Raw genomic sequence first — 57,127 nt, 5'->3', positions numbered from 1 at the left:
AAAGATACTTCCGCAATCATTCCGGGACACGGGGGCATACTGGACCGTGTGGATTCGCTGACCTACACGGCACCGCTGTTCTTTCACTTTGCTCGATTCTTTTACTTTTAAGGGTGAGATAAATGAAAAATTTATTATTTTCAATTTTAGTCCGGCCGGTCATATTGTTTGTCCTCGGCATTAATATAAGACGCAGGGAAAAACTGCCGGAATCGGGGCCTGTCGTCATCATTGCAAATCATAACAGCCATCTGGATACGCTGGTGCTGATGTCTTTATTCCACGGAAAAAGCTTTCAAAAAGTCCGTCCGGTGGCTGCCGGTGATTATTTTATGAAAAATAAACTTCTCGCATTTTTCTCCACTAAAGTCATGAATATCATTCCGATACAGAGAAAGATGACAAAGGACATCCGGGGCATGTTTTCACCGATTCTTGAAGCTCTGGAAGATGACAGTATCATCATATTATTTCCAGAAGGATCGAGAGGCGAAGCGGAACAGCTCAGCAAATACAAAAGCGGGATCTACTATTTGATGAGAGAGGTGCCGGATGTCGAAATCGTTCCGGTTTTTCTTCACGGTCTGGGCAAGGCGCTGCCGAAAGGTTCGTTCATTTTCGTGCCGTTTTTTGTTGATATACTTGTCGGCGACTCATTTAAATTCGATGAGAACCGCAAAGCTTTTATGGATACTTTGAATGACAGAATGGATCGTCTCGGAGAGGAAGGTCAGTTTAAAGAATGGTAATGATGATTGCCGCTTTTATATGGGGGTTCAGTGAAGCGACATTTTTCTTCATAATTCCGGATGTGCTTTTGAGTTATTATGCACTCCGAAACAACGACTTAAAGAAAATCTTTTTATTAAATATCATCTGCATCACAGGCGCCGCTCTCGGCGGTGCCGCCTTATTCATCAAGAGCAGTATTGACCACTCCTCTGTCATTGAGTTTATGCTCGGCGTTCCTGCCATTCATACATATATGCTCGAACACGTGGAATCTGAAATGGCTGCCGGCACTTTTTCGGCGCTTGTGACAGGTCCTTTATTCGGCGTGCCCTATAAACTGTTTGCAGCCTTTGCACCGCTTCACACCAATATATTTATCTTCATATTATTTTCGATCCCCGCCCGTTTCATCCGGTTCATTATCGTTTCATTCCTCGCCCATCTGCTGTCCCATAAGATTTTTAAAGGGTTACCGATAAAAGTTAAAACTCTGATATGGCTGTTCGTATGGGTTACTGTCTATATCATTTATTTTTCCGTTCATCCTTTCTAAATATACAGTAGATATTTCGTTAACTTGGTTAATGTATATTGACTTACCAGGAATTTTCAGTTAATATTCCTATTAGTTTGGTATGACTTTATTTTGTGAGGTGAACGGACTTGAAAGTACAGTTGAAAGACGTACATAAAGAATTTAAAAAAGATGACAAACAAAAGCTGCAAGTATTGGATGATATCAATTTTGATATTAAAGAAGGTGAGTTCGTTTCGCTTCTCGGACCTTCCGGCTGCGGAAAGTCGACAATTTTAAAATTAATCGCAGGTCTTGAAACAACCACAGCAGGCGAAGTGCTGGTCAACGGCAAGACAGTAAATAAGCCCGGAACAGACCGTATCGTGGTATTTCAGGAAGGTGGATTGTTTCCATGGATGACTGTAAAGGAAAATGTTTCTTACGGTTTAAACCTTAAAAAAATATCTAAAACAGAAATCGAAGAAAAGACGATGGACGGTCTCAGGATGGTCCATCTTCTCAACTTTGCAGATGCCTACCCGCATGAATTATCCGGCGGAATGAAACAGCGCGTGGCCATTGCACGGGCACTTGTGATGGATCCGGATGTACTATTGATGGATGAACCATTTGCAGCGCTCGATGAACAGACAAGGCTCGTGCTTCATAAAGAACTGCAGAACATCTGGAGAAAAACCGGCAATACGATTTTATTCATTACACATAACATTCGTGAAGCGCTGACTTTATCGGACCGTGTACTGCTTATGAGCACCCGTCCGGGGAAAATCAAAAAATCTTTCACCGTTCAGTCCGCACGCCCGCGTGACCCTTCTGACAGTGTCATCGTCGACCTTGAAAGACGCGTGATGGCAGAACTTGAAGTTGAAATGGAAAAAGTATTGAAGGAGGAGTTTGGTGATGACTACAGTCTTAAGGCGGATAATCTTCGTAGCAGTGATCGTCGGGATATGGGAAGTAATATCTAAGCTGGGATTCTTCCCTACATTTATGTTCCCTCCTATCATCATTCCAAATGATCCGGGCGGTGTGACCGTCATAGGCACACTCATCAACAGCATTATCTCAGGCCAGATTGTGACCGCGACAGGCACGACGCTCATTCGTCTGTTGATCGGTTTCTCGATTGCTGTCGTACTCGGTCTGACATTCGGATTTTTGATCGCCCGTTATAAGTGGGTCGACGACACACTCGGATTTTTTGTGACTGCACTCCAGTCCATTCCGAGCATCGTATGGTTTCCGCTTGCCATTGTATGGTTTGGTTTAGGCAATGCCTCCATTCTGTTCATAGTGGCAATCGGTGCAACATGGACGATGACGGTAAACTCGAGCACAGGGTTTAAAAACGTACCGTCAATTTATATGGATGCTGCAAAGACACTCGGTTCTTCAGGTTCACACCTGCTGAGAACAGTCATCATCCCCGCTTCCGTCCCCCATATCATTTCGGGGCTCCGTGTCGCATGGGCATTTGCATGGCGTGCAATCATGGCCGGTGAACTGCTCGGTTCAACAGGGGGTCTTGGTTACTTACTCGATCTCGGACGTTCAATCCAGGCGATGGACCTTGTACTGTCCATCATGATAGTCATCGGTGTTATCGGAACGATCATAGATAACCAGGTCTTTTTACGTATGGAACGTGCCGTCGCACGTCGCTACGGCCAGACCGTTTAAATAAAAAATCAGGAGGATACACATGAAAAAGATTATATTGGGCATTATCGCACTTTCTCTTGCTGTCGTTGCAGGATGTAATAATTCAGAGGAAGCTGCTGAAGAGGTAAGAATCGGCTACTTCCCGAACTTGACGCACATCTCTACTGTTGTCGCTTTACAAAATGGATACTTTGAAGAAGAATTCGGTGAAGACATTGCAATCGATACGATGACATTCCCTAACGGCAGTGCTTTCATGGAAGCAATGTCGACTGAAGAGTTCGATATCGGAACTGTCGGACCTTCTCCGGCAACGACGACATATATGAGAAACCCTGCACATTCAATCATTGCAGGTGCAGTTAACGGCGGCGCCGTACTTGCAACAGCGGAAGATTCAGGCATTGAAGCTGTTGCAGATCTGGATGGTAAAAGCGTTGCTGTGCCGACAATCGGCTCCACACAGGACATCATGCTCAGAAAAGCACTTCACGAAGAAGGCCTCGACATTGATGATTCCGGCGGCACTGTCAGCCTGAATCCTCAGGCACCTGCGGATACTTCAACATTATTCCTGCAGGGCGATGTGGCTGCTGCTGCTACTCAAGAACCTTGGGGCGTGTTTTTAGAAAATCAGACGAATGCAGATATACTTCTGGATGAAGATGAATTTGGCTGGGGTGCAGATTCCACGATGACAGTAGTCACAGCAAGAAACGCCTTTACAGAAGCAAACCCTGAACTGACTGAAGGTTACCTGCGTGCCCATACAAGGGCAATCGAGTTCATAGAAGATAACAGAGAAGAAGCAGTCAATATTTTCGTAGATCACATTACTGAAATCACAGGCAGCGAGCTGAGTGTAGAAGAAACGCTTGAAGCAAGCGAACGTCTCTATCCGACGTATGAATTGGACGAAGACGTACTTCAGGAAATGGCAACAATCAGCTATGAAGCAGATTACATGTCAAATGATGACATAGAAGGCCTGATCAACACAGAATTCATCGACAATGTCACTTCAGAATAATATTATAAAATGCACTCAACAAAAAATTGTTGAGTGCATTTTTTTGATTACCATCCGCGATCCTGCATTCTTTCACTCTCAGAAAGTGTGCGTACGTCAATACCGGACATCGGCGTGCCAAGTTCTTTCGCAAGCTCTCCAATCAATTTATAATCCTGATAATTCTCAGTCGCCTGAACGATTGCTCTTGCGAATTTCTCAGGCTGTTCAGATTTGAAAACTCCGGACCCTACAAATACTCCGTCAGCACCGAGTTCCATCATCAATGCTGCATCCTGAGGGGTTGCTACACCGCCTGCTGCGTAATTGACCACCGGCAGCTCTCCCAGTTCCTTAATCTCTTTCAGAACATCATACGGTGCCCCGAGGTCTTTAGCAAATGTCATCAGTTCATCATCACTTAAAACTGTAATCTGCTTCACCTGCTGGTTCACTTTCCTGATATGTCTCACCGCTTCGACAATATTGCCTGTACCCGGTTCTCCTTTGGTGCGGAGCATTCTTGAACCCTCACCGATACGGCGCGCAGCCTCACCAAGGTCACGACAACCGCAGACAAACGGCACTCCGTAGCCGGATTTCATCAGATGATACTCTTCATCTGCAGGCGTTAAAACTTCTGATTCATCAATGAAGTCGACACCCATCGCCTCAAGTACACGTGCTTCAGAAATATGCCCGATACGGCACTTCGCCATTACCGGAATGGAGACCGCACCCACCACCTCTTCTATAATACGCGGATCCGCCGCACGGGCGACACCGCCTGCTGCGCGAATATCAGACGGCACACGTTCGAGTGCCATTACAGCGACTGCACCTGCAGCCTCTGCTATCTTCGCCTGTTCTGCATTGATTACATCCATAATTACACCTTTATAAGGCATTGCCAGTTTATCCTGGTTCATCTTGCATCCCTCTTTCTTAAATTATTATCTTATGATATATTCTAGTTGATTAACTGACTCTTAAAAAGTGTCAGATTACCAAATAATATAGGGGTCAGATCATGTACATAAAATTGGATGCCAAAAGTGGACAGAGCTTATATGAACAGCTTTACCAGGAAATCAAAAACCAGATTTTAAAAGGTGAAATTAAAAACAACGATAAGCTGCCGAGTAAAAGACAGCTTAAAATGGATTTGAACATCAGTATGACTACCGTCGAACGCGCCTATGATCAGCTCCTCGATGAAGACCTGGTCTACAGTGTGGAAAAGAGCGGTTTCTACGTCTCCGAAATTGATCTGCTCAAAACGACGCCGAAGAAAATTCCTCATATAGTAAAACCCAGTCAGAAAAAATTTAAACTCGCACTCGGTACAATTGATACTTCCATTGTGCAAAGAGACGTCATAAAACAGATTTCAAAAGAAGTATTCGATCAGGATGATCTGCTTAACCCCGGAGAGAACAGCGGTGAGCATGAGCTGCGGGAAGCCATCTCGGATTATCTTCAATTCAACCGTGGTGTATCCTGCTCCATTGATCAGATATTTATTGGTCCATCGACAGAGTTTCTGCTGCAGCAGGTTTTATTTTTACTCGATTACCCGAAGATGACGATAGAAAATCCAGGATACCCAGTCGTAAAAAAAGTGATTTCACATTTAAAGCTCACACGTGATATAGCGCGTGTAGACGGAGACGGCATCAATCTGAATGATGTCATCAGCAATAAAAATCCTGTCGTCCATATTACACCCTCCCACCAGTTCCCGAGCGGCGTTGTACTGTCTTTGAAAAAACGCATTCAGCTGTTGAACTATGCCCTGGAGAATGATGTATACGTCATTGAGGATGATTATGACAGTGAATTCAGATATACCGGCAAGCCCTTACCTTCCCTGCAGGGCCTGGACCAAAATGATCGGACGATATATATGAGTACATTTTCAAAATCTCTGTACCCATCTCTCAGACTCTCGGTCATGGTTCTCCCGAAAGCACTCTCTGAAAAATATTATTCAGCAAAATTATCCTGCAACGTTTCAAGGCAGATGCAGCATATTGTTGCCAGATATATTTCAGATGGATATCTGAACCGACATATCAACAGAGTCCGGAAAATCTACTCCAAAAAGATGCAGGATATCATAGAGTGGCTGGATAAAGCCTATCCTGCTGTTGATGTGGAAGGTGACCATACCGGAATGCATTTTGTACTGAAATGCCCGGGCAGAGATTTGACTGATTTAATCGAGAATCACCGATTGATCAGTAAAAATCATTACTCAGTGAAAAATCTTTTTAATGATTCAGTCATTGTGGGCATCGGCGAGGAAAGTACAGAAGATATCATTGAGACTTTGGATGAATTCCTAAAAGAAATATATGAATAAAAAAGACAAAATAAAAACACATGGAATACATTCCATGTGTTTTAGAAGTGGGCCTAAGTGGACTCGAACCACCGACCTCACGCTTATCAGGCGTGCGCTCTAACCAGCTGAGCTATAGGCCCCGGCTATGTAAATGTAGTTTTAAAAAATAAAAAATGGAGACTAGCGGGATCGAACCGCTGACCTCCTGCGTGCAAGGCAGGCGCTCTCCCAGCTGAGCTAAGCCCCCAATATAGAATATAAACGATGCGGGTGAAGGGACTTGAACCCCCATGTCGTTAAGACACTAGATCCTGATTCTAGCGCGTCTGCCAATTCCGCCACACCCGCGGCTTAAAATCGGGAAGACAGGATTCGAACCTGCGACCCCTTGGTCCCAAACCAAGTGCTCTACCAAGCTGAGCTACTTCCCGTAATTTCAGTTAAATGTTTTCAAAAAAATAAAACGGTATAACCGCTTAATAGAAATGGAGCGGAAGACGGGATTCGAACCCGCGACCCCCACCTTGGCAAGGTGGTGTTCTACCACTGAACTACTTCCGCTTATAATAAATTATTTAAATGGAGAATGACGGGTTCGAACCGCCGACCCTCTGCTTGTAAGGCAGATGCTCTCCCAGCTGAGCTAATTCTCCTTCACACTAATTGTTGACTGCCTATTAATAATAATACAAAATTCATTACAATGTCAACAAAACCTTAACATTAAAAAGTGTAAAAAGGGAAAGCAAGTAGAATCCTTCAGCTAAAAGTGATTCTACTTGCTTATGGGTGCCAATCTATATAAAGTATTCTGCTTAAATACCTTATAAACTTAAATAAATTGCGCTATCGTGTCGATCGGAAGACTTTTTTCACCAACAATTGTGAGGATGCCTGCTACTGCCAAAATCATTAAAGTAACAATTCTTTTTCTCATTGTATCTCCCCCTTTGCTAATAATTTTATTATACTACATATTCAGTCAACTCCTTAAAAATTTTCATATATGAAAATAAAAAAGTGAAATACTTTCCTTTTCGGGTTGTTTTTATTTATAATATTTAATAACAATAGCTTATTTTAGGAGAATGCATATGTCGAATCAATCTATTGGTATGCTCATCAGAGAATTCAGACAGTCGAGAAACCTGACCATGAAAGAAGTTTGTGACACCGATCTTTCCATCGCTCAATTATCAAAATTTGAACGCGGGGTAAGCGAGATAACAATCAATAAGTTATTAGTGATATTAGATAAGCTGAATATAACGATTGAGGAATTTTTTCATGCCGAAAAGGAATTTGAGCTGAGTGAGTTTGAACAGCTCATAGTGACAATGAAGGAATATTACATAAAAAATGAAGCCGACCGGATAACCGAACTGAGAGATGAACAGCTTGAAAAATACAACCAGAAAAACATTAGGTTTTTTGAACTGAATGCAATTATGTTATCTGCACTCTTGAAGGATTTGACCAATGAAATGACCAGGGAACCTGAAATGGAAGAAAAGCTGATTGATCACCTTCTTGAAGTGGACATATGGTGTCACTATGAAATTGTTCTTTTTGCCAATTCCATTTCGCTGTTCAATACAAATACTTTAGTGACTTTGACAAATGAAATGATCAATAATACGAAATACTACCAGGAAATTAAAAAACACCGCGTCATTACTATACAGACATTGATCAACGTCATACTCACGCTGCTTGAGAATGATGAAACGGACAGGAGCCGGACGTTCCAAGTCAAACTCAATGAGCTGCTCGAAATGGATCAGTATCTGCTTTATGAACGGAACGTTTCAATTTATTTGCACGGACTTTATCTTTATAAGACCAATCAGAAAGAAGATGGTCTGAAGTTAATGCAACAGACGATCGCCACCTTTAAACATTTGATGGTCGACCAGCTCGCACAGAACTTCCAAAGTCACTATGACCAGACAGTTTCTGAATAAAAAAAGACAGGCGGCAGCCTGTCTTTCTTCCTATATCTCAGTATCTTCCACAGGGTCCATCCAGTCTATCGCACCCACCGTCATTGCCAGGTGGACCATTTCACTGTCTTTTTTCGCACCGTGCCAGTGAACGACATCTTTAGCGATATTGATAACATCACCCGTTTTGATGGTTTCAGGTTCCTTCCCCTCTTCCTGATACCACCCTTCACCGTGGGTGACCAACAGCACCTGGCCGACTTCGTGGGAATGCCACTTCGTTTTGCCGCCCGGCTTAAAAGTCACATTCGCTATCGGAGTATTGAGAGGCTCATCCTCCTTGAAAAGTACAGTATGATAGACTTCACCTGTAAAATTATCCGTCTTTTGTTCTCCTTGAGGAAAAATCTTTTCTGCAGTCATTTACTCATCCCCTTTCAATTCTTATACTGTTAAAATATCACGTTTATAAAATATATTGAAACGATGCACTTTAAAGCTATTGTAAATAAAGAGCTTCTGTCCACCTTGTAATGAGGTAAACGCTGTGTATTCCAACCGTAAAGAATGCATGAAAAATTCACACATCGGCAAAGCGTTCACTTCACCTGCACAAATTTTTTCAATCACTATTCTCTGATCTGACCGGAGCCCTCCACAACATATTTGTAACTCGTCAATGCTTCTAATCCCATCGGCCCTCTGGCATGAAGCTTCTGTGTACTGATGCCGATTTCGCCACCAAAGCCAAACATTTCCCCATCCGAGAAACGCGTTGATGCGTTAACATAGACCGCTGCGGAATCCACATCGTTCAGGAAGTCCTGTATAGCCTGATAATCTGTTGCCACAATGACGTCTGAATGTCCTGTAGAATATTTCTCTATATGGTCGATTGCACCGTCGTAACCATCGACGACTTTGATTGCGATATCGTATCCAAGGTACTCATCCGTATAGTCCGCCTCTTCAGCAGGGACAGCATTCTCAACTAAATCACAGACGGCTTCATCACCATGTATAGTCACTCCTGCAGCATCTAGAGCTTCTGCCAGTTCAGGCAATACTTCAGCAGCTGTACTTTTATCCACCAATAAAGTTTCCAAGGCATTACATACGGACACTCTGTGTGTTTTTGCATTAACGAGTATCGATTTTGCCATGTCGATATCCGCTGATTCATGAACGTACATATGACAGTTGCCCGTGCCTGTTTCAATAACCGGTACTGTCGCCTGCTTCAGCACCGCCTGGATCAATCCTGCACCGCCTCTTGGTATGAGACAGTCCACACCTTCATTGAACTGCATGAACTCTGCTGCAAGCTCTCTGGATGGATCTGTGATGAGCTGGATGCTGTCCTGTGGTACATTCGTTTTTGACAAACCGCTCTGAAGCACTTCCACAATCGCTTTGTTACTGTTCATCGCTTCTTTTCCACCACGCAAAATTACAGTATTTCCTGCTTTTAAGCAAAGACCGGAAGCATCTGCAGTAACATTCGGACGCGATTCATATATGATGCCGATAACACCGAGCGGCACTCTTTTTTTACTGATTGAAAGCCCGACTTCATTCACCCATTGTCCGTCACTTTTAGTCGTTGGATCTTCAAGGCCGGCCATTTTAACCAGTCCGCCTGCCATACCTTCTAGTCTCTCTTCATTCAATGTCAGTCTTTCCACCAATGCCTCGGTCAAACCATTATCCTGTCCGTTTTTAATATCCTGTGCATTCGCATTTAAAATCTTTTCATGGTTATCTTTAAGTGCCTCCGCCATCGCAAGCAGTCCCTCATTTTTATCTCCGGCCGGTAATCTCCTTAAAACTTTCGCCGACTGTTTCGCATTTTTCCCAAGCTGTTCAAGCACAACATTTTGTGTCATTGTATTTTCGTTCATAATCAATCATCCCCCTGTATTAATAATTCCGGCTGCTCTTTTTTGAACAGAGTGCCGACTTCTTCGCCATCGACAATGTCAAATATGATATTCGGATTTTCTGCAGAAGCAATGACCATGGCCTGGTCATTATCCATCACACGTTTTGCTGCGTTCAGTTTTGTTTCCATACCTCCGGTTGAAAATACCGAACCGGCTCCGCCTGCCATAGCAAGTATTTCATCACTGATTTCACTCACATAGGGAATGAGTTTTGCGTCCGCCTCAGTATGCGGGTTCGAATCGAACAGACCTTCTATATCACTTAAAATGATTAACATATCTGCCTCTGTCACTTCAGTAACGACTGCAGCCAGAGTATCATTCTCACCAAACTTCGATCTGCGTCCGGATTCATCAACGGAGACTGCATCGTTTTCATTAATAATTGGAATGATTTTATTTCTAAGCAGTGAATTGATGGTCGTCTGACAATTTTCATATGCGTTCGGATAGCTGACGATATCTCTCGTCATCAATATTTGTCCAACGTGCTGGTCGTAATGTTGAAAGAAACGGCTGTATAAATTCATTAGGACACCCTGTCCCACAGAAGCCAGTGCCTGTTTTTCTGCAATGCTGTCTGGATATGAATCCATATTGAGCGTACATGCCCCAGCCCCTACAGCTCCCGAAGCCACAAGAATAACGTCATGCCCCTGCTGCCTGAGTGTAGAACAGACATAAGCGAGTCGGTCGATTTTATGATAATTGATTTTGTCTATCGATTTCATTATTGAGTTTGTACCGATTTTTATGACTATGCGTTTAGAGTTCTTTGATAATCCAAGATTCATATGTACCACTCCCGAAATTCATAATGATTGTAATTATACATCAAATCGCATATAAATAAACCCCTAATAGAAATGAATGCGTTTTCATGCATAAAAAATGCAAAGCCCGACAATTATCGGGCTTTGCATCACCTTATTTATTTCATTACTTCTGTTTCATATATGGGAATAACAGTACATCTCGGATACTCGCTGAATCTGTGAGCAGCATAACGAGTCTGTCTACACCGATTCCAAGTCCGCCTGTCGGTGGCATACCATATTCCAGAGCCTCAAGGAAGTCCTCATCCATATCATGCGCTTCATCGTTGCCGGCTTCTTTTTCTGCAACCTGGGATTCAAAACGGTTCCTTTGATCAATCGGATCATTCAGCTCCGTGAACGCATTCGCGTGCTCACGTCCAACGATAAATAACTCGAAACGGTCTGTGAAACGTGAATCATCAGGATTTTGTTTTGCCAGTGGTGAGATTTCAATAGGATGACCGTATACAAATGTCGGCTGCATCAGAGTCTCTTCCACTTTTTGTTCGAAGAATTCATTCAGAATATGGCCATACTGCATAGTCGGCTTAACGTCGATGCCATGCTCTTTGGCGAGCGCATGCGCTTCTTCATCAGTTTTTACTTCATAGAAGTCCACACCTGTTTCTTCTTTAACCAGGTCAACCATATGCACGCGTTTCCAGCCTGTGCCCAGCTCTATTTCCTGTTCACCGTATTTAATTGTAGAATTCCCTGTCACTTTTTCAGCAATATACGCAATCAGGTTTTCAGTCAGATCCATGATGTCATTGTAATCCGCATAAGCTTCATACAGTTCAATCATTGTAAATTCAGGGTTGTGACGTGTCGAGACACCTTCGTTCCTGAATACACGGCCGATTTCGTAAACTTTTTCAAGTCCGCCGACGATCAGTCTTTTCAGGTGTAATTCAATAGCGATACGCATGAACAGTTCGACATCCAGTGCATTATGATGAGTGACGAACGGTTTTGCCTGAGCACCGCCCGCGATCATATGCATCATAGGCGTTTCCACTTCCAGAAAGCCTCTTTCATTTAAATAATTACGCATTTCCTGAATGATACGGCTGCGCTTTATGAATGTGCCTTTTGAGTCTTCGCTGGTGATTAAATCCAGGTAACGTTTACGGTAACGCTCTTCTATATCCTTCAGCCCATGATACTTGTCCGGCAGAGGGCGGAGTGCTTTCGTCAGGATTTTGAATTCGCTCGCTTTGACAGAAAGTTCTCCGGTATTTGTCTTGAACATTACACCTGTAACGCCGACAATATCTCCAAGGTCAGCCTGTTTCCACAAGTTATCAAAATCTTCTTCACCAATCTGGTCTTTCCTTACATAAATCTGTATCTGGCCGTTAATATCCTGGATATGGGCAAAGCCTGCTTTACCTTTTCCGCGCTTAGTCATCAGACGGCCAGCAATGACTGTCTCAGATTCATTTTCTTTTTGTTCCAATTCATCTTTGGAAAATTCATCCCAGTTTCTTATAAGTTCATCAGAATACGCTGTACGCTCAAACTTCGCACCAAAAGGATCGATACCAAGATCGATCAACTGCTGCATTTTCTCTCTTCTGACACTCACCTGGTCATTCATTTCTTCAGTCAACTATAAACACTCCTTAAGTATATTAAACTGTCAATTTTCCCTGTTTATTTTTTAATTCTTCAGCAAAATCATCTACAATCTCAGCCACTTCGTTTCTGGTCTGTGCCTGGTTGATCAATTTACGGGTTGTACCGTTGCCTTTAATACCTTTTAAGTACCATGAAGCATGTTTTCTCATTTCCAAAACAGCGATTTTTTCACCCTTCAGGTCGATCAGCCTGTCCATGTGAAGTTTCATGACTTCAAGCTTCTCTTCAAAACCAGGCTCATCAATCAGTTCACCTGTTTCCAGATAATGAACGGTTCTATAAATTATCCACGGATTTCCGAGGGCCTCTCTGCCAATCATTACGGCATCCACACCTGTTTCATCCAGCATTTTCAAAGCAAGTTCAGGACTGGTTACATCGCCATTCCCTATTACCGGAATACTAACCGCTTCTTTTACCTGGCGGATGATATCCCAGTCCGCTTCGCCTTCATACAGCTGGACGCGCGTACGGCCGTGCATACTGATTGCGGAGGCGCCTGCCTTTTCCGCCATCTTTGCATTTTCAACTGCATAGATATGGTCTTCATCCCAGCCGATTCTCATCTTGACGGTCACAGGCTTCGACACATTGTCCACCACAGCTTTTACCATGTCATAAATCTTGTCGGGATCAAGCAGCCATTTTGCACCCGCTTCACACCGGATGATTTTGGATACCGGGCACCCCATATTGATATCAATGATATCAGCTGTTGTATTCTGGTCCACATATTTAGCCGCTTCGACCAGCGTGTCTTTTTCTCCGCCGGATATCTGAAGCGACATCGGTCTTTCATTTTCATCAATGTACAACATTTTCATCGTTTTCTCATTACCGAATAAAAGTGCTTTATCGCTGATCATTTCAGCGCACACAAGCCCTGCACCGAATTCTTTGACCGTCAATCTGAATGCTGCGTTGCTGATACCTGCCATCGGTGCAAGAACGACTCGGTTTTCAATCTCTACATCACCAATTTTAAAGATGTTATTCGCCTCTTTCCAAATCTTCTTTAAGCTCGATTACCAACTTGCCGGATGTCGGATGCTTTGCATTCGGTGCAATTTCTGAAAGAGGTTCCAACACGAAGCTGCGCAGATGCATCTCTTTATGAGGGATGGACAGATCATCAAGCTCCAGCTCCAAATCTTCATAAAGTAGAATATCTATATCTATAATTCTCGGTCCCCATACTTCTTCTCTGACTCTTCCTAAAGAATGCTCTATTCCGAGCACCGTTTCAAGAAGGCTGAGTGGAGACAGGCGCGTTTCTATTTCCACACACATATTCATAAATTCAGGCTGATCTGTCTTGCCGTAAGGTTCTGTTTCCAGAATGGACGACCGTTTCGTCACTGTAATATCGTCAAAATTGTTAAGTGCCGCGATCGATTTTTCCAGGTTTTCTTTGCGATCTCCTAAGTTACTGCCCAGGCCAAGATAAACATTTGCCATTAGCTCTCCCGCTTTCTATTCAGAGTAATACTCACATTATCATAGTGCCCGTCTATCGGCGGGCTCGGTTTTGTGATCGTAACTTCTACTTCTTGTATTTTACCATACTGGTCAAACAGTGACTGCGATACTTTTTCTGCAAGGTGTTCAATCAGATTTACAGGCTCGCCTTTTATAATATCTTCGACCAGCTGATAAGCTTCTCCGTAATGAACGGTCGCTTCCAGATCGTCATCGGTGCCGGCCCGCTTCAAGTCCAGGTACATAGTAACATCAGTGATGAAATACTGTCCCAATACCCGCTCAGCATCCAGCGCCCCATGATAAGCATATGTTTTAATGCCGTTTATTTTAATATTATCCATCTAAATCTTCCTGTAGTTTGACGTAGGCATCTGCAAGTCCCCGGTTGATTCCTATATTGTGGACACGCACTGCCCTGACCCCTTTTTCCATGCCGTAAATCGTTGTGGCGGCCGTTGCCGTGTCTCTCTCGTCCGCTTTTGATTCACCTTCTATGAGTTCCTTGATCATCCGCTTGCGGCTGGTTGCCAAAAGAACCGGATAACCGACTCCGACCAGTTCATCGAGACGCCTCATGACTTCAAGCTCTTCCTGACGTGTCTTGACAAAACCGATACCGGGGTCAAGCCATATATTTTCTTTTTTTACCCCGTGCTGAAGGGCAAGATCGGCAGACTCCTGTAGTTCTCTGATCATATCTTCGACGACATCTTCATAAGTGCCATGAGCATTGTTATGCATCAAAAAGATGGGTGCATTGAATTCAGCAGCCACATCGAGAATCGCCTCATCGTAAGTCCCTCTCCACTGATCATTGATCATCGTCGCCCCTGCCTCCATTGCAGCTCTTGCCACATTCGAGCGGAATGTATCTATAGAAATATCAACACCGAAATCTTTAATCGCCTCTATCACAGGTTTTACCCGGTCTATCTCTTCCTGCTCAGAAATCTCTGTATATCCCGCCGGACGTGTCGAATAGCCGCCTACATCGATGATATCCACACCTTCAGCGACCATTTCACGTGCCCGTGTCACAGCACTTTCTGTATCACGATATTTACCGCCATCACTGAAAGAATCAGGTGTGATGTTGAGTATCCCCATGATTTTTAATTTATTCATAACATATACCTCTTACTCTTGTAGAATTTGAATAGACATATTATAACATGTTTCAGACTGACGATTCCACACTTCAAAAGTTCAAATCCGAGAAATGAATCTGTGACTTGAAACATTCATAAAAAAACTGCAGACAGATTTTATGATCTGCCTGCAGCCTGAACGTACCAAAAAAAATTCAATATTTTATTCATCAAAGTTAAATAATGCAGTTGATAAATACCTTTCACCGTTGGACGGCAGGATAACAATGACATTTTTACCTTTGCCAAGTTCTTTTGCAGCATCAAGACCTGCTTTAACTGCTGCACCGGATGAGATCCCGCCAAGGATGCCTTCTTTGGCCGCAAGTTCCCGTCCGACTTCCATCGCTTCATCATTTGAAACTACAGAAACTTCGTCATAAACTTCCGTGTTTAAAGTTTTTGGCACAAATCCTGCGCCGATCCCCTGAATTTTATGCGGACCTGGTTCCTTGCCGCTCAAAATTGCAGAATCTGTCGGTTCAACGGCATAGATTTTTACATTCGGATGGTGTTCTTTCAAAACTTTACCTGCACCTGTAACAGTACCACCGGTACCGATGCCGGAAACAAAGCCGTCAATTGACAAACCTTCCATCTGGTTGACCAGCTCTACACCGGTTGTTTTCTCATGAACTTCCGGGTTTGCCATATTTTCAAACTGCTGAGGCATGAAATAATTTTCTTTTTCAGCAAGTTCTCCTGCTTTTTTAATTGCACCTTTCATTCCGTCCGCACCAGGAGTCAGAACAAGCTCTGCACCATATGCACGGAGCAGATTACGCCGCTCTTTACTCATCGTGTCCGGCATCACCAACGTTGTTTTATACCCCTTACTTGCTGCAACCATAGCAAGGCCGATACCCGTGTTACCGCTTGTCGGTTCTACAATTGTAGTACCTTTTTTAATTTTCCCTTCTTTTTCAGCTGCTTCAATCATTGCTAAAGCGATTCTGTCTTTGACAGAGCTGCCGGGATTCATAAATTCCAATTTTACATATACGTCTGCGCTGTTTTCGTCAGTAAGGCTGTTCAATTTTACTAGAGGTGTGTTGCCGATCGTCTCTGAAATGTTATTGTAAACTTTGCTCAAAATAAGCACTCCCTTTTCCTAGTATACTGCTATGAATAATATAGCATAAAAATGATACCTTATCAATATTAGTGCGTAATCAGTTCTTTCAATTCTTCGCCTTCGATCCATACTTTATTGCGGCAGAAATGACAGTCAGCTTCCGCTCCGCCGTCTTCTTTGATCATCGTCATGATCTCTGCAGGATCAAGAGCCGAAATTGCATTTAAGAAACGGTCTTTCGAACAATTGCATTCGAAGGATACCGGCATTTCACTCAGCTCTCTCCAGTTCTTTTCCCCAATCGCGGCATCTATAATCCCATGCGGGCTGAGTCCATTGTCGATCTGTTGCGAAACAGGCGTCATTTCTTTGGATATCTCATCCAGAAATTCAAATGTCTCTTCGCTTGCACCAGGCAGTACCTGAATGATGAATCCGCCTGAAGCTTTAATGGTATTATCAGGATTCACAAGCACGCCTAGACCGACGATGGAAGGCACCTGTTCACTCGTGTAGAAATAGTAAGCAAAGTCTTCGCCGATTTCACCCGATACTATTTCTGTAGAACCGGTAAAGTGTTCTTTTAACCCGATGTCTTTAACAACTCTCAAATAACCATCTGTTCCCACAGCTCTTCTGACATCCAGTTTCCCTGATTCATTCAGGTCAAAGTGTACTTGCGGGTTGCCGAGGTAGCCTCTGACGTGGCCTTTTGCATCACTGTCAGCGACGATTGCGCCGATCGGTCCGCCTCCTTCGATTGTCGCAGTCACTTTCTCTTCATTTTTAAGCATTGCGCCCATAAGCACAGCGGCTGTCATTGAACGGCCAAGAGCTGCTGCAGCTGTTGGATATGCACCGTGGCGGCTGACCGCTTCATTTATAGTTTCTGTTGTATCAACAGCCAATATGCGGATTTCATCATTCAATCCAAGTCCTCTTACTAAATAATCACTCATATTTATCCTCCTGAATTATTAAAAGTCGCCTTGCGGCGACTTTTAATTTAATTAATCTCTTCGATTATTATTTTCCCATTCTTCTTCACGTCTCTTTTGTTCATCGACACGTGCGTTATCTTCACGCTGTTCCGGTTCTCCGGCCATGTCTGGACGTTCTTCAAGTTCGCGGTTGTCCTCTGTATTGCCATCATTGTTCTGAGAGTCATCTCTATCATCGACTGCTTTTTTCACTTCGTCGTATGATTTGCCGATTTTTTCATCTTCAGAATCATCTGCTGTATGATCCTCAAAATTCCTCTCAGGCAATTGACCATCGTAGAATAAACCTTCAATCTGTTCACGATCCAATGTTTCCACTTCAAGCAGTGTTTCCGCAATCAATACCAGCTGTTCTTTATGATCAGTCAGTATTTGACGGCAGCGCTCATATTGGGTCTTCACAATATTTTGCATTTCCTGATCGATTTCATATGCAATCTTATCTGAGTAGTTTTGATCTGACTGCATATCTTTGCCAAGGAATACCTGTCCGTTCGATTCACCGAACTGCAGCGGTCCGAGCTTGTCACTCATACCGTATTCCGTAACCATCTTACGTGCAATGCTCGTCGAGCGCTGGAAGTCGTTGTGGGCACCTGTGGACACTTCGCCGAAGTTGATTTCTTCAGACACGCGTCCGCCGAGTAAACCGACGATCTTATCCTCCAGCTCCGGTTTGGTCATGAAGTAACGATCTTCACGCGGAAGCATAACAGCATATCCGCCCGCCTGTCCGCGGGGCACAATCGTCACTTTGTGCACCATGTCAGCATCGTCAAGCACCATACCGATGATTGTGTGTCCCGCTTCGTGGAATGCAACAATATTTCTTTCTTTTTCGGAAATGATCTTGCTCTTCTTCGCAGGTCCTGCAATCACTCTGTCTGTCGCTTCATCGACATCACGCATATCAATCTTCGTCTTGTTATGTCTTGCGGCAACCAGGGCTGCTTCGTTCAGCAAGTTCTCAAGGTCTGCACCTGTAAATCCTGGCGTACGCTGCGCAATTGCTTTCAAGTCGACAGTATCATCAAGAGGTTTGTTGCGCGCATGCACTTTCAGTACAGCTTCACGGCCTCTTACATCCGGTCTGCCAACCTGTATCTGTCTGTCGAAACGGCCCGGACGCAGTAACGCAGGGTCAAGAATATCCGGTCTGTTTGTTGCTGCAATCATGATGATACCTTCGTTTTCACCAAAGCCGTCCATCTCTACAAGAAGCTGGTTCAATGTCTGTTCACGTTCATCATGACCACCGCCGACACCGGCACCACGCTGACGTCCTACAGCATCAATCTCATCTATGAAGATGATACAAGGTGCGTTCTTTTTCGCATTTTCGAACAGGTCACGTACACGTGATGCACCGACACCGACGAACATTTCAACGAAATCAGAACCACTGATTGAGAAGAATGGGACGCCCGCTTCACCTGCAACGGCTCTTGCGATCAATGTCTTACCGGTACCCGGAGGACCGACCAATAGAACACCTTTAGGAATACGTGCACCGATTCTGTCAAAACGACGATGGTCTTTCAGGAAGTCTACTACTTCTATCAATTCCTGTTTCTCTTCATCCGCACCGGCAACATCGTCAAAACGAACTTTTTTCTTATTCTGGTCATAAAGCTTGGCTTTAGACTTGCCAAAGTTCATCATTTTGCCGCCGCCACCGCCGCCGCCTTGTGCCTGACTCATTAAGAATAAGAACAGGAACAGGATAATCAGTAACGGTATGAATGTAAATAACATAGTAGTCCAAGGACTCTGCTCATCTGCAGGTTGAACATTAAAGTTCAATCCGTCCTGGTCTCTTGCTGTGTCTAAAATACTGTCCAAGTCGCTTGCGCTGTTGTAAGGAATCACTGATGTGAACGACTCCCCTTCTTCCTGCCCGCTCAAGCGGCCTTCGATCAAGTAAACATTTCTATCCGGCTTAATGTTCATTTCCTCAACATTGCCAGCATTCAATTGTTCAATGAATTCATTATATTGAAGTTCTTCTTCAAGATCGGAAGAACCATTAAACTGTGAAAATATACCAAACATGATGACTACTAATACTAGGATTAGTATCATATTACGGCCTGTATTCTTCGGCATTCATACTCCTCCATTTCTAATACACTAAAAGAGATAATATCATAATTTATTAATCCACTTCCACTGATATGTTTACGAATAGAACTCCGGTTTAAGCAACCCGATATAAGGCAGGTTCCTGTATTTTTCGTCGAAATCCAATCCATAACCCACTACAAAACCGTCAGGAATTTCAGTACCTATGTATTTAACATCCACATGCAGCTTCCTGTTAACGGGCTTATCCAGTAATGTAACTATTTCAATCGATGCAGCATTACGTGATTTAATCAGATTGATAATCGAGTTCAATGTTGTCCCGGTTTCAATGATATCTTCCACTATTAATATATGTCTGCCATCAACCGAACCTGATAAGTCTTTTAAAATCTGGACTTCACCTGTTGATTTCGTTCCAACATAGCTGGAAACATCCATAAAATCGATTTCCAGATGTGTGTCAATTTTCTTGATAAGATCTCCCATAAACAGGACCGACCCTTTTAACAAACCGACTAATATAGGCGTCTTGCCTTCATAATCTTTTCTTATGGTCTCGCCAAGATCTGTAACAATCCGGTCGATATCTTCTTCTGATAAGACCACTTCACTAATATCATTATTCAAACTCATGAGTTTACTCCTTTGAAATATTTAAGCCTTTATAATTTTCTCGTGGTTTAATTATATTATATATTGTTCCGAGTGCAATAACTTCATTGCTCTTATTTATAATTAAAGGGATTTTACGACGTTCCTCGACAGGAACTTTTTCATCGATGAAAACTCTCGATACTTTTTTTGTTCCAAGGTGCGGCAGACGTATTACATCCCCGTCTGATTTCGTTCTGACGGTTAAAGGCAGCATCGCCTCCGGAAGATCCACGTCTACCCTGTGACCATTGAAAAAATACCGTCCACTCCGATCAATTAAAAAACTCTTATCTGTCGACTTTACATTATATTCCTCTGCATTATCAATATATACATCATCATATCTCAATTTGATCAGTTTATTACCGATTGAAAGATCAGTTTGAGGCAGGTCACTTTGTATTATACTGATTGTTTCTTCGATGAATTTACGGCTTGGAGACATATTGCGGCAGCTCATCCATTTCTGAAGGATGAATACTTTGATAATATGTGCCTGTTTCTGAAATTCACGTCTGGAAAACATACCGTCTGAGGAACGGCCTAAAAATTCCGTTGCCTTAATTTCTGCAAGTTGTTTCAACTCGTCAAAATCATCTGCGATCCGGGAGAGGCTTTCTTCATGTAGATTTTCGTTCTTTTTAATGTTCTCTGCAATGTGATGCCTGATGTAGTTCCTTGTATAATCATCTTCGGCATTTGTGGCATCTTCAAAGTAGTGCACATTGTAACGCTCCTGGTAATGCCGGATGTCGCCTTTCAACAGCCCAATGAGCGGCCGTGCGACTTTCATACCGTTGATGACATTGTCTCCTTTTATGCCGAGCGCATGATTCAGGTGCCTGTTCGTCAACAGCTGATGAAGAATGGTTTCGAAATGGTCATCCTTATGATGCGCAGTCAACAGCACATCGGCGCCGCAGGTTTTATATTTATCAGCAAAAAAACGGTAGCGCATCTCTCTTGCCTGCGCCTGTGAAAATTCATCACCCATGGAAAGGCGTTTCACTTCCAACGGATGATTGTTCTCTTTTGCAAGCTGTCTTATATACTGCTCTTCTTCCTCCGATGCTTTACGCACACCATGGTTGACGTGGAACAGAACGAGCTTCTGATAAGTATTCCTGTACTCATGCGTTAACTGATGATACAGAACCATCGAGTCTATACCGCCGGAAACCGCGAGTGCCACAGTATCTGACTTCTGCCATTTTACATTTGCGAGTTTAAGTCTGCCTTCTAACATTTCAGATCTCCAACTTGTATTTAAAATAAAATAAGACGATTACAAGAATCGCCTTAATTTTTTTATCTCTTTCCGCGTCCACCGCGACGAGATTCTGCTTGTCTCTTAATCGTGGAAAGTCGATCTTCACTATCTTTAAGGAAAGACGATAGTTTTTTCTCAAAATCTTCTGGTGATGGTTCTTTACGCGGTCTTGGTTTAGGCTTCTGTTCTTTAGCCTTTTTAATAGACAGGCTTATTTTGCCGTCATCACCGACAGACAGTACTTTAACCTCTACTTCCTGGCCAATGCTCAGATGATCATTGATGTCTTCTACATACTGATCTGCAACTTCACTGATGTGTACGAGTCCGTTCTTTCTCTCCGGTAATTCGACAAAAGCACCGAAATGTTTAATACCTGTGACTTTCCCTATGATTTTACTGCCCACTTCAACTGACATGTTTATATAATATCCTCCCAATTACTGTTATCTCTATTTATAATACTATAAAAATGAAAAATAATCATTACATATGTAATGATTATTCCGCAGACCCGCTTTCTTCCGTAACAGGTTCGTCATTATTATCATCGGACAGATTGAAAACGATCTCTCCTTCTTCCGATAAGAAAAATTCACTGCGCGCAATACGCATAATATAGTCATCATCATTCAGCTGTTTTATTTTCTGCTCTAAATCTTTCGCTTCAGTGATTTTATCATCAAGTCGCTCTTCATTGACAGCCACTTCTTCTTTTAAATAGGAGTTCTGATGATTCTGGTGCAGTGCAATGACGAGCAGAAGACCTGCAATCAGCAGCAGAATGCTGCCGAAAAGCAGCGTCCGGTTTCTACTCACACGACTTTCATTACTTAATACTTTTTTCTCGGTCTCTTTTTTCTTCGTGTAGCTGTTGAGTAATTTAACAACTTTTTTATTCACAGCACCACTTCCATTTCTTTACGTTAACCCTCACTCCTAAAATACACCATTTGCGCTCAAAATTCTATAGAAATTCATCTATTTCATCTTGTTCTTCATTTTTCTCTAGTCTTTCTTCGCTTATAATTTTATACATTCTTTCCGCTTCTTCTTTCTTTGCATGGGCACCCAGTAGCAGGACTTCAAAAGTCACAATCTTGTTGCCGAATCTGATTTTGACGATATCCCCGACATTGAGAATCGTGCCCGCTTTAGCGGTGCTGTCGTTAATTGTGACGCGTCCTTCATCACTGACTTCCTTTGCCAGCGTACGTCTTTTTATAATGCGTGATACTTTCAAATATTTATCGAGTCTCATTATTATCACCCTTTTCTTCTACTTGCTCGGATAAAGCTTCCTGATCATGGATGGTATGCTTCATCCACTTCAGCACTTTAGATGCATACTCTTTTTCATATTTTATTTTTTCTTTTTTACCTTCGTCCTTTTTGGCCTGCGCCCACACACGGTCGAGGTCTTCCATATCTTCAACGACTGCATCTGAAAACACGTGGGGATGACGCCTGACAACTTTTTCATTCATGCTCGAAAGTACATCAAAGAAGTTGAAATAGCCATTCTTATTTCCTATCGCTGAATGCAGCGCCACCTGAAGCAGAATATCTCCGAGCTCTTCTACGATCGCTTCATCATCCTGCCGTTCAATCGCTTCGATGACTTCATACGATTCTTCTATCAAATACTTCTCGAGGGACTCGTGAGTCTGCTTTTTATCCCACGGACACCCGTCCTCACCGACAAGCGTGTCGAACACATCCATCATGTAATGGATGGACCGGTTGTCCTGCATCTCCAGTTCCGCTTTTGGAATAAACAGCGCCATCAGGTTGCTTGTTATCTGCATATGGTCCAGTTCATGAAGCGGCGTCTCATACACCATTTCATCACTGCCGCCGGCGGCGGTGACAATTTTGACGTTCAATTCAGCCGGGTAATAATCCAGCAGCGTCAATTTGACGTCACTTAAGCTGAATAGATCGTATACCTGCGTAATGATCGTGTGTTTCTTGTGTGATAAATCTTCAATTTTCAAAGTTGAAGCATCAAGCAGCTGGAAGCCGTCGTTGACAGGCACTTCCACAGCACTAATGACTGCATCGATGAAACTCTGTCCACCCACAATGTTCACCTTGTATCCGCCGCTTTCTGCACGGTCCATTAAAAGCTCGGTCGTCGTTTCATAAAATAAAGGATGCCCCGGCACTGCATAGTCCACATCCGCAGACTGTACTGCTTCTGTCAGCTGACGGCATATCTCTTCATAAGTCGCTTCAAAAGTGTCACAGCTTTCGTACACATGATCAAAAGTCTTCCAGTTCAGCCCTTCTTCTTTCAAAGTGCTGACGACCGGATGGTTTTCCGTCCGTAAAAATAAGCGCCCGGAAGACTTGATTCGTTTAAATATGCCGACCGGCATGCTGTCTATATCGGAACTTCCCAGTCCGATAATGTTTATTGTGTTCATCAGGCGACCTCCATTCGACTGTCTTGAATATCTTTCATGATGCTGACCAGTTTCTTTATATCTTTAGTCCCTACAGTAATTTTCAGTTCACTGTCCTGCACTGCAATTTGTATCATTCTTCCATATTCACCCGTATCCATGAACAGTTTCTCACCGTCCACCTGTCCGGTCGCCATCTTGGAAACCTGCAGATGAATTTTGCGGCCGTCCTCTTTCACCTGGTATATACCGTACATCAGTGCATATACTTTCACACGGACAAGCTGTATCAGATTGTCGACCTCTTTCGGATACTCTCCGAAACGGTCGATCAGTTCATCTTCAATATCTTCAACGGCTTCGATGGAATTTGCAGCCCTCAGACGTTTGTATATATCGATCTTGGACTGCTCATGCGTGATATAAGTGCCTGGAATATAGGCATCCAATGTGATGTCTATCGGTATGTTCACCGGTTGTTCTTCCTCTTTGATGCCCTGCTTTTCCTTCACTGCCGATTCAAGCATCTCGGAGTACAGCTCATAACCGACCGAATCGATGAATCCGGACTGGTGTTTACCGAGCAGATTACCCGCACCGCGTATGTTCAAATCTCTCATCGCAATCTTAAAACCGCTGCCGAGCTCCGTATATTCCTTAATTGCTTCCAGCCTTTTTTCTGCAACTTCAGTCAGTACTTTATTCGGCTGGTGGAACAGATAGGCATAACTGATCCGGTTGCTCCGGCCGACACGTCCGCGCAGCTGGTAAAGCTGGCTGAGTCCGAAACGGTCCGCATCTTCAATGATCAATGTGTTGGCGTTTGGTACATCCACACCCGTTTCGATGATGGTGGTGGTGACAATCACATCAAACTCATTGTTGACGAAGGCAAGCATCGTTTCCTCGACTTCTTTTTCAGTCATTTTCGCATGCATCACACCGACTTCCGCATCCGGCACGAGTGATTCAATGTGTGCTTTCTTCTGATAGATTGTATCTACCCTGTTATGCAGATAAAACACCTGTCCGTCCCGGGCAAGCTCCCGTTCAATGGCTTCACGTACAAAGTTCCCGTTAAATTCAAGGACATATGTCTGCACAGGGAATCTGTTTTCAGGCGGTGTTTCAATGACAGATAAGTCTCTGACACCCGAAAGACTCATATGCAGTGTCCTTGGAATCGGCGTGGCCGTCAATGTCAGTACGTCCACATTGGTTTTCAACTGTTTGATACGTTCTTTGTGGCGCACGCCAAAACGCTGTTCTTCATCCACGATCAATAATCCCAGGTCTTTGAATTCAACATCTTTACTCAGTATTTTGTGTGTACCGACCACAATGTCCACAGTGCCTTTTTTCAAACCTTCCCGGGTCTTCTTGTTTTGGGCGGCCGTTCTGAAGCGGCTCATCACTTCAACGTTGATCGGATAATCTTCAATTCTTTCAATCAGGCTTTCAAAATGCTGGGAAGCAAGAATGGTCGTCGGCACTAAAAATGCAACCTGCTTATTATCCTGCACAGCCTTGAAAGCGGCTCTGATCGCCACTTCAGTTTTACCGTAGCCGACGTCACCGCATAATAGACGGTCCATCGGTCTTATTTCTTCCATATCACTTTTAATTTCATTTACAGAAGCAAGCTGGTCCGGTGTCGGTTCATACGGGAACCTTTCCTCGAAGGATTGCTGCATGTCTGTATCCGGACCGTACTTGAAGCCCTGTGCCTGAGCACGCTCCTGATAGAGCTTCATGAGCTCATCAGCGATTTCATTGACGCTTGCTTCCACTTTGGCCTTTGTCTTTTTCCATTCTGTACCGCCGAGCTTGTGCATTTTAGGTGTGCTGTCTTCATTCGAAACAAATTTTTGGACGAGGTCCATCTGGTCCACAGGGATAAATAGCTGATCCGTCCCTTTATACTGCAGCTTCATATAATCGTTATGGATGCCGTTGATCTCCATCGTTTCAATACCCAGATAGCGGCCGACCCCGTGATGTACGTGGACGACATAGTCCCCGACATTCAAATCCTGATAGGACTTTATTTTCTCGGCATTGGAAAGCTTTTGACGGCGTTGTTTACGCTTTGCCGTCTTATTATACAGCTCTTTTGAAGTAAGCATCGCCACTTTCATAAACGGCAGTATGAACCCTTTAGGCATCTCACCCGTCGTCAGTACAATTCCACTGTCAACGGGGATGTTATGAATGTAGCTTGTAATATTCAAGTCTTCGAGAAGCTGTTTCGTTTTTTCCAACTCCTCTTCATTTCTTAAAATGATATTGATGAGATATTCATCCTGTATCATTCTGTTCAGGTTAGAAGCGAGAATATCATACTGACCGTAGTATATTTCAGTCGGACGGACTGAAATTTTAACAATCTTGCCGATTTCCACCGGCATGCTCTTTGTAAACAAATTGAAATAGGTGTTGCCCTGCAGGGAAATCAGCCTGTCCAACTGACCCTCAAGGTAATTTCCTCCGCCTTTGAACATTTTGCCCGCTTCAACCATCGAGCTGTAAAATTCACTGACCGCTTCAAATTCAGTCTCATATGCAGATGTTATATTCGTCACTTCATCAACGAGTACATGGTGTTCATCACTGATGTAATCAATGAGTGAATTTCCTTTTTCATGGAGAAGATGACTGTACTGGACAAGATGTTCGAAGGTGAGGTCAGGGTGCGTCACTTCAGCATAATGTTCATCCAGCGTCTCCTTGACCGCTGCATCTGCGGTTTCTGCCGTCTTCTCATAAAGTTTCTGAACTTTATCGAGAAGTACTTCCCTATCCTGTTCATCCAATATATATTCGGCATACGGATTTAATGTAAATACTTCGATATTTTCAATCGAACGCTGCGATTCCGGCTCGATGATTCTGAGTGAATCAATCTCATCGTCAAAAAGCTCCATGCGGTACAGTGCATCTGATGTGTAAATATCGAATATATCACCGCGTACGGCAAACTCACCGACATTTTGCGCCTTTGCCATCCGCTTATAACCGAGACTGACAAGATTTTCAATGAGCATTTCATAATCGACTGTGCCGCCGATTTCAAATGATTGCTGATATTCCAACAGCTTATCTTTAGGCATAAGCGGTTTCATCAGTGCATGTACAGGCACGATAAATAGCCCTGGCATCTTGTGTGCTAGAGCGTAGCTTGCCGCCATCCGGGATTTTATGAAATCCGGACTCTGTTTTGAATGGTTTTCAATCATTATGTCACCGACCGGGAATGTATACACATTATCCTCCATCAGATCCATGAGAACTGAAGCGAGTTTCTCCATCTGGTGATTATTTTGTACGAAAACGACGTAAGGTCTTTTATTCATTTCATAAAGCTGAGATAAAAGAGTCGCCTTGAAATCTTCATTTACACCGGTAACCAGAAGGTTTTCTTTTTTATCATGTTTGGCAACTTCTAAAAACCTTTCATCTTCCTGGATCCGTTTAAATATTTTATCATCCATCCACATCACCATTAAACTCAGTCATCACTTCTTCAAATGGTTCATTGATAAAGCTTGAAGAAGCGTCAGTCGTTCTGTCAATCACTTTTTCAAGTAATGGCTGTTCATCTTTGCGGAACTTGCTGAGCACATATTTGACCACCGTCATTCCCGCGTCAGGACGGTCGATGCCGATACGGATGCGCTTATATTTTTCACTGCCCAGGTGCTGGTTCAGTGACTTCATACCGTTATGTCCGCCGCCGGTGCCTTTCCCTCTCAACCTCAGTTTTCCGAGTGGCAGGTCCAGATCATCGTACAGAACAATGATATCTTCCAGTTCTATATTATAATAATCGGTCAGAGGACGTACGCCTTCACCAGATAAGTTCATGAAAGTCTGGGGCTTTACCAGCATGACTTTCTGGCCGTTATGAATACCGACGCCATAGTCACATTTGAACTTCCGGTCTGTCACTTCAATGTTCAACTCTTGTGCGAGTTTGTCAACAACCATGAATCCAACGTTATGACGTGTCTGTTCATATTTCTTCCCTGGATTTCCAAGTCCAATAATACACTTCATCTTCTCACCTCATACAACGCTAAAAAGGCGATGGTCGCCCACCGCCAATTGTTCAAATTATTACTCTTTTTCTTCAGATTCTTCAGGAGCATCAGCCGGCTCTTCGCCTTCTGCAGACTCTTCGCCTTCTTCGCCCTCTTCTTCATCTTCAGGCTCTTCCTCTTTTTGTGGAGGAACAACTGTAACAAGTGCTTCATCTTCTTCGTTTTCGATAGTGAAGTTACCTGTAGTTGAAACGTCGGATACATAAAGTGTATCTCCGATTTCAAGTTCAGTGACATCCAATTCCAATGATTCAGGAATATTATCCGGTGTAGCAGTAACCTGTACTTCGAATATAGGCTGCTCTACGATACCGCCTTCGTCGGCACCTTTCGCTTCACCAGTGAGTTCGATAGTAACATCCACTGTAACTTCAGTTTTCATGTTGATCGCAACGAAGTCGATGTGAGTGATCTGGTTTTTCAGTGAATCGAACTGGTAGTCAGTGACCATTACTTTTGTCGGTTTTCCACCGAGCTCTAAATCGATAACACCGTTACGACCCACTTCACGGATCACTTTGATGAATTCAATTTCATCAACTGCAACTGCAGTGTTTTCAACTTGGTAGCCATAAACAACTGCTGGTACCTGACCAGTTTTACGCAGCTGGTTTATTGCTGAACGCGTCTTTGTTTCTCTATTTGCCGAGGCCAATTTTGCCATGGTAATAATTCCACCTTTCATATAACAGACAATGTATTATGTCCAATTTAACACATAGCACAAACAATAATAACATATTACCCGCCTGTTTGTAAAAAAAACTTTTAATTATCAAATAAAGTGCTTACGGACTCTTCTTTATAGACGCGGACAATTGCCTGTGCAATCAGTGCACCGACCGAAAGTTCCTTGATTTTATCAATCTTTTTCTCTTCAGCAAGCTGAATAGAGTTTGTCACTACCAGCTCTTTTATAATTGAACTTTCGATTCTTTCAATTGCAGGTCCTGATAACACCGGGTGTGTACAGCATGCATAAACTTCTTTTGCACCCTTATCCACAAGCGCCTGTGCCGCGAGCTTTATAGTGCCGCCGGTATCAATGATATCATCGATGATGATTGCCGTTTTACCATCAATCTCACCTACGATGTTCATCACTTCTGCAACGTTCGGCTTAGGACGTCTTTTATCTATGATAGCAATCGGTGTTTTGAGACGATCCGCCATTTTACGTGCACGGGTTACACCGCCATGGTCCGGGGAGACAACGACCACTTCTTCAAAGTCCAGACCTTCTTTTTCTGAGAAATAATCACTTAATAAAGGTACACCCATTAAATGATCGATTGGAATATCAAAGAAACCTTGTATTTGAGGTGCATGCAGATCCAGAGAAATCACTCTGTTGGCACCTGCTGTTTCCAGAAGGTTCGCTACTAATTTAGCTGTAATCGGTTCGCGTGAACGGCTCTTACGGTCCTGTCTCGCATAACCATAGTAAGGGATGACCAGGTTGATTGTTTTGGCAGATGCACGTTTCAGCGCATCCACCATGATGAGCAATTCCATCAAGTGTTCATTTACCGGCTGGGACGTCGGCTGAATAACGAAGACATCACACCCCCGCACACTTTCTTCAATACTGATTGATACTTCTTCATCGGAAAATCTGTTGACTTCACATTCACCCAATGGAATACCGATGTGACGGGAAATTTCCTCTGCAAGTGGTTCGTTGCCGTTCAAAGAAAAAAGTCTTAAGTTGGAATTAGTTACCTGAGTAGCTGACATGATTTGCCTCCATTATTTTAGTTTTTATAATAGCCTTCTTTTGTCGTCTGTCTGTTCCTTGCGATTGCCAAACTGTCTTCGGGCACTTCGTCAGTTACAGTGGAGCCTGCTGCGATAAATGAACGTTCACCGATTTTAACTGGTGCAACCAGATTGGAGTTGCATCCGATAAACGAGTCTTTGCCGACCTCGGTCTTATGTTTGTTTTTACCGTCATAGTTCACTGTAATTGCTCCGCATCCGATATTGGCACGTGCACCTATATGCGCATCTCCAATATAACTCAAATGAGAAACTTTTGCTTCATTTTCAAGCTCTGATTTTTTAACTTCGACAAAGTTGCCGATTTTCACTTCTTCGCCAAGTTTGGACCCCGGTCTCAGCTGAGCAAACGGGCCGACATTTGTGCCTTTGCCCACTTTTGAACCGGTGATTACAGACTGCTTGATCACTGCGTCATCTTCTATCTCTGAGTCAGTAATATGAGATGAAGTGGTTATTGTAACATTTTCTCCGACAGTTGTGTTACCGCTGAGTGTGACACCCGGGTGAATTAAAGTATCCATGCCAATTTCCACCGCGGCATCTATATAAGTATTTTTAGGATCAATGAGTGTCACACCGTTCTGCATGTGCCGGATATTAATCTGCTCACGAAGCAATGCTTCTGCCTGACTGAGGGCTACTCTGTCATTGATGCCTAGAGTCTCTTCAAATTCCATCGTTTCATAAGCATCGATCAACTTATGCTCACTGAAAAGAATATTGACTGCATCCGGCAGATAATATTCATTTTGAGCGTTATCATTAGTAACTTTATCCAAAGCTTTGAAAAGTGTCTTATTGTCAAAGATAAATGTACCTGTACTGATTTCATGCAATTCCCTGATTTCAGAAGTGGCGTCTTTCTCTTCAACAATGCGTTTTACCGAGCCGTCATAATTTCTGACGATCCGGCCATAGCCGGTCGGAACATCCGCTTCTGCAGAAAGTATCGTTGCCAATGATTTTCTTTCATTATGAAATTCCAGCAGGTTTTGTATCGTATGAGAAGAGATGAGGGGTGTATCTCCGCAGATAACCAAAGTCTCCCCTTCTTCATCAGCCAGCCGGTCTCTCAGCTGATTCACCGCATGAGCAGTGCCGAGACGGTCTTTTTGTATTGTTTTTTTAACACTGTCACCCAGGTAATCACTGACTTCTTCACTGTCCGGGCCAATGATGGCATGCACTTCATCAAATCCGGCCTCTTTAACATTATTGATGACATGTTGAATCATCGGCAGTCCACATAACTCATGTAAAACTTTTGCCTTCTTTGATTTCATGCGTGTACCTCTGCCAGCGGCTAAGATTATCGCTCTAGTTTGCATAGTTACCCTCCAATTATTCGATACATCAATTATATTTTACTCTATAAATACTTTCAAGACGAACGTTAAGAGATTGTAAATCTCCTGGAAAGAGACATTACAATCTTAAACAGGGGGAATATTGTCGATTTAAATTCTGTTACCCGCTACTTAGCATAAAACAAACATTTTCACAAAATAAAAAGAGTATAAAACCTGTATATAGATTTTATACTCTGCTTTAAGTTTTATTCGTTCTCGTTATCATTGTTTTCTTCTGACGACTCATCGTCGGCTTCCGTTTCTGCCTGTTCTTCTTCGCTGCTGTCTGCTTTCGGAGTCTCCGCGACATCTTCAGTTTCATCATAAACTTTCATGATTTCTTCCTGAACATGCTGTCTCATTTCAGAATTGATTGGATGGGCGATGTCTCTGAATTCACCATCCGGAGTTCTTTTGCTTGGCATTGCTACGAAAAGCCCATTATTGCCTTCGATAACTCTTAAATCATGAATAACAAAAGAATCTTCAAATGTAATCGACACCAACGCTTTCATTCTTGTATCCTGATTATTAACTTTACGCAGCCTAACATCTGTAATTTGCATATCAGTTCCCCCAATAAGTTGATATTGTTGGATCAAATGTGTTACTGCTGCAGTCTAATAATATTAAATTGGTTATTGCGTTTCCATCTTACTCTTCCGATGCAACAACTTCAATTTCTACCTGAACATCTTTAGGTAGACGACTGACTTCCACACATGACCTTGCTGGTAATTTACCCGTAAAGTATGAACCATAAACCTCATTGATATGCGGGAAGTTGTTCATATCAGATATGAAAATCGTCGTTTTCACTATATTATCAAAGTTCATGCCGGCTGCTTCAAGTACATATTGAACGTTCTTCATGACCTGATCCGTCTGCTCTTTGACATCTTCGGAAATGATTTCTCCTTCTTTCGTCAACGGAATCTGGCCCGATGAAAAGAAGAGGCTGCCCACCTTTACGCCATGGCTGTACGGTCCTAATGCTTCCGGTGCTTTTTCTGAATTGATTAGTTTCATAACTGACACTCCTTTTAGTTGTTACTTTCAATATACTGTATACAGTTGCCTTCTTCTACTACAAAGGATTGATTATATTCATCTATATTGGACACTTTCAATAACGATGTATAATCCTTGAATTTTCTATTGGCGACCTCTTTCGCTTCAACAAGCACACTGACACCGACAATTCTAGCGCTGAATTCTTCCATGAGATTCATCACCCCGGAAATTGAGCCCCCTGCACGCAGGAAATCGTCGACCACAAGTACGCTCGAGCCTTCTTTCAATGTACGTTTGGATAATACCATCGTCTCAATCTTACGTGTCGAGCCCGAAACGTAATTCACTGAAACGGTCGATCCCTCAGTCACCTTGTTATCCTTTCGGATGATGGCAACCGGTGCATTCAGTTTTCTTGCAACCGCGTTCGCAAGTGATATGCCTTTTGTGGCAATAGTGACGACCGCATCTATTTCTTCGTCCTTGTACATCGTTGCAATCAGTTCACCGATATCGTTCATCAATGACGGATTACCCATGATATCGGACATGTATAAATAGCCGCCCGGCAGCAGACGGTTATTCGTCTCCAGAACCCCTTTAAAATTCGAGACAATCTCTTTTGCGCGTTCCTTGCTGATTTCGGGATGGTAGGTGATGCCGCCGCCGGCCCCTGCCGTCGTCCGGATAGTGCCGATACCATCATCTTCAAAGACATGTTTTATAATGCGTATATCTTCACTGATTGAAGACTTAGCCTGATTGAACTGATCTACAAAATAGGTCAACGGAATAAGCTCATTCGGATGTGAAACTAAATATTGTGTCATAAACACTAGACGTTCACTGCGTTTGTATTTCATTATAACTCTCCAGTTCCGTATTATTAAGTACGATATTATCACAAACGTTCGCCTATAGGCAATTAACCCAGCAGCCTCACCCGGTAAACTTCGTCACAGCAGCCCCGCATGGAATTGTACAGATGGATGGCCTGCCTCTCCTTTTGAACGAGACCGAAAACTGTCGGTCCGCTGCCGCTCATCATCGCTTTGTCCGCCCCTGATGCTTCCATGTTATCAATCAGTTTTTTCACTTCCGGATAATGCTCAATCGTTACTTCTTCCAGGTCATTCTTCATATGCTGAACTACCCCGTTATAATCACCGTCGACAGCCGCTTCAACCACTTTCCCCGAAGCCGGTTCATGCTGGCCCGGTTTTAAATGAGAGTAGATGACCTTGGTAGAGACACCGACAGAAGGCTTTGCAAGAATCACCCATGCATTCGTCGGCTTCGGCAGCAGTTCAATTTTCTCTCCTCTCCCGGTACACAGCGCCGTTCTTCCAAAGACACAAAAAGGTATGTCAGAGCCGAGCTCTGCGCTGAGATCTGCGAGCTCCTCAAGCGGACGTCCGAGCCCATAAAGCTCATTCATGCCTCTGAACGTTGCCGCAGCATCGCTTGAACCGCCCGCAAGACCGGCTGCGATCGGTATGTTTTTCTCAATCACAATATTGACCCCGGTCTTTATATGATATGTTTTCATCATTAAAGCCGCGGCCTGATAAGCAAGATTTTTCCTGTCATTCGGTAAATACTGATTTTCAGTCTCTATCGTTATTTTATTGTCAGTACGCTTTTCAAATGATAATTGATCATTCAGATCCACAGTCGTCATCACCATGCTGACTTCATGAAAATTATCATCCCTTTTAAAAAGTGTATCCAATGTTAAATTGATTTTAGCCGGAGCTGATTCATAATGCATAATACTATCTCCATTTTGTCCTTTTATTTTTGTCTATTTTAACATAATACATTATGTATATGGAGATTCTATAAAATAAAAGGCTGAACAGCGGTGTGTTTTACACCGTCCAGCCCGATGCGATCAGTCATCAGATTTTCTTTTGTTGAACGCCCATAGGACGATGACAAAACTTACAGCAATCCATGCCAGCAGAATCAGAAACTCTGCCATGCCGCCGTCTCCGTTCAGAATGAATAGATTCTGATACAGCGGAAAGAATTCCGCCACCCGTCTTGCGATATGCCCTTCATCAGTAACGAGAAATTCGATATACGGGGTGAAACCGAAAAGGAACATAATCGGAATCAGATACACAGATGTCGTTGCCACGCTTTTGACCAGCAGCCCGATGCCGATACCAAGGTTTAAAAAGAATATGCCAAGCAAAATTAATCCCACAATATTCGCCATGCTCCAAAAACCGCTGACATTTATCATCATGATTGAAACCACCAGTGAAATAATCGTCATCAATGTAATGACAGCACTTTTTCCTGCAATGATATCAATGATTGTCGCCGGTGACTGAAGCAGCCCTCTTAAAGTATCCTTCTCATTCTCTTCTGCCATCATGGTCATCATGGAATTGAATGTCACAGCAGTAAAAACGACACCGGCGATTATAATGACCATTTCATTCGGCACTCCGCCTTCTGCACCCTCTATTCTCCCAAAGAATGCCGCGAGGACTATCGGAATCAGTACCGATGTAAACAACATCATGTTCCTCATAAATTCTTTTAAGTCCTTTTCAAATATTGCTGCCACTCTCGCTATATTCATATTAAACAAGCTCCTTTCCGGTTACTTTTTTAAATACTTCACCCAGTGTCGGGAAATCCGTCCGGATATCAATGACACTCGTATCGAACAGTGCTTCTTTTAAAAACCCCTGATTGTCCAGATCCCGTTCAACCGTCCTGACTCCGCCGTCTGCATAAGTCAGATGCACTTCATTCCTTTTGTACCTGTGTCTCAATTCTTCAGGTGAACCAGTTTCTTTGATGATCCCTTCATAAAGGAAAGCCACTTTGTCACACAATCTCGTCGCTTCATCCATATTGTGTGTCGTCAGCATGATGGTCGTCCCTTCGTTTTTCAGTTCTTCCAGCATTTCATGAATCTTTTCTGTTGTTGTCGGATCCAGGGCGCTTGTCGGTTCATCCAGGAACAGTACATCCGGTTTATGCAACACTGCTTTACACAGCATCACACGCTGCTTCATACCTTTGGAAAGTTTCGCAACTCTCTTATCCTTCTCTTCCAGCAGCCCCACTTTACCAAGCACCTCATCCACCACCTTTTTAGGCGCATTGTACAATCTTCGGTAAAGTTCCAGATTATCTCCGACTGTCAGCCTCTCATATAATGAAGTTTTGTCAGATAAAATACCCAGGTTTTTGACATATGACGTCTTTCCAAAATGCTTGTCAGCCGTCCCGTTCACTTCTATATTGCCGCCGGAGGACTTAAATTCCCCGGTCAACAATTTGATTGTTGTCGTTTTCCCGGACCCGCTCGGCCCGAGCAGCCCGAACACTTCACCTTTGGCCACTTCAAAATCGATTCCTTTTAATGCATGTTCCGCACCAAATGTCTTCTTCAATTCAGTCACATGTATCATTTGAATTCCCTCCAAATTTTTCGGTTGTTTTTGTTGTTGATTCAAGATTACATGCAAAATAAAAACACCGCGATATAATCACGGTGAGTTGTGGCTGACGCTTTTTCAATTGTGTCGAAACGCCTTCAAATGACCCTTTAAATGTCGGATTGTACTCATTCCGCCTGAACTGTACCTTGAAATGTACCGCTTCAGGCTGAAGTGTTACAGCGATTTTGCCTTCCGTCCGAAAATGACCATAAAGAATATAAAGCTGATAATGAGCCAGACAATCAATATGAGGTGAGGCACTGCCAAGGCGCCTTCTTCAATGAATTTGACCTGGTAGACAGGCGTCAGTTCAAAAAACTGTCTGACCATATTCGTCTCATCCTGAATCAGAAGTTCGATATACGGTGCCATCGCAAACACGAAAAGTATGATCATGATGAACAATGAAGATGACGCCACCGAGTTTGACAGCATGCCGAATCCTGCAGAGATGAAGAAAAAAAACAGCCAGAGGAGCATCATCGCAGGAACTCCCCCGAGACTCATCATCTCGGTATAGCCGACAATGATTAGATTGATGCCGAGTATTACAAACGTGATGACGAACAGCAGCAATGCCTTTCCCATCATATTCGCTGCCATGTCCTTTTTACTCGTAATCATATGGTCCATTGTGCCGTACTCATTCTCTTCTGCCAGCAGTCCCATCAGGACCGCACCGAGGGCGGAAGCGAACGTGATTCCGATAATGACATTGATGACGATGAAAGGAACGGTTTGCCCCTCTACCGTATCTATCTGCCGGAACATCAGCGTCATGAGAAGCGGCAGCAGGACACTGGTCAGCATGGACATGTTCAATAATATTTCTTTAGCATTCATTTTGAAAACAGCGATTACTTTATGTCCCATAATAAACCTCTTCTTATAGTGTGATTAGACGTTCCTGAATTTCATTGTATTTTGTGCGGGATAATGGAATCTTGGATTCTTCAGGATTTTCAATAACAACAGAGTAAGTATTTTTAGACCACGTAATGATCTCTCTGACTTTATGCAGATTAACGATGTAAGAACGGTGGCACCTGTAAAAACCATGGCTGCCGAGTTTCTTTTCGGCTTCCTGCAAAGTCGATTCCATAACAAACTTTTCCCGGGAAATATTTATGAATACTTTTCCTTCGTTGCTTTCCAAATACTCTATATCACTTATATTAACAAACAATGTCTTATCTTCCGCTTTTACTTTCACTTTGCTTATATGACTGTCATTATCTGCCGGTGAGTCATCCTCCGTTTCGACTTCCTGCAGACCGTACTGAGTCAGACGCATGATTTCAGGCTGAACAAGAAAGGCATCCTCCGTTTTGGTGACCGCAACCACGATACTTTTCCCCTGGTCGTTCAGCTGTTCTTTCAATTTATGGAACAGATGTATATTTTCTCTGGTCGCCTGAAAGAAAGGTTCTATAAATAATATATGTTTCTGTTCACACAGCAGGCTGTATACGAAACCGAGCCGCTGATTCAATTCATCACCCGCATCGGCAAGCCTGGTTTTTCCGGCATCTTCGAGTTTGAATTGTTTCATCAGATCATCGATATTGAACTTCCGGTCGTACCATTTGTTATAAAATGAAATGTGATCTTTTATATTAAGACGTTTATATACCGGTATATTTGTCCTGACAACATTGAACGATTTTGGATCCGACGCTTCTTTCAATCGGTTCAAATACTCAAAAGACATCTGAATCGCTTTTGTACCGCCCGCTTCAAAATTTATGTAATCGGCACTCTCTGTACCGATAATTTCACTGACATTAATTTTCATGCCGTATCACTTCCTTCGCCTTCCATTATATTAAAATTAAGCCCAAAGAACTATTATTACAAGAGAAAACGCATTCATTTAGATTTCGAGACTTTAACCCTTTATTTCTTTCTCAACATATTGTATTATAAAGTTACAGTTAGTTACATTATGTAATTAAATAAATTAATGTTATTCGGAGGAAAGATTTATGACTAAAATTGGTATTATTGTAGGAAGTACACGCGAAGGCCGGGTGAGCGTCCCTGTTGCAGAATGGGTTAAAGAGTTTGCTGAAAAACAGAAGACAGACGCACAATTTGAAGTCGTTGATATTAAAGAGTTCGGTTTAGACCGTTTCAACGAAAAATTACCGCCGGCTATGGCAAACAAAGAGTACTCCAACGAAAAAATTACTGCATGGTCTGAAAAAATTGATGAGTTGGACGGTTTCATTTTCGTGACACCTGAATATAACAATAACATCACTTCATCACTGAAAGACCATATCGACTACATCGCTTCCGAGTGGAACAACAAAGCGGCAGGTATCGTGAGCTACGGTTCAACACTGGGTATGTATGCCTCACTTGCACTGCGCAACACGCTTGGAAACTTAAGAATGGCGATCGTTTCACCGCAGGGTGCTTTCAGCCTGTTCACAGACTTTGAAGAAATGACTACTTTCAAGCCTGCAGAAGTTCACAATGCGACTATGGAAGCATTGGTCAACGATGTTGTAAATTGGTCAAAAGCTCTTAAAACAGTACGTTAATCTCTGATTAACATTTCTAATATAGAAGGCCTGCATAAATGAATGTCATTTATGCAGGCCATTTTTGGTTTAAAATCCAAACTGTGCTTCTTTTTTAGCTGTAATTTCTTTAAACGTTTCGGATAATGCCATCGTGTCATCGATTAATCTGTCCAGACGAAGATGTACATCGTCACCCTGGAGGTCACCGTCAATAAAGTTCGTATCCAGTATGAAAACATATCTCGGTACTATATTCGCCTTCAAATAGCTCAGAACCGGCTTATAGTTATACTCTGGGATTAAGAAATGCTTGTCGGATCCTGCAGTGATGAGCATACTGACCGTTTTGCCCTCAAGCGCATTTTGCGGCAGCAGGTCAAATATGTTTTTCAGCGCCGCCGGCATTGAAGCCTGGAAGATCGGACTGCCGATAAAAATGACCTCAGCTTCTATGATAGTCGTTAGTACTTCTGTTGCGTCGCCGCCGTAATCAAGATAATTTCTGCCGTCGCTGAACGGGAGGTCCACGTCCTGCAGATTGATATAGTTTATAGTATCTTCGCTGTATTGTGCCTGGAGCTTTTCTTTCAGCAAAGTGGTTGCGATACGTGTTTTGTTGCCGGCATTTGAGCCGGATAGTACTAAAATATTCATTACATCTATTCTCCTTTAGTCTGTCTGGTATATTTCTTAACTTCTGGCACTACTTTTTCACCCAATAAATCAATTGTTCTTTTCACGTTGTCGATGGAGACGCCGCCAAAGTCTATTTGAGCAATGTAACGGTCATGATTGAACATTTCATGCTGATACAGAATCTTTTCTACAATATGTTCCGGTGATCCCACATTAATGACACTCTTTACATCCTGCCCCTGGGCGAACGCCTCTTTAGGGAACCCCTGGCCGTTGGACAATTTCATGCCTTCATTGATATGGGGATAATATTCCCTGTAGGCATCCATCATATTTTCTCTGATATACAAGAACCCTGCTGTTGCGACCGGCAGATCATCCGGATTAAAACCATTTTCAAAAGCTGTCTGACGGTACAGGTCAATCCTTGCTTTAAACGCTTCAGCAGGCCCGCCGAGATGCGCCTGATACATGGGTACACCGATTCTTCCCGCCTTCTGGGCAGATGCGAGAGAACCTCCGACAGCACGCCATATCGGCAGTCCTTCTTCTTTATTTTCCGGACGGGGAATGACCTGTGCATCATTCAGCGGCGCACGGAACTCGCCATTCCAGTTCACGGTTTTATTTTCATTTATCTTTAAAAACAGTTCGAATTTTTCTTCGAATAATGCTTCATAGTCATTTAAACTATATCCAAGCAGGTCATAAAGACCGACACGTGATGCTCTCCCTGCCACGACTTCCATCCGGCCTCCGGATAGCAGATCGATTGTCGAAGCATCTTCAAATACCCGCACCGGATCTGAAGTGCTGATGATTGTCGATCCTGAAGAGATCTTTATTTTACTTGTCGCCTGCGCTATCGCAGATAATAAGACCAGGTGCGCCTGGGATACAAAATGCTCCTGATGGGATTCCCCGACCTGGAACACGTCAAGGCCGGCATCTTCAGCCATCTTTGCAGCTTCTACAATTTCCTTCAGTCTCTGACTCGCCGGAATCCGCTCACCGGTATGCGGGTTAGGCATATGTTCCCCTAGGGAGTACAGACCGATTTCCATTCCATTTGAACGATCGATTTTAGGCATAACATGAGGGTTTTTATTTTCCATTCCGTCACTCTCCAAACTTTAATACTTCAAGTATACGCAAGCCGCCAATTATTTTCTAATATATTGTTTACGTAATTAGTATGAATTATAAACCTCCGCTTTTACAGCCAGTTGTATGATTTCTTGAATTCTGATTTTTATTGTTGTAATATCCTTACTGCATCAGTAATATTCATGTGAAATAAAAAATCATACCAGGATGTTAACTTGCAGAAACGTCGAATTAAAAATAATTAGGAGTGGTTTTACTATGAAACGTTTGGCAAAAGCAGGGCTTGCAGCAACTTTTGCACTTGGAACATTCGCAGCAGTAAACACGACCGATTTGACAACTCAAGCTGAGGAAGTGACTGAGAAAGACGTCAAAGAAAATGATTATTACTATGAATACGAAGGGCATACAGGTTTCCAGGATGATGCTTCGTTCCTCCTGGATGAAGCCTTCCTCAAAGGTTTGTCCGATAACAACTTCACGTTGAACGGTTATGATGTCAACGCTGACCCGGATGCCTATTTCGACAGCGAGTATCATGAGATTGTTGAAGTTTATGACCAGACACTGCACATTAATGAAGATGGTGCCGCGACACAGGCTGAATTTCCTGTAAATGAAGGCGCCATTTCTACTGAAGATCTTGAAAATGTTTATGGGGAACCCGAGGATGAGTCTTATTTGGATGATGAAGGAAACGGCATGTACTTCTATTTCGAAGATGGCAGTCAGATCAGTTTCAGCATCAGCGATGGTGAAGTCAATCTTGCCAAAGTCGGTGCACATGATTCCAAAGGTGCGGGAGACCAGTAGATACACAATTTAAGTAAAAAATAAGGTGGGAAATCGTATGCACACGATTTCCCACCTTATTTTATGTTTGGCTGAGTCTGTACCAGCCATTACCGATCTTATTGGATTACAAATGCTTCACTCTGCTCATTGACGAAAGTCATTTCAACATTGGATGTCAATACATCAGTGTATGTATATGACACTCTTTCAAAATTATGTTCTTCTTGATCAAGCTCTACTACGAAAATAGAAGGATATGTTTCTCTCAGAATACCATGTCTTTCTATTAACTTCTTACGGCCTCCGTTGGCACGAAGAATAACGCGATTACCTAATTGACAATCAAGAATCTTTTTGATGTCGACTAAAGATTTTGGCATTTGGCCCACCTCACTAGGTCTATTATAGCAAGTTTACATAACTTTGTCAAAAATTCGTTGAAATCAGCCGCCCTTACACGAACTTTAAGCTCGGAAAATTTTCTAACTTACGGTAAATAGCCGCAAAATCTTCAATCGATAAACTTTCCCCGCGTCTTCTTGGGTCAATTTCTGCATCATTCAGAAGCTCGTTTATCTCAAGTTTATGCTTCTTCCCATCCTCAAACAGAGACAGATAATTATTAAGTATTGTTTTTCTCCTCTGGACAAACGCACCTCTCGTGAGCTTAAAGAACTTCTCTTCATCCGCCACTGCCACTTTCGGCTCTTTCCTTGTTTTCATTTCCACTATAATTGAATCGACATTCGGAGCCGGCATAAATACAGCCTTCGGTACATTTTGAACCGTTTTGGCATCTGTATAATAGTCGATGGCAATGGATAATGAACCATATGCTTTGGTACTCGGTTCAGCACTGATGCGTTCGCCGACTTCTTTTTGCATCATCACATAATAACGGTCTATCGGCAGTTTCTGCATCAGGAAGTTCATCAGAATCGGCGTTGTGATATAGTACGGAAGATTAGCAATGACCACTGCTTCTTTGAACGAGGCCAGTTCTTCCTCCATCATAGCCCCGACATCCGCCTTCAAAATATCCGCATTTATAATCTTAACGTTGCTGTAAGGTGACAGCGTATCATTCAGTACCGGAATCAATCTCTGATCAATTTCATAGGCAACCACTTTCCCTGCTCTTTTGGCAATCTGTTCAGTCAGTGAGCCGATGCCCGGTCCGACTTCAATCACCGCCGTATCTTCATTGACGTCTGCACGATCCAGCACTTTATGTATGACATTTGCATCAATCAGAAAATTTTGCCCCAGGCTTTTCTTGAAAGTGAAACCGTGTGTTTGTAATATTTCTTTAGTTCTTGATACTGTTGCGATATCTTTCATATCATTCATCCTCTTCCAACTCTGACAGTATAGCCGTCACTCTGTCCTTCTCTATTCTGTACCTGTTCAGTTTATTTCTCAGTTGTTTTGCATTCGCATAGCCGATATTCAATTGCTGGGTTAAATATTCCCGCCGGGCTTTCGAATCGCCGATACCGCTCAAACGCCAGAACTGCATATCCTGTACCGATATTTCTTCAGTCCGCACCTGATGATTGACAAGTACATTTTCAAGAGCACTTCGAATGGCTTCAATCGAAGCATGTTCGATTCCGATACCCCGTTTACTCGTCGCAGCTTTCCTCGAAATGAAAGCTTCTTTTATATCAGGAAACCTTTCCAATATGGCATTTCTGATTTTATGTCCCGGAAAGTCGGGATCCGTTAAGATGATAGCACCCCGGGTGGACATCGCCACTTCAATTTCCTGCATGACTCTTTCATTGATAGCTGAGCCGTTCGTTTCTATCGTCTCGCAGATTAATGCTTCCTTTAACCTGCGGGTATCGTCCCGGCCCTCAACTATTATTACTTCATTTATTACTGGCTTATCCATAAGTTAACTCCTTTGGCCATTATCATAACATAATATTTCACAGCACTTATCAATTTATTTTTAATAAAAAAAGCTGAGAGAATCTCTCAGCTTCATCACTTAAAGTTGAACAGCCTTTCAGCATTTTCCGTCGTCGCTTTGGCAAATGCTTCATAAGGCATATTTCTCAGTTCTGCTATTTTTTCAGCAACCAGTTTGACATATGAAGGTTCATTCCGCTTACCCCGGTATGGGTGCGGTGTCAAAAACGGTGCGTCCGTTTCCACCAGCAGTTTTTCAAGCGGCACATGAACTGCAATATCTTTCGGCAGTTGTGCATTTTTAAAAGTGACAGGTCCGCCGAGTGAGATATAAAAGTTCATGTCGAGGATTTCGTCTGCGACATTTTCATCTGCACTGAATGCATGCATGATACCGCCGATTTCTCCGGCATTTTCTTCTTTCAAAACTTCTACACAGTCTTCGGTGGACTCTCTGTTATGAATGATGATCGGCAGATTTACCCGCTTTGCCAGGGCAATCTGCTTTCTGAACACTTCTTTTTGAATGTCCTTCGGGGATTTTTCCCAATGATAATCCAGCCCGGTTTCACCGATGCCGACAATCTTTTCATGTTTTGATAATTCTTCTATCCATTCGAGATCTTCATCGGTACAATCTACAGCATCTACAGGATGCCAGCCGATGACACCGTAGACATCCGAATGTTCATCAATCAGCTTCATCGTCCGTTCGATCGTTTTACGGTCAAAGCCGACAACGACCATTTTCTCTATACCGGCATCTCTCGCACGCTCAATCACTTCATCCAGATCTTCATCATAATGATCTGCATTCAAATGTACATGTGTATCAATCAGCAAAAGAAATCACTCCTTATTTAACAATGCTGCCGTTTTCTATACCATCAGGGACGCTGATCAGTGTCAGACGATTTTCTTTTTCTGCTGTCAAAATCATACCTTCTGACAACTCACCGCGTAATTTAACCGGCTCAAGATTCGTTACAACCAGCACTTTTTTACCGATGATATCTTCAGGTTCATACTGCTCCCTGATGCCTGAGACAATCTGGCGCTTCTCTTCACCCAGGTCCACCTGAATTTTCAGCAGTTTATCCGCTTTTTTAACCCCTTCGGCGTTGATGATTGTACCGGCTTTAATTTCGACTTTGTCAAAGTCATCGATATTAATGCGTCCTGCAGTTAAATCTTCCTGCTCTTCCTCATCTTCTTGTTTAGGCGGCTTCATTGAATTCTTAATATGCTCAACTTCACTTTCGACATCAAGACGTGGATAGATCGGCTTCGGTTTATTGATGACTTTTCCATCCACCTGGATACGGCCGTATGTCTTGATTGAATCATACTCTTCAAGTGTTTCATCGACTATATTCAGCTGTCTGAAAATTTCTTTCGGTCCATGAGGCAGATAAGGTTTCAGAAGAATCGCTGCAATACGGATATTCTCAGCCAGATGTACCATCACATTGCCGAGCTCTTCTTTTTTACTTTCATCTTTAGCCAGTACCCACGGCGTTGTTTCATCAATATACTTATTCGTACGGCTGATGATTGTCCATGTTGCTCTGAGTGCTTTATTGAATTCCAAAGATTCCATAGCATCTTCATAGGCCTGGACGTTTTCTTTGACGACAGATTCAAGGCTCGCGTCAAATTCATTTATATGACCTTGATATGCGGGCAGCTCTCCGTCAAAATATTTATTGATCATGGAAAGCGTACGGTTGACTAGGTTTCCGAGGTCATTTGCAAGGTCGAAGTTTGTGCGGTCCACAAATGACTCCGGTGTGAACACACCGTCCGAACCGAACGGCACTTCTCTCATCAGATAGTAGCGGAGTGCATCAAGGCCGTATCTTTCAACTAAAGTATTTGGATAGATGACATTACCTTTGGATTTGGACATCTTGCCGTCTTTCATTAACAGCCATCCGTGGCCCATCAGTTTTTTAGGCAGTGGCAGATCGAGCGCCATCAACATTACCGGCCAGTAAATTGCATGGAACCTGACGATTTCCTTACCAATCATCTGGACGTCGGCCGGCCAATACTTACGAAATAAAGTTTCATCTTCCGAACCATAGCCCAGTGCAGTGATATAGTTCGTCAGTGCATCTATCCACACATAGACGACGTGCTCCGGGTTTGATTTAACCGGAATCCCCCAGTCAAATGTTGTTCTGGAAACTGCCAGATCCTCGAGCCCGGGCTTGATGAAGTTGTTCAACATCTCATTTTTACGTGAAGCAGGCTGGATGAATTCAGGATTGTCTTCATAATACTGTACAAGACGATCCGCGTACTTGCTCATCTTAAAGAAGTAGCTTTCCTCTTTAAGCAGCTCGACTTCATGACCGCTCGGCGCCACGCCGCCTGTCATCTTGCCGTTATCATCCCTGTACACTTCAGCCAGTTGGGATTCTGTAAAGAACTCTTCATCTTCGACGGAATACCATCCTTCATATTCACCAAGGTAGATGTCGCCTTGTGCCAACAGCTGTTCAAAGATCTTCTGAACCGCTTTTTTATGAAAATCATCCGTTGTCCGAATGAACTGATCATGTGTGATTTCCAGCAGCGACCACAGCTTCTTCATGTCTTCGGCCATACCATCGACATACTTTTGAGGAGACACATCCATTTTTTCGGCTTTATTCTCTATTTTCTGACCATGTTCATCAGCACCTGTTAAATAATAAACGTCATATCCGCGCATGCGCTTATATCTCGCCATAACATCACATGCGATAGTTGTATACGCATTTCCAATGTGCAGCTTCCCACTTGGATAATATATTGGCGTTGTTATATAAAAAGTTGGTTTTTCCATGCCATTGCCTCCTAATTGTTCATTAGTTAAATATATCTAATTTTGCAGTGATTTTCAATTGCCGTTGTATAATTGTTGGCAACTTGAAATCCTTTTGTGCTATAATCATTTGTATCTTAAGACCTACCATTTTTAAACAAAAAAAGATGTATTTTTCTTTATATATTAATAAGCTTAATTATGAAAGTAGAGTCTTAACAATATAATTCCCAAAACCACAACTTAGAATCTTCATGAGGAACATAGTAAGGAGGAACTCATATGAAGTCAACTGGTATCGTGCGTAAAGTCGATGAGTTAGGTCGTGTAGTCATCCCTATTGAGTTGCGACGCATTCTCGATATCGAAGTAAAGGATGCTTTAGAAATCTATACGGATGATGATACGATCATTCTGAAGAAGTATAAACCATCTATGACTTGTGATATTACTGGCGATGTCTCAGATAAAAACATGAGACTGGCTGAAGGCCGGATCATTTTAAGTGAAGAAGGCGCCAACATGCTTATAAAAGAGATTCAGGATAAAATGTCTGATGATTAAAAATTGATGCCGAAAATCTTCTGATTTTCGGTTTTTTTTTACCTTTTTACCCTTCTTTGTCTTCGTGATAAATATCATAGACTTCCTGCTTTTTCATACCTTTTATATCAGCAACCATTTTAATTGCTTTTGTCGGTTTCATACCCTCTTCTATAAATTGCTTCACATGCTCTTTAATCGGCATATCACTGACCATGGCATCTTCCTCATATCCTTTGATGACAATGACAAACTCACCTTTTAAAGGAATTGCCGAATCCAGCATTTCATAAATTTCCCTGACAGTCCCCCGGCGGTGCTGCTCGAATTTTTTAGTGATTTCCCTTGAGATACTCACTTCCCGTCCCTCATCAATCTCCATCATACTTTTAATCGTCTGTCTCAACTTATGCGGGGATTCATATAATACAGAAGTGTGGGGATGAAACATGATCTGCTTCAATTTATCATTTTTCTTGCTCCCTGTTTTAGGCAGAAACCCGAAGAATGTAAACTCAAATGAAGGAATGCCGCTTGCCACCAATGCAAGAGTGAATGCAGACGCAGAAGGAATGATTACATATTCCAAGTCCGTCTCCTGCATTTTCCGTATGAGTTCATAACCCGGATCCGAAATGACCGGCATCCCCGCATCACTGACAAGCGCAAAAGTCTTTCCCTCTTTCATCTCTTCAATGATTTCATCCTCAACCTGATCTTTATTATAATCGTGATATGAACGGAGCGGCGTGGATATTTCAAAGTGATTTGTCAATTTACGGGTCAATCTCGTGTCCTCGCACAAAATGGTATCCGCTTCTTTCAATGTCCGGACCGCCCGGACACTCATATCATCCAGATTCCCCAGTGGTGTGCCGGTTATATAAAGGTTCATGATTTTCCTCCTTCAATCAAAATCAATTTCTCACGCCGTGAAAGTTTTTTGATCTGTATCTCTCTTTTCATCGCATCACTCTTAGAATCAAAAATTTCCTGGTATTTCAGTTTCACCGGACGCCTGTTGCGGGTATATTTAGCTCCCATGCCAAGATTGTGTTTTTTCACCCTGGCTACGACATCTCTCGCATAACCGGTATAAAGGCTACCGTCATTGCATTCGACAATATAAATATAATAATTAACCATGGTAGACCTCAAGCATTTCCTTCGAGTACTCATTGTCCGGACCGTATATATAGAATGGCGGCAGAATATCGACATAAGCCTGGGAATGAAACGCCGCTTCCAGAACGACAAACATTGCAGTCCGAGCACCCGGATCATTATAGACGAACTGTTTCTTTTTAACCCTGAATCCATTTTTCATCAGCTGATATGTGACTTCCTCGCTACGCTCCGCGCGGTGCACCATATAAAGACGGCCTTTATTTTTAATCAGGTAGCGGGCGGCTGAAATGATACCTTCCAGGTCGATCATCACTTCGTGCCTTGCGATACTGTGCGGCCCGAGTGTTTTCAACGGCTGATTATTTGTGAAGTACGGCGGATTGACCGTAATGACATCATATGATGAATGCTCAAAATGTGACGTTATATTTTTAATATCAATATTATGTATCGACAGCTGGGATGATTTCTCATTCAGATCAAATGAACGTTCGGCCATATCAACCAGCGCTTCCTGTATCTCCACAGCGTCTATCGGCTTCTCCGTCCGGTGGGAAAGAAGCAGTGGAATGATACCGTTACCTGAACATAAATCCATAATTTTATTATCACGTTTTGTGATTTTCGTGAAATCAGCGAGCAGAAGCGCATCTACCGAAAAAGAAAATACCGCTCTGCTCTGTATGATCTTCATCGATTCACGGAAAAGCTCATCCAGTCTCTCACCGTCTTTTAGCAATTTCTTCACCTCTGTTGACATAAGAAAAGCGGCATCCGCCGCTTTTCTTCGTTATGATTGATTTATAAATCCCTGACAGAAGAGACACTCTTCACCATGTCTGTGTGTACCAAAATGTACGTTGCAAATATGGAATCCTTCATCATACAAATTCTTTAAAGTATTTTGTTTGAATGAAGCATCAGGCTTAGCTTTGGCATTATTCACCAATGTTTCATAATGTTCTTTTTCCATTTGTAAGCTGACATTTTCCTCAACCAGCTTTACGGCATGCACCTTGATTGATTCAAGATTTTCCTGCATGTTCTGAAGGTCGTTTTCAAGCTTACTGATATGGTTGAAAAGCTGCTCCCGGTCCATTATGAAACACCACCGCCGGAAGCCATCTCTTCCAGCTCATCATAATGATATTCCTGTATATAGTCATCCTTATATTTTACCTGGATGACCAGATCCAGAATGTTCATGCCCATGACTTTGCCTTTGCCATTCGGTGTTTCAACCATTTCTCCGACATCCGGCATTTTATTTCTTGTATCTTCATAATACTGATCTTCGTAATTCAAGCAGCACATCAGCCTGCCGCAGGCACCGGAAATTTTTGTCGGTGACAGGGACAGATCCTGATTTTTAGCCATCTGGATGCTGACCGGCACGAAGTCGCCGAGGAATGTCGAACAGCAATGTGCCCGTCCGCAGGGACCGATGCCGCCTAAGTATTTTGCTTCATCACGTACACCGACCTGTCTTAATTCAATCCGTGTTTTAAAACGTGTCGCCAGTACTCTGACGAGTGATCTGAAGTCCACCCGTTCATCTGCTGTAAATTTAAAGATCAGCTTTTTATCGTCAAGGGTGTACATGGCACTGACGATATTCATATCAAGCTTTTCCTCCACAACTGACTTTTTACAAAATTGTAATGCATCCATCGCTTTGGATTCATTTTCGTGATACTTTTTTAATTCGCTGTCTTCTGCGAACTTTATAAATTGACCGTCCGGTTCAACTATATTATCTTTTGATATTTCATATGTGCCTTTTACAACGCGCAGTAATTCTTTCCCGCGTTTTGTTTCGGCAATAATGTAATCATCTCTTTTTACAGATGCTTTACTACTATCTATATAAATATTACTAAAGTAATCTAATTGAGTCGCAGTCATGAGTTTTATCATAATTCATCAACCTTTCGAAATGATAACCATTCCCTCAAATGCGAGCATTGGGTGTACATTGAATTGGATCATCTTATTCGCCTGTTCAATTTCATCCAGCATATCGGTCAGATGATTGACACCGATGAAATTCTCCACTTTGATGTCGTCTTTAAATGGCTCAAATATATCCAGCTTCAACTTCGAATGCATGGCCTGGCGTACATAACCGTCTATCAATTGCAAAAGCAATGCATAGTCACGGCGTTCAGCACATAAATCCAGCATCGGTTTAATATCCAGAAGCACGAGTGAATGGCCATTTATCCATTTGGATGAAAATTCTGCGGCTGAACGCCGCAGCTTTGTAAAATTCTCGCCGATATCTTTTACATGCTGTGCATTCAGAGACAAAACATCTATCGTCTGCAGATCCGCTTCAGATAAGTAATCCAGCTCCTTTAAACGGTCACTGCTCTGACCCTTGATATGCACATGCTGCGCTCTGGAATGAATGGTCGGTAAAATATTGCTTTTATCTATCGTCAGCAAAATTGCGATTGTTTTCTCCGGCGGTTCTTCCAAAAATTTCAGAAGACTGTTTTCAGCCTGCGGCGTCAACTTGTCAAAAGCTTCTATGATATAGACTTTATACTCTGATTCGGTCGGCTTGTTGTTCATCACATGCATTAATTGACTGACTTCTTCTTTCTTGATCGAATTTTCATCAGTTCTCAAGTAATAAAAATCCGGGTGGTTTCCTTCTTCCAGCAAAGACTGGTTGCGGGGCGTGTCTCCGAAAATGTTCAATGCGAAGAACGTACTGTATCTCCGCAATGTCTCCAAAGTATCACCTTCGAACATATATGTGTGACTGAGCCGTTTATTTTGAATTGCATTCAAAAGATAGCTTTCTGTCGTTTGTTTAGTATCCATCTATATTTACTTTAAAATCTTTCAAATTGCTCGATAGGTAGTACGAACACTGTTGCGCCGCCCACTTCGACTTCCACTGGATATGGAATATAGGAATCGGCATTGCCGCCCATCGGAGTCACAGGTGCAACTGTCTGTTCCCTGTTACCGCATGTATCATCGATTACATTCAGCAAATCATTTACACGCTCATCATCTACACCACAAAGGAATGTCGTGTTGCCTGCACGCAGGAACCCGCCTGTAGATGCCAGTTTGGTATTTCTGAAGTTTGCTTTTGTCAGACGATCTGTCAGTCTTTGGCTATCATGATCTTGCACAATTGCTATTACCATTTTCATGATTTGTCACCTCTACGATTCATATATTTTTCTATTATACTATAAGTATCCTTGAACACATCTTCAATATTCTGATTTGCATCCACGACCTTGATGCGGTCCGGATAATTTTCAGATAACTTATTATACCCCAATACCACATTTTTATGAAACTCCAGCGTTTCTTTATCCAGACGATTGCTGTCACGCTCATTATCCTGAATTCTCTTAAGTCCAATCTCCGGTGAAAGCTTTAAATATATAGTTAAATCCGGCATATGATTTTCAATGGCAAATTTATTGATCTGCATGATTTCATCAATGCCCAGATTTCTTGCATAGCCCTGATATGCGAGTGAGCTGTCTATGAAACGGTCGCATAAGACAATCTTTCCATCATCCAGAGCCGGCACAACTTTCTCTACCAGATGCTGACGTCTGGCTGCAGCGAACAACAATGCTTCTGTACGGCCGTCCATTTCATTCTCATTGGCAAGCAGTATATCCCTGACTTTTTCACTGATTGGAATACCGCCCGGCTCACGCGTGACCATCACTTCATTTGTATCTTTAAGTGCTTCACTCAGCATCGATATTATCGTTGTTTTACCAGAGCCTTCAGGCCCTTCAAAAGTAATAAAAATCGTCATGTGTCATCCTCAACTTTATAGCATTCAATATTGTCTTCTATGCCTTCCATTTTAACATGATAATATCTTTTGTGTATTATAGTTTTAATGATGTCATGTGTAAAATGTTCACCTACGTGTATAATTGGCACTCCGGGAGGGTAAGGCACTACCGTACGCACCGCTTCTTTTCCAATCAGAAAACTTAAATCTTCATCCTTAGAGGCAATGGATTCCGGCACATTAAATGATAATTTCTTCAACCTTTCAAACAATAAACCCAGCGGATAGCTGTGACCCGGGTGAAACAAAGGCAGACACCATAACACACCTTCATCCGTCACCATTTCTGAATAAATATCCGCCGCATCCAGTATTTCAAATAACTGATATGGCGATATCCCCTCTCTGTTAAGAATGATTTTGGCGGGATCATCACTTTCTTTGACCATAAAACCGAACGCATTCAGATAATCTATCATTTCACGTCTTCTGTCATAAAATTCAGTATGTACAAAATCGTTGTAAAACTGATGGGCAAGCTCAATCGATGCCATTATCAGATAGGAGGGGCTCGATGTTTCAAAGTAGTCGATATATTTCATCATCGTCCTGTGCAGCTTCCGGTCATTTGTAAACACGACTGATGCTCCAGTGAGGGCGGGCAGCATCTTATGATACGACTGGACAACAATATCCGCACCGTAATTCATTGCTGAAGGTAAGAAGCCCGGAGCGATATCATTATGTGCACCGTGAGCTTCATCCACTATGGTAATGGCACCTGCAACTCCCGCTTCTTTAATGATTCCTTCCAAATTTTCCACTCTGTCGCCGCTGTAAGTCGGATATGTAATGATGAGAGCTTTATTTTTAACTGGCGACTTTAATATATCACCGGCGGATGTCTTCTGATACGATGCCCCGGTAAGATCAAGACCGTGATAAACAGATTTATGGGCATCATCGATAATCAGAAATCCATCCACCTTATCTTTAACGGCATAGATGGCGGATAAAATACCCGTGGTCGTACCGTTCACCACAGCCTGTGCATGGTATCCCGGATATTTAGCGGATAGAAATTCATTCAGTTCAAGCAGAATATCCTCGGGTGAATGCAGATCATCCAGTCCTGTAATTTCTGTCATATCATCCGTCCAGTCCAGCCGGCCCAAGTTCCCTACAGTCATATTTTTATGGCCGGGCACATGCATGGACAGTGCCGCACTTCTTCTTAATTCATTCAACTTATTTACTAAGCGCATTCCATCACCTTTTTAATCAGCTGTTAATATATTTTTATAAAATGGATCTTTCCCTATAAATATTGTCCGGTCACATAGTTCTTTGATTTCCGTCATATCGTGTGATGTATAAATAATCAACGTCCCTTTATCAGACAGTGCCTTTAAAAACTTACCTATTTCGATGCGGGACTTCAGGTCGATGCCTGCCGTCGGTTCATCCAAAAGCAACAGTTCCGGTTCATGAATGAGACTGATTGCCAAGTTCAGTTTCCGCTTCATACCACCTGACAAGCGTTTCACTTTTGTATCATATTTTTCGAGATGAAGCTCCGACAGCAGTTTTTTTAAATCAGGGACTGAACGATTTTCATGAGAAAGTTCTGCAAAGAAACGCATATTTTCCATGACGGTCAGTTCTTCCCACAACTCTACTTCCTGGGGCACATAACCTATTTTTTTCCTGAGTTTTTTATAATTTTTTCTATAACTGTGCTCATCTAAATAAACTTCTCCGCTCGTCGGCCTGTTCAATGTTGCAATTATCCTGAGGAGTGTAGACTTTCCTGCACCGTTTTCACCGACGAGACCAATGATTTCTCCCCTGTCCGCCTGTAAATTGAAATCTTTCAGAACTGTATCTTTTCCATAACTCTTATACAAGGCTTCAACTTTTAACAACAGTATCACGTCCTTTCCAAAAGATAATCATCAACAATAAAACAGGCAGCAGGATAGTAACAGACCCTGTCATCAAAGACTCCACCGGATGTAAGTATTCATATGCCGACTGCACACTATTCGCTGCAAGAGGCATCACTGCGTGCAGTGAAAGCAATACAACCGTCACCATCAGGCCAAGCCTGTACAGACCGAATGGACTCCGGGCGAGCACCGCCAGCATGAAACCCATGATGTTACAGAACATCCTGAACAGAAACAGGCCGATCAGACTTATATTCGAATCAAAAATACCATTGATCAGAAAATATGCCAGCAGATCGATACACAGCATAATGAACGTGTACATGGTCAGGCTGTATAATAAATACGACCGATGTGACATTGTCGTAAATTTGAACCGGTCGGAAATATTGCCGTGATACTCCTTATTAATCATACCAAACATAAAGATCGACAGCATAATCGTCGTATATGCCCATATCATCCATGGATTCAAGACCCCTTCATAATCATATGCGGCTTCCGTATCCTGAAATGATAATTCCTGAGTGAGTAAATTGCTTTCTTCCTGGGTGATTTCAATCGCATTGCCAATTTCCTGTTCCGAAATGCGCGCCTCAGGTGCGAACTCATCACGAAGCGAGTACACTTCCTCATAGACGCTCGACGCTCCAAGATATTCCTGAATGAGCGAGGCCAGCTGTTCTTTTACCGGCACATAAAATAAAGATCTGTCTGTATAATGCGCTTCTATTAAATCATCTCTATCGTTATCAGATATTTTACTTTCAAAATTTTCCGTCAGTATAAAAGCACTGTCATAATTATACTGTTCCAATTGATGGCGCACATAATTTTCATCACTGCCTTCAAACTGATCAAGCCTGATAAACTCACTGCTTTCCAATGAACTCAGAATATCATCTGTTATTTCTCCTTGTTCACCTTCAACGACCACGGCTACAGGCACTCTGAAATCATCACTTGTCTGATTGACAGCGCCGGTTATAACAATGGTCAGCAACAGTGGCAGAAACAGCCACAGCAGCACTCTCCAAAGTGCAGGCTTAAGCAGCAGCCAACGTGTGATCAATATTTTTTTCACTGGGGTCTTCTCTCCTTCCAGAAGCCGGCAGCAATCAACAGCGCCGATAAGACAAGAATGGAAATAAGAAGGACATCGGATTCAAATGAAAACCGGCTGCCGAGCATAATATCTTCTATCCAGCTTAATGACTGATAGCCGAAACTATAATCAAAAACGCCATCCATATATATTGGGAAATATATTCTCGGTATTATCGCGCCCGCAAATAACAATACGGCGATCAGCGCCGCAACCTTAGACAGAAGATCCACTTTAAATGAAGGTATGAGCCAGTCGATGAGCAGCAGTATCATCGTGAGCACTAATATGTATAAACCGATCAGTACAAATACCCGGACAAAATTCTCACCCATAGTATAGAGACCGTTGAGTCTGGTAACCATATATAAAAATAAAATACTCATTAAAGACGTCATTAAAAAAGTTATTATTATTTTAGCGGCACCCTCAGAAATATATGTGGCACCGAACATTTTCATTCTGTTTCTTAGTTCAGGCCTTACATCCTGGATGAGGATCAGATGCGTGATCAGAACCCATACCGTTATGATGATAAACATGCCGTTGACAATGAAATATTCATAGCCGGATGATATATGGTGGGTGCTTTCAGACTCATCCATCATGGCCCCGCTTGATAAAGTCTGCAGGAAAAAGTTGATGAATTGATTCAGCATCAATTCTTCGCGCGCCTCTGCATCCATGCCAAAGTTTTTAGCATATTCGTTAATCGTCAGTATATTCGCCTGAGAACTTCTGATATGTCTGACCACTGTCTCTATCATCTCATTGACCACATGACTTTCCAGCATCCGGTTTGGATTGCCGACGACTTTAAGCTGACTCCCGTCTCCCTGAATCATTTTGGTGAAAAATTCCGCAGGGAAAACGATGTATGCAGCAATGTCATCATCTTCAATCTGATTAAATGCTTCCGCCTCATCAAGTCCGACGAGATTGAGCCCCGCATCAATGTCTGTGGCTTCCAGTAATAATGACACAATCTGACTGGTTTCATCACTGTCATCCAGGTTGACGACACCTACAGAAACCGGTTCTTCTTCATCCGGTATAAAAAATAATGATGCCATCCATATGACCAGTCCCACAAATATTAACGGTGAAATATAAATAAGAGGAAGTGATAGCCACTTCCTCCTCATTCTATTGATGTCATTAGCCATAAAAACGTATATATGTTTCAATGTTTTCATTGCTAATGCACCCTTTCAATTCATTTTATTAAAATCCTTGATTCATGCCAGCTGAGTTCTGTCCTATCCATTCCGTGAATTTCTCACCGAACTCATTGAAATACCTCTCCAGTTCCGGTTCATCCATACTGCCCAGATCAACTGTACTTTCTGCTTCAGGTTTTTCCACTTCATTTAATGTGGAACCTGTGACGTCAATGTTTACTTGGAAATTATCCTTTGAGACAGTCGCTCCGTCATCCGCATATAATGTATGCTTTCCTGACATCTGATCGCCTTCATATGTTCCCTCTATATCCCAGAACAACGATACTGTTTCACCTTCGAAACCTGCGGGGAAATCCAACTGAATGTTAGTCTCATCCGTGTCTCCTGTCGTTTTGTCCATTGCCAGTCTGACTACTTCAGAGCTAAGGGTCTCGCTGAACTCGATATAGTCACTCGAGCCATCTTCAGACTCATTCAGCGCTGCTTCTATATTGATGCCTTCGCCCTCAGAGTAGAGTTTATAGTTATATTCTTCTCCTTCGTCAGACACCACTTTTTCACCAGTGATTTCAATTGGCACGGTTTCTCCTGAGTCAACAAATGTTGCATTGAAATCACGCTTAACAATATGATCGTCATTTGTCCATACTGTTGAAGTCAAACCATCAGGAAATTCCTGCTCTTTAACATCTTCAGCAGCTTCTCTCAATGTCTCGTTGAAATCAGTGATGCGTTCCTCTCCTTCTTCGGGAGAAGTACTTGCCATGAATTCCACTCTGAGCATTTCAGCCAGTTCTTCATCATCAGCAAGCTTCGTATACAAGTGACTTAAAAATTCCTGAATCTGTTCTTCACTCAATGCCATCGTCAGTTTTTCAGCACTGACTTCTTCTCCGCCTACCGTTATGTCTTCACTCTCGGAACTGAAAGCGTCATCAGGCAGCTCTTCGCGGATAAATGATGTATATTCATCCTGTATGTACTCTATATCTTCCTCACTCAAAGAACCGCTGGTAAAGAAGTCCGAATAATCAACTTCTGTATCCTCATCCATACTCCCCGGTTCAATAGTGTTAAAGAATGAAACTGCATCGGTTTCATTCAAAGTGATATACTCTTCGATAAATGGAAATGTCACACCTGCTGTATCAGCATCCATGTAGCCAAATATACCTTCAAATTCAAAACCTGTTATATCTCCTGAAATATCAGCTGATGAATATTCATTTTCTTTATCAAGCTGAGTTTTCATAGTGATTTCCGATTGGTTAATCATCTGCTCAAGCCCCATATCGCTTAAGCTTGGGTCATTAACATCTGCAGTCAAAGTATAACTCGACTCCACGGCATTGGTCTGAGTCTGCTCATACCATTCCAATTCATTTTCAAAACGATCTTCTATAACTTCTGTAAAATAATCAATTTCTCCTTTTTCAGCAAGAAGATAACTATTCTTCGGCGTGTTCACAAAGAATTGATAAGCAGCAAAGCCGCCTATACCCGCCAGTAACAATATACCCGCAAGCACCCCTAAAATCAGTGCTATTTTAGATTTAGATCCCATCGCTATTCCCCCCAGACAATAATTTTAAATTCATTTAATGTTACCACATAAAAATTATCATGTACACGCTGGTAAAAATATACGAAAAGTGAGAATGATGAATATTAACTTCAAAATTAGAAGTTGAAAATCGGAAAAATAACAACACAAAGCCGATCAAAGTAATTGTCTTTGACCGGCATTCTTAATAATGATACATATAAATTTTTAGTTTAAACCATAAAAAAAGAGACCGCAAAGGGTCTCTAAAAGTTTGCCTGGCAGCGTCCTACTCTAACGGGACGTCAGTCCAACTACCATCGGCGCTGGAGAGCTTAACGACTGTGTTCGGCATGGGAACAGGTGTGGCCTCTCCGCCATCACTACCAGACAATGGTTCACTTGACGAATGCGACGATGTCACACTCAAAACCGGATAGAAGCAAATCAAAACATTCAAGTGTATTAACCTACACGGTACAAATCTTTGAATAAGTCGTCGATCGATTAGTATTCGTCCGCTGAATATGTTGCCATACGTACACGCCGAACCTATCTACCTCATCATCTCTGAGGGATCTATTGGGGAAATCTCATCTTGAGGGGGGCTTCATGCTTAGATGCT

62 protein-coding genes, 6 tRNA genes and 2 rRNA genes (1 of these 70 cut by a window edge) are annotated in these 57,127 nt (G+C 42.6%); 11 read left to right on the top strand and 59 right to left on the bottom strand.

All coding sequences use genetic code 11. The annotated features are described in order from the left end of the window. The 6 genes from BO48_RS04435 to BO48_RS04410 all read left to right on the top strand — a co-directional run. On the top strand, nt 1–111 hold the final stretch of the coding sequence (locus tag BO48_RS04435; RefSeq protein WP_496366208.1) for a phosphatidate cytidylyltransferase. 828 nt of this gene lie to the left of the window's left edge; the window shows 111 of its 939 coding nt (coding positions 829–939); its start codon lies off the left edge, out of view; it ends in the stop codon at nt 109–111. A gap of 11 nt (nt 112–122) precedes the next feature. Next, complete coding sequence (locus BO48_RS04430) at nt 123–749, top strand: lysophospholipid acyltransferase family protein (protein ID WP_496366207.1); 627 nt, start codon at nt 123–125, stop codon at nt 747–749. Continuing rightward, on the top strand, nt 743–1,285 hold the full coding sequence (locus BO48_RS04425; RefSeq protein ID WP_496366206.1) for a hypothetical protein: 543 nt from the start codon (nt 743–745) through the stop codon (nt 1,283–1,285). Before BO48_RS04430 ends, BO48_RS04425 begins: the two co-directional genes overlap by 7 nt. A gap of 110 nt (nt 1,286–1,395) precedes the next feature. Beyond that, complete coding sequence (locus tag BO48_RS04420; protein ID WP_496366205.1) at nt 1,396–2,238, top strand: ABC transporter ATP-binding protein; 843 nt, start codon at nt 1,396–1,398, stop codon at nt 2,236–2,238. Next, nucleotides 2,171–2,950, top strand: coding sequence for an ABC transporter permease (locus BO48_RS04415; protein ID WP_496366204.1), 780 nt, complete (start codon nt 2,171–2,173; stop codon nt 2,948–2,950). Before BO48_RS04420 ends, BO48_RS04415 begins: the two co-directional genes overlap by 68 nt. A gap of 22 nt (nt 2,951–2,972) precedes the next feature. Beyond that, nucleotides 2,973–3,962 carry an ABC transporter substrate-binding protein gene (locus BO48_RS04410; protein WP_496366203.1) on the top strand — a complete coding sequence of 330 codons (990 nt, stop codon included), beginning with the start codon at nt 2,973–2,975 and terminating at the stop codon, nt 3,960–3,962. A gap of 47 nt (nt 3,963–4,009) precedes the next feature. On the opposite strand, the gene pdxS is transcribed toward BO48_RS04410, so the two are convergent. Next, nucleotides 4,010–4,870, bottom strand: a complete 861-nt coding sequence (gene pdxS, locus BO48_RS04405) for a pyridoxal 5'-phosphate synthase lyase subunit PdxS (protein WP_496366202.1) — start codon at nt 4,868–4,870, stop codon at nt 4,010–4,012. 101 nt (nt 4,871–4,971) lie between these two features. Between pdxS and pdxR the strand changes: the two genes are divergently transcribed. Beyond that, entirely contained in the window at nt 4,972–6,306 is a 1,335-nt protein-coding gene (gene pdxR / locus BO48_RS04400) for a MocR-like pyridoxine biosynthesis transcription factor PdxR (protein WP_496366201.1), read from the top strand. Between the two features lie 48 nt (nt 6,307–6,354). On the opposite strand, the gene BO48_RS04395 is transcribed toward pdxR, so the two are convergent. From BO48_RS04395 to BO48_RS04370, 6 genes are all read right to left on the bottom strand, one after another. Further along, nucleotides 6,355–6,428 (bottom strand) — tRNA-Ile (locus BO48_RS04395). A 34-nt stretch (nt 6,429–6,462) separates the two neighbouring features. Next, a tRNA-Ala gene (locus BO48_RS04390) sits at nt 6,463–6,535 on the bottom strand. Nucleotides 6,536–6,553: 18 nt separating this feature from the next. Then, nucleotides 6,554–6,636 (bottom strand) — tRNA-Leu (locus BO48_RS04385). Nucleotides 6,637–6,645: 9 nt separating this feature from the next. Then, a tRNA-Pro gene (locus tag BO48_RS04380) sits at nt 6,646–6,719 on the bottom strand. Between the two features lie 55 nt (nt 6,720–6,774). Next, nucleotides 6,775–6,849 (bottom strand) — tRNA-Gly (locus BO48_RS04375). A gap of 19 nt (nt 6,850–6,868) precedes the next feature. After that, nucleotides 6,869–6,941, bottom strand: a tRNA-Val gene (locus BO48_RS04370). Nucleotides 6,942–7,382: 441 nt separating this feature from the next. Between BO48_RS04370 and BO48_RS04365 the strand changes: the two genes are divergently transcribed. Next, nucleotides 7,383–8,252: a helix-turn-helix domain-containing protein gene (locus BO48_RS04365; RefSeq protein ID WP_496366200.1), complete on the top strand. Its 870-nt coding sequence runs from the start codon at nt 7,383–7,385 to the stop codon at nt 8,250–8,252. A 30-nt stretch (nt 8,253–8,282) separates the two neighbouring features. Here the strand turns inward: BO48_RS04365 and BO48_RS04360 are convergent, their stop codons facing one another. The 30 genes from BO48_RS04360 to BO48_RS04215 all read right to left on the bottom strand — a co-directional run bounded on the left by BO48_RS04360 (nt 8,283) and on the right by BO48_RS04215 (nt 37,263). After that, complete coding sequence (locus BO48_RS04360) at nt 8,283–8,654, bottom strand: cupin domain-containing protein (RefSeq protein WP_496366199.1); 372 nt, start codon at nt 8,652–8,654, stop codon at nt 8,283–8,285. 206 nt (nt 8,655–8,860) lie between these two features. Continuing rightward, nucleotides 8,861–10,132, bottom strand: coding sequence for a glutamate-5-semialdehyde dehydrogenase (locus tag BO48_RS04355; RefSeq protein ID WP_496366198.1), 1,272 nt, complete (start codon nt 10,130–10,132; stop codon nt 8,861–8,863). Nucleotides 10,133–10,134: 2 nt separating this feature from the next. Further along, complete coding sequence (gene proB / locus BO48_RS04350) at nt 10,135–10,968, bottom strand: glutamate 5-kinase (RefSeq protein ID WP_496366197.1); 834 nt, start codon at nt 10,966–10,968, stop codon at nt 10,135–10,137. A gap of 145 nt (nt 10,969–11,113) precedes the next feature. Next, nucleotides 11,114–12,604: a lysine--tRNA ligase gene (gene lysS / locus BO48_RS04345; protein WP_496366196.1), complete on the bottom strand. Its 1,491-nt coding sequence runs from the start codon at nt 12,602–12,604 to the stop codon at nt 11,114–11,116. Between the two features lie 22 nt (nt 12,605–12,626). Beyond that, the gene (dusB, locus tag BO48_RS04340) at nt 12,627–13,622 is read right to left on the bottom strand and encodes a tRNA dihydrouridine synthase DusB (protein ID WP_496366424.1); all 996 of its coding nucleotides are present in this window, start codon (nt 13,620–13,622) and stop codon (nt 12,627–12,629) included. Nucleotide 13,623: 1 nt separating this feature from the next. Beyond that, on the bottom strand, nt 13,624–14,091 hold the full coding sequence (gene folK, locus BO48_RS04335) for a 2-amino-4-hydroxy-6-hydroxymethyldihydropteridine diphosphokinase (protein ID WP_496366195.1): 468 nt from the start codon (nt 14,089–14,091) through the stop codon (nt 13,624–13,626). Further along, nucleotides 14,091–14,456, bottom strand: a complete 366-nt coding sequence (gene folB / locus BO48_RS04330; protein WP_496366194.1) for a dihydroneopterin aldolase — start codon at nt 14,454–14,456, stop codon at nt 14,091–14,093. Before folB ends, folK begins: the two co-directional genes overlap by 1 nt. Continuing rightward, nucleotides 14,449–15,240, bottom strand: a complete 792-nt coding sequence (gene folP, locus BO48_RS04325; RefSeq protein ID WP_496366193.1) for a dihydropteroate synthase — start codon at nt 15,238–15,240, stop codon at nt 14,449–14,451. The genes folB and folP overlap by 8 nt, the downstream gene beginning before the upstream one ends. A gap of 186 nt (nt 15,241–15,426) precedes the next feature. Beyond that, entirely contained in the window at nt 15,427–16,356 is a 930-nt protein-coding gene (cysK, locus tag BO48_RS04320) for a cysteine synthase A (protein WP_496366191.1), read from the bottom strand. 68 nt (nt 16,357–16,424) lie between these two features. Continuing rightward, nucleotides 16,425–17,297: an Hsp33 family molecular chaperone HslO gene (gene hslO, locus BO48_RS04315; RefSeq protein ID WP_496366190.1), complete on the bottom strand. Its 873-nt coding sequence runs from the start codon at nt 17,295–17,297 to the stop codon at nt 16,425–16,427. Between the two features lie 51 nt (nt 17,298–17,348). Further along, complete coding sequence (gene ftsH, locus BO48_RS04310; protein ID WP_496366189.1) at nt 17,349–19,445, bottom strand: ATP-dependent zinc metalloprotease FtsH; 2,097 nt, start codon at nt 19,443–19,445, stop codon at nt 17,349–17,351. Nucleotides 19,446–19,517: 72 nt separating this feature from the next. After that, nucleotides 19,518–20,051, bottom strand: coding sequence for a hypoxanthine phosphoribosyltransferase (hpt, locus tag BO48_RS04305; RefSeq protein WP_496366423.1), 534 nt, complete (start codon nt 20,049–20,051; stop codon nt 19,518–19,520). A 10-nt stretch (nt 20,052–20,061) separates the two neighbouring features. Then, on the bottom strand, nt 20,062–21,324 hold the full coding sequence (gene tilS, locus BO48_RS04300; RefSeq protein WP_496366187.1) for a tRNA lysidine(34) synthetase TilS: 1,263 nt from the start codon (nt 21,322–21,324) through the stop codon (nt 20,062–20,064). Nucleotides 21,325–21,386: 62 nt separating this feature from the next. After that, a complete protein-coding gene (locus BO48_RS04295) occupies nt 21,387–21,767 on the bottom strand; it encodes a S1 domain-containing RNA-binding protein (protein WP_496366185.1) in 381 nt (126 codons plus the stop codon). Nucleotides 21,768–21,849: 82 nt separating this feature from the next. Continuing rightward, nucleotides 21,850–22,251 (bottom strand): FtsB family cell division protein, encoded by a 402-nt coding sequence (locus BO48_RS04290; RefSeq protein WP_496366184.1) that lies wholly within the window; start codon nt 22,249–22,251, stop codon nt 21,850–21,852. A 64-nt stretch (nt 22,252–22,315) separates the two neighbouring features. Beyond that, on the bottom strand, nt 22,316–22,609 hold the full coding sequence (locus BO48_RS04285; protein WP_496366183.1) for an RNA-binding S4 domain-containing protein: 294 nt from the start codon (nt 22,607–22,609) through the stop codon (nt 22,316–22,318). After that, a complete protein-coding gene (locus BO48_RS04280) occupies nt 22,596–23,777 on the bottom strand; it encodes a MazG nucleotide pyrophosphohydrolase domain-containing protein (RefSeq protein WP_496366182.1) in 1,182 nt (393 codons plus the stop codon). The genes BO48_RS04285 and BO48_RS04280 overlap by 14 nt, the downstream gene beginning before the upstream one ends. Next, nucleotides 23,777–27,247, bottom strand: coding sequence for a transcription-repair coupling factor (mfd, locus tag BO48_RS04275; RefSeq protein ID WP_496366181.1), 3,471 nt, complete (start codon nt 27,245–27,247; stop codon nt 23,777–23,779). The genes BO48_RS04280 and mfd overlap by 1 nt, the downstream gene beginning before the upstream one ends. After that, nucleotides 27,240–27,812 (bottom strand): aminoacyl-tRNA hydrolase, encoded by a 573-nt coding sequence (pth, locus tag BO48_RS04270; RefSeq protein WP_496366180.1) that lies wholly within the window; start codon nt 27,810–27,812, stop codon nt 27,240–27,242. Before pth ends, mfd begins: the two co-directional genes overlap by 8 nt. Nucleotides 27,813–27,872: 60 nt before the next feature. Continuing rightward, nucleotides 27,873–28,520 carry a 50S ribosomal protein L25/general stress protein Ctc gene (locus BO48_RS04265; RefSeq protein ID WP_496366179.1) on the bottom strand — a complete coding sequence of 216 codons (648 nt, stop codon included), beginning with the start codon at nt 28,518–28,520 and terminating at the stop codon, nt 27,873–27,875. Between the two features lie 104 nt (nt 28,521–28,624). Further along, nucleotides 28,625–29,593 carry a ribose-phosphate diphosphokinase gene (locus tag BO48_RS04260; RefSeq protein WP_496366178.1) on the bottom strand — a complete coding sequence of 323 codons (969 nt, stop codon included), beginning with the start codon at nt 29,591–29,593 and terminating at the stop codon, nt 28,625–28,627. Between the two features lie 17 nt (nt 29,594–29,610). Beyond that, nucleotides 29,611–30,966, bottom strand: coding sequence for a bifunctional UDP-N-acetylglucosamine diphosphorylase/glucosamine-1-phosphate N-acetyltransferase GlmU (gene glmU, locus BO48_RS04255; RefSeq protein WP_496366177.1), 1,356 nt, complete (start codon nt 30,964–30,966; stop codon nt 29,611–29,613). A 227-nt stretch (nt 30,967–31,193) separates the two neighbouring features. Continuing rightward, on the bottom strand, nt 31,194–31,553 hold the full coding sequence (gene spoVG, locus BO48_RS04250; protein ID WP_496366176.1) for a septation regulator SpoVG: 360 nt from the start codon (nt 31,551–31,553) through the stop codon (nt 31,194–31,196). 88 nt (nt 31,554–31,641) lie between these two features. Then, nucleotides 31,642–32,016, bottom strand: coding sequence for a RidA family protein (locus BO48_RS04245; RefSeq protein WP_496366175.1), 375 nt, complete (start codon nt 32,014–32,016; stop codon nt 31,642–31,644). 14 nt (nt 32,017–32,030) lie between these two features. Beyond that, nucleotides 32,031–32,864 (bottom strand): pur operon repressor, encoded by an 834-nt coding sequence (gene purR, locus BO48_RS04240; RefSeq protein WP_496366174.1) that lies wholly within the window; start codon nt 32,862–32,864, stop codon nt 32,031–32,033. Nucleotides 32,865–32,926: 62 nt separating this feature from the next. Next, entirely contained in the window at nt 32,927–33,772 is an 846-nt protein-coding gene (ispE, locus tag BO48_RS04235) for a 4-(cytidine 5'-diphospho)-2-C-methyl-D-erythritol kinase (RefSeq protein ID WP_496366173.1), read from the bottom strand. A gap of 123 nt (nt 33,773–33,895) precedes the next feature. Continuing rightward, entirely contained in the window at nt 33,896–34,597 is a 702-nt protein-coding gene (locus BO48_RS04230) for an ABC transporter permease (protein WP_496366172.1), read from the bottom strand. Between the two features lies 1 nt (nt 34,598). Next, entirely contained in the window at nt 34,599–35,438 is an 840-nt protein-coding gene (locus BO48_RS04225; protein WP_496366170.1) for an ABC transporter ATP-binding protein, read from the bottom strand. A gap of 204 nt (nt 35,439–35,642) precedes the next feature. Next, nucleotides 35,643–36,341 carry an ABC transporter permease gene (locus tag BO48_RS04220; protein WP_496366169.1) on the bottom strand — a complete coding sequence of 233 codons (699 nt, stop codon included), beginning with the start codon at nt 36,339–36,341 and terminating at the stop codon, nt 35,643–35,645. A 13-nt stretch (nt 36,342–36,354) separates the two neighbouring features. Beyond that, nucleotides 36,355–37,263 carry a LytTR family DNA-binding domain-containing protein gene (locus tag BO48_RS04215; RefSeq protein ID WP_496366168.1) on the bottom strand — a complete coding sequence of 303 codons (909 nt, stop codon included), beginning with the start codon at nt 37,261–37,263 and terminating at the stop codon, nt 36,355–36,357. A 190-nt stretch (nt 37,264–37,453) separates the two neighbouring features. Here BO48_RS04215 and BO48_RS04210 point away from each other — a divergent pair, with 190 nt between their 5' ends. After that, nucleotides 37,454–38,017, top strand: coding sequence for an NADPH-dependent FMN reductase (locus tag BO48_RS04210; protein WP_496366167.1), 564 nt, complete (start codon nt 37,454–37,456; stop codon nt 38,015–38,017). A gap of 69 nt (nt 38,018–38,086) precedes the next feature. On the opposite strand, the gene BO48_RS04205 is transcribed toward BO48_RS04210, so the two are convergent. Together BO48_RS04205 and BO48_RS04200 are read right to left on the bottom strand one after the other, a co-directional pair. Beyond that, nucleotides 38,087–38,653, bottom strand: coding sequence for an NADPH-dependent FMN reductase (locus BO48_RS04205; protein ID WP_496366166.1), 567 nt, complete (start codon nt 38,651–38,653; stop codon nt 38,087–38,089). A 5-nt stretch (nt 38,654–38,658) separates the two neighbouring features. Continuing rightward, entirely contained in the window at nt 38,659–39,750 is a 1,092-nt protein-coding gene (locus BO48_RS04200) for an LLM class flavin-dependent oxidoreductase (RefSeq protein WP_496366165.1), read from the bottom strand. 250 nt (nt 39,751–40,000) lie between these two features. On the opposite strand from BO48_RS04200, the gene isaB reads away from it, so the two are divergent. Then, a complete protein-coding gene (isaB, locus tag BO48_RS04195) occupies nt 40,001–40,555 on the top strand; it encodes an immunodominant staphylococcal antigen IsaB family protein (protein ID WP_496366164.1) in 555 nt (184 codons plus the stop codon). Nucleotides 40,556–40,653: 98 nt separating this feature from the next. On the opposite strand, the gene BO48_RS04190 is transcribed toward isaB, so the two are convergent. The 5 genes from BO48_RS04190 to metG all read right to left on the bottom strand — a co-directional run bounded on the left by BO48_RS04190 (nt 40,654) and on the right by metG (nt 45,287). Beyond that, a complete protein-coding gene (locus BO48_RS04190) occupies nt 40,654–40,917 on the bottom strand; it encodes a Veg family protein (protein WP_052254987.1) in 264 nt (87 codons plus the stop codon). Between the two features lie 73 nt (nt 40,918–40,990). After that, nucleotides 40,991–41,887, bottom strand: a complete 897-nt coding sequence (gene rsmA, locus BO48_RS04185) for a 16S rRNA (adenine(1518)-N(6)/adenine(1519)-N(6))-dimethyltransferase RsmA (RefSeq protein WP_496366163.1) — start codon at nt 41,885–41,887, stop codon at nt 40,991–40,993. Continuing rightward, on the bottom strand, nt 41,880–42,434 hold the full coding sequence (rnmV, locus tag BO48_RS04180; protein ID WP_496366162.1) for a ribonuclease M5: 555 nt from the start codon (nt 42,432–42,434) through the stop codon (nt 41,880–41,882). Before rnmV ends, rsmA begins: the two co-directional genes overlap by 8 nt. A 95-nt stretch (nt 42,435–42,529) precedes the next feature. Next, nucleotides 42,530–43,297, bottom strand: a complete 768-nt coding sequence (locus tag BO48_RS04175) for a TatD family hydrolase (protein WP_496366161.1) — start codon at nt 43,295–43,297, stop codon at nt 42,530–42,532. A gap of 13 nt (nt 43,298–43,310) precedes the next feature. Beyond that, nucleotides 43,311–45,287, bottom strand: a complete 1,977-nt coding sequence (gene metG, locus BO48_RS04170) for a methionine--tRNA ligase (RefSeq protein WP_496366160.1) — start codon at nt 45,285–45,287, stop codon at nt 43,311–43,313. Between the two features lie 261 nt (nt 45,288–45,548). On the opposite strand from metG, the gene BO48_RS04165 reads away from it, so the two are divergent. Further along, complete coding sequence (locus BO48_RS04165) at nt 45,549–45,830, top strand: AbrB/MazE/SpoVT family DNA-binding domain-containing protein (RefSeq protein ID WP_052254992.1); 282 nt, start codon at nt 45,549–45,551, stop codon at nt 45,828–45,830. A gap of 46 nt (nt 45,831–45,876) precedes the next feature. Here the strand turns inward: BO48_RS04165 and rsmI are convergent, their stop codons facing one another. From rsmI to BO48_RS04090, 15 genes are all read right to left on the bottom strand, one after another. Further along, complete coding sequence (gene rsmI, locus BO48_RS04160; protein ID WP_496366159.1) at nt 45,877–46,704, bottom strand: 16S rRNA (cytidine(1402)-2'-O)-methyltransferase; 828 nt, start codon at nt 46,702–46,704, stop codon at nt 45,877–45,879. Beyond that, on the bottom strand, nt 46,701–46,955 hold the full coding sequence (locus BO48_RS04155) for a GIY-YIG nuclease family protein (RefSeq protein ID WP_496366158.1): 255 nt from the start codon (nt 46,953–46,955) through the stop codon (nt 46,701–46,703). Before BO48_RS04155 ends, rsmI begins: the two co-directional genes overlap by 4 nt. Next, nucleotides 46,948–47,685, bottom strand: coding sequence for a tRNA1(Val) (adenine(37)-N6)-methyltransferase (locus BO48_RS04150; RefSeq protein ID WP_496366157.1), 738 nt, complete (start codon nt 47,683–47,685; stop codon nt 46,948–46,950). Before BO48_RS04150 ends, BO48_RS04155 begins: the two co-directional genes overlap by 8 nt. Nucleotides 47,686–47,727: 42 nt before the next feature. Beyond that, complete coding sequence (locus BO48_RS04145) at nt 47,728–48,036, bottom strand: initiation-control protein YabA (protein WP_052254996.1); 309 nt, start codon at nt 48,034–48,036, stop codon at nt 47,728–47,730. Beyond that, nucleotides 48,036–48,854 carry a PSP1 domain-containing protein gene (locus BO48_RS04140; protein WP_496366156.1) on the bottom strand — a complete coding sequence of 273 codons (819 nt, stop codon included), beginning with the start codon at nt 48,852–48,854 and terminating at the stop codon, nt 48,036–48,038. The genes BO48_RS04145 and BO48_RS04140 overlap by 1 nt, the downstream gene beginning before the upstream one ends. Before the next feature lie 6 nt (nt 48,855–48,860). Then, entirely contained in the window at nt 48,861–49,769 is a 909-nt protein-coding gene (locus BO48_RS04135) for a DNA polymerase III delta subunit-related protein (RefSeq protein WP_496366155.1), read from the bottom strand. An 11-nt stretch (nt 49,770–49,780) separates the two neighbouring features. Next, nucleotides 49,781–50,110 carry a cyclic di-AMP receptor DarA gene (gene darA / locus BO48_RS04130; RefSeq protein ID WP_052254999.1) on the bottom strand — a complete coding sequence of 110 codons (330 nt, stop codon included), beginning with the start codon at nt 50,108–50,110 and terminating at the stop codon, nt 49,781–49,783. Beyond that, nucleotides 50,107–50,739 carry a dTMP kinase gene (gene tmk / locus BO48_RS04125; RefSeq protein ID WP_496366154.1) on the bottom strand — a complete coding sequence of 211 codons (633 nt, stop codon included), beginning with the start codon at nt 50,737–50,739 and terminating at the stop codon, nt 50,107–50,109. The genes darA and tmk overlap by 4 nt, the downstream gene beginning before the upstream one ends. Beyond that, a complete protein-coding gene (locus BO48_RS04120) occupies nt 50,736–51,986 on the bottom strand; it encodes an aminotransferase class I/II-fold pyridoxal phosphate-dependent enzyme (RefSeq protein WP_496366153.1) in 1,251 nt (416 codons plus the stop codon). The genes tmk and BO48_RS04120 overlap by 4 nt, the downstream gene beginning before the upstream one ends. 12 nt (nt 51,987–51,998) lie before the next feature. Next, nucleotides 51,999–52,646 (bottom strand): ABC transporter ATP-binding protein, encoded by a 648-nt coding sequence (locus BO48_RS04115; protein WP_496366152.1) that lies wholly within the window; start codon nt 52,644–52,646, stop codon nt 51,999–52,001. Continuing rightward, entirely contained in the window at nt 52,633–53,754 is a 1,122-nt protein-coding gene (locus BO48_RS04110) for a hypothetical protein (RefSeq protein ID WP_496366151.1), read from the bottom strand. The genes BO48_RS04115 and BO48_RS04110 overlap by 14 nt, the downstream gene beginning before the upstream one ends. Further along, the gene (locus tag BO48_RS04105; RefSeq protein ID WP_496366422.1) at nt 53,751–54,920 is read right to left on the bottom strand and encodes an ABC transporter permease; all 1,170 of its coding nucleotides are present in this window, start codon (nt 54,918–54,920) and stop codon (nt 53,751–53,753) included. Before BO48_RS04105 ends, BO48_RS04110 begins: the two co-directional genes overlap by 4 nt. Before the next feature lie 79 nt (nt 54,921–54,999). Then, nucleotides 55,000–56,523, bottom strand: a complete 1,524-nt coding sequence (locus BO48_RS04100) for a hypothetical protein (protein ID WP_496366150.1) — start codon at nt 56,521–56,523, stop codon at nt 55,000–55,002. Nucleotides 56,524–56,778: 255 nt separating this feature from the next. After that, nucleotides 56,779–56,893, bottom strand: a 5S ribosomal RNA gene (gene rrf, locus BO48_RS04095). A gap of 96 nt (nt 56,894–56,989) precedes the next feature. After that, a 23S ribosomal RNA gene (locus tag BO48_RS04090) occupies nt 56,990–57,127 on the bottom strand; the annotation flags it as partial.

The sequence above is a fragment of the Lacicoccus kunmingensis DSM 17847 genome, from assembly GCF_059568765.1.
This window is presented reverse-complemented; position numbering and strand designations above follow the sequence as displayed.

What these genes read in the sequence shown, in the direction of transcription:
- BO48_RS04245 (WP_496366175.1), bottom strand. Translation starts at nt 32,016, where the DNA reads ATGAAACTAATCAATTCAGAAAAAGCACCGGAAGCATTAGGACCGTAC.
- BO48_RS04205 (WP_496366166.1), bottom strand. Translation starts at nt 38,653, where the DNA reads ATGAATATTTTAGTACTATCCGGCTCAAATGCCGGCAACAAAACACGT.
- BO48_RS04155 (WP_496366158.1), bottom strand. Translation starts at nt 46,955, where the DNA reads ATGGTTAATTATTATATTTATATTGTCGAATGCAATGACGGTAGCCTT.
- BO48_RS04200 (WP_496366165.1), bottom strand. Translation starts at nt 39,750, where the DNA reads ATGGAAAATAAAAACCCTCATGTTATGCCTAAAATCGATCGTTCAAAT.
- hslO (WP_496366190.1), bottom strand. Translation starts at nt 17,297, where the DNA reads ATGAGTGATTATTTAGTAAGAGGACTTGGATTGAATGATGAAATCCGC.
- BO48_RS04140 (WP_496366156.1), bottom strand. Translation starts at nt 48,854, where the DNA reads ATGATAAAACTCATGACTGCGACTCAATTAGATTACTTTAGTAATATT.
- BO48_RS04120 (WP_496366153.1), bottom strand. Translation starts at nt 51,986, where the DNA reads ATGCGCTTAGTAAATAAGTTGAATGAATTAAGAAGAAGTGCGGCACTG.
- tmk (WP_496366154.1), bottom strand. Translation starts at nt 50,739, where the DNA reads ATGACGATTTTTATTACTTTTGAAGGGCCTGAAGGCTCTGGTAAAACA.
- tilS (WP_496366187.1), bottom strand. Translation starts at nt 21,324, where the DNA reads ATGTTAGAAGGCAGACTTAAACTCGCAAATGTAAAATGGCAGAAGTCA.
- BO48_RS04355 (WP_496366198.1), bottom strand. Translation starts at nt 10,132, where the DNA reads ATGAACGAAAATACAATGACACAAAATGTTGTGCTTGAACAGCTTGGG.
- rsmA (WP_496366163.1), bottom strand. Translation starts at nt 41,887, where the DNA reads ATGAATGATATGAAAGATATCGCAACAGTATCAAGAACTAAAGAAATA.
- metG (WP_496366160.1), bottom strand. Translation starts at nt 45,287, where the DNA reads ATGGAAAAACCAACTTTTTATATAACAACGCCAATATATTATCCAAGT.
- BO48_RS04280 (WP_496366182.1), bottom strand. Translation starts at nt 23,777, where the DNA reads ATGAACACAATAAACATTATCGGACTGGGAAGTTCCGATATAGACAGC.
- spoVG (WP_496366176.1), bottom strand. Translation starts at nt 31,553, where the DNA reads ATGCAAATTACAGATGTTAGGCTGCGTAAAGTTAATAATCAGGATACA.
- BO48_RS04190 (WP_052254987.1), bottom strand. Translation starts at nt 40,917, where the DNA reads ATGCCAAAATCTTTAGTCGACATCAAAAAGATTCTTGATTGTCAATTA.
- BO48_RS04105 (WP_496366422.1), bottom strand. Translation starts at nt 54,920, where the DNA reads ATGAGGAGGAAGTGGCTATCACTTCCTCTTATTTATATTTCACCGTTA.
- glmU (WP_496366177.1), bottom strand. Translation starts at nt 30,966, where the DNA reads ATGCAAACTAGAGCGATAATCTTAGCCGCTGGCAGAGGTACACGCATG.
- purR (WP_496366174.1), bottom strand. Translation starts at nt 32,864, where the DNA reads ATGAAATACAAACGCAGTGAACGTCTAGTGTTTATGACACAATATTTA.
- darA (WP_052254999.1), bottom strand. Translation starts at nt 50,110, where the DNA reads ATGAAAATGGTAATAGCAATTGTGCAAGATCATGATAGCCAAAGACTG.
- BO48_RS04360 (WP_496366199.1), bottom strand. Translation starts at nt 8,654, where the DNA reads ATGACTGCAGAAAAGATTTTTCCTCAAGGAGAACAAAAGACGGATAAT.
- BO48_RS04215 (WP_496366168.1), bottom strand. Translation starts at nt 37,263, where the DNA reads ATGAAAATTAATGTCAGTGAAATTATCGGTACAGAGAGTGCCGATTAC.
- BO48_RS04165 (WP_052254992.1), top strand. Translation starts at nt 45,549, where the DNA reads ATGAAGTCAACTGGTATCGTGCGTAAAGTCGATGAGTTAGGTCGTGTA.
- BO48_RS04135 (WP_496366155.1), bottom strand. Translation starts at nt 49,769, where the DNA reads ATGGATACTAAACAAACGACAGAAAGCTATCTTTTGAATGCAATTCAA.
- BO48_RS04430 (WP_496366207.1), top strand. Translation starts at nt 123, where the DNA reads ATGAAAAATTTATTATTTTCAATTTTAGTCCGGCCGGTCATATTGTTT.
- BO48_RS04265 (WP_496366179.1), bottom strand. Translation starts at nt 28,520, where the DNA reads ATGGCAAAATTGGCCTCGGCAAATAGAGAAACAAAGACGCGTTCAGCA.
- folK (WP_496366195.1), bottom strand. Translation starts at nt 14,091, where the DNA reads ATGGCAAATGTTTATCTTGGCCTGGGCAGTAACTTAGGAGATCGCAAA.
- BO48_RS04410 (WP_496366203.1), top strand. Translation starts at nt 2,973, where the DNA reads ATGAAAAAGATTATATTGGGCATTATCGCACTTTCTCTTGCTGTCGTT.
- BO48_RS04365 (WP_496366200.1), top strand. Translation starts at nt 7,383, where the DNA reads ATGTCGAATCAATCTATTGGTATGCTCATCAGAGAATTCAGACAGTCG.
- folB (WP_496366194.1), bottom strand. Translation starts at nt 14,456, where the DNA reads ATGGATAATATTAAAATAAACGGCATTAAAACATATGCTTATCATGGG.
- ftsH (WP_496366189.1), bottom strand. Translation starts at nt 19,445, where the DNA reads ATGCCGAAGAATACAGGCCGTAATATGATACTAATCCTAGTATTAGTA.
- pdxR (WP_496366201.1), top strand. Translation starts at nt 4,972, where the DNA reads ATGTACATAAAATTGGATGCCAAAAGTGGACAGAGCTTATATGAACAG.
- folP (WP_496366193.1), bottom strand. Translation starts at nt 15,240, where the DNA reads ATGAATAAATTAAAAATCATGGGGATACTCAACATCACACCTGATTCT.
- ispE (WP_496366173.1), bottom strand. Translation starts at nt 33,772, where the DNA reads ATGCATTATGAATCAGCTCCGGCTAAAATCAATTTAACATTGGATACA.
- BO48_RS04220 (WP_496366169.1), bottom strand. Translation starts at nt 36,341, where the DNA reads ATGGGACATAAAGTAATCGCTGTTTTCAAAATGAATGCTAAAGAAATA.
- BO48_RS04260 (WP_496366178.1), bottom strand. Translation starts at nt 29,593, where the DNA reads ATGTCAGCTACTCAGGTAACTAATTCCAACTTAAGACTTTTTTCTTTG.
- rnmV (WP_496366162.1), bottom strand. Translation starts at nt 42,434, where the DNA reads ATGGATAAGCCAGTAATAAATGAAGTAATAATAGTTGAGGGCCGGGAC.
- BO48_RS04415 (WP_496366204.1), top strand. Translation starts at nt 2,171, where the DNA reads ATGACTACAGTCTTAAGGCGGATAATCTTCGTAGCAGTGATCGTCGGG.
- pdxS (WP_496366202.1), bottom strand. Translation starts at nt 4,870, where the DNA reads ATGAACCAGGATAAACTGGCAATGCCTTATAAAGGTGTAATTATGGAT.
- pth (WP_496366180.1), bottom strand. Translation starts at nt 27,812, where the DNA reads ATGAAGTGTATTATTGGACTTGGAAATCCAGGGAAGAAATATGAACAG.
- BO48_RS04295 (WP_496366185.1), bottom strand. Translation starts at nt 21,767, where the DNA reads ATGTCAGTTGAAGTGGGCAGTAAAATCATAGGGAAAGTCACAGGTATT.
- BO48_RS04230 (WP_496366172.1), bottom strand. Translation starts at nt 34,597, where the DNA reads ATGAATATAGCGAGAGTGGCAGCAATATTTGAAAAGGACTTAAAAGAA.
- rsmI (WP_496366159.1), bottom strand. Translation starts at nt 46,704, where the DNA reads ATGAACCTTTATATAACCGGCACACCACTGGGGAATCTGGATGATATG.
- isaB (WP_496366164.1), top strand. Translation starts at nt 40,001, where the DNA reads ATGAAACGTTTGGCAAAAGCAGGGCTTGCAGCAACTTTTGCACTTGGA.
- BO48_RS04210 (WP_496366167.1), top strand. Translation starts at nt 37,454, where the DNA reads ATGACTAAAATTGGTATTATTGTAGGAAGTACACGCGAAGGCCGGGTG.
- BO48_RS04425 (WP_496366206.1), top strand. Translation starts at nt 743, where the DNA reads ATGGTAATGATGATTGCCGCTTTTATATGGGGGTTCAGTGAAGCGACA.
- BO48_RS04100 (WP_496366150.1), bottom strand. Translation starts at nt 56,523, where the DNA reads ATGGGATCTAAATCTAAAATAGCACTGATTTTAGGGGTGCTTGCGGGT.
- BO48_RS04225 (WP_496366170.1), bottom strand. Translation starts at nt 35,438, where the DNA reads ATGATACATGTGACTGAATTGAAGAAGACATTTGGTGCGGAACATGCA.
- BO48_RS04145 (WP_052254996.1), bottom strand. Translation starts at nt 48,036, where the DNA reads ATGGACCGGGAGCAGCTTTTCAACCATATCAGTAAGCTTGAAAACGAC.
- mfd (WP_496366181.1), bottom strand. Translation starts at nt 27,247, where the DNA reads ATGGATGATAAAATATTTAAACGGATCCAGGAAGATGAAAGGTTTTTA.
- BO48_RS04285 (WP_496366183.1), bottom strand. Translation starts at nt 22,609, where the DNA reads ATGAGACTCGATAAATATTTGAAAGTATCACGCATTATAAAAAGACGT.
- proB (WP_496366197.1), bottom strand. Translation starts at nt 10,968, where the DNA reads ATGAATCTTGGATTATCAAAGAACTCTAAACGCATAGTCATAAAAATC.